The sequence below is a fragment of the Sphingobacteriaceae bacterium genome (assembly GCA_002319075.1).
Classification (GTDB): domain Bacteria; phylum Bacteroidota; class Bacteroidia; order B-17B0; family Aurantibacillaceae; genus Aurantibacillus.
Map to the genome: position 1 here is coordinate 2,649,120 of NVQB01000001.1, position 57,671 is coordinate 2,706,790.

Consider the following 57,671-nt stretch of genomic DNA (forward strand, 5'->3'; position numbering starts at 1 on the left):
GTCACCACTTCGAGACTGTAATCTTCAAATAGCGTGAAACCCTTGCTTTCAAGAGGAGAACAAAAACATCCAATCTCTTGTTGACTTATTACTTTACCCAAAGAATCATAGACTATCAGGTTAACGGAAACCGGGTTTAATGTATCGGCTATAACCTGGTATGATTTATAAATGACAGCCTGACCGCCTTCGGAAGCAAAAGTGCCCACATACATGTACTCATTCGATACGTCTCTTGAGAACCTTGAACTCTCCATGCCCGGAATGAAAGCGGCAAAGTCATAATTAATGTAACGGTCGAAATTAAAAGAGGAAGCAGAGTCGCTAATCATAGAAAAGGGTAAGCGGATTTTCGGAGTTTCTTTTATAAAAGCAGCAAATAATTTTTTCCTTAGCTTTTCATCATCTCCATAATAAGTAACCAATAGTGATTGATAGGATTGGTTGTCGGCTAAAAACTCAAATAATTTCTCTTCTGTAATTCTGTCTTTCATCGCAAATCCTTGTTCTGCAGCTGACATTAGGTATTCAATACACGCAGTTGTGTCTTTCTTAGAAGCAGAAACGAGCGCTGAATTAAAAGATACTTCATCATAGTTTATTCTTCCATAAAGGGAATAATTAGTACTGTCTGCCAAAGCAAGTTGGCCACTCTTTAAATAGGCTTTAAAAAGATGAAGATAATTTTTTTCATCCGGATAATAATAAATGGCTTCTTTAAAATATTCAACACTTGCCAATGCATCATTTTTATTAGCCAACAAATCCAGTCCTGTCATAAATAATCTGCGGCTTTCTGCTTTTTGCTGAAGTCCTGCGTTTTCTAAAGATGCGGTAATAGAATCTGGCCTGTATATGTTTTCGGGAAGCAGTGCGTAGGGTATCGCTGTCTTTTTTTCAATATGAGCAACCTCTGTTTTTTCTCCGGAACAGGCAGATAGAATGTAAACTAATGCGATAGCCAAATACAAGTTAAATGGATTCATGGGATAGGTTTAAGTTAGAATTACCAATGGGTTTTAACACAATAATAAGAGAATAAAGTAAAGCGTCAAAATCAAGTTTTTATACTTATAAATTTGCTTTTTGTTATATTTACTCGGACAAGTCGCCCTAAAATTAATTTAGCACACACTAAATAATTGACAGTGAGATAGCCGTCCTCGAAAAAGAGCACTCTTCAGGCTATTCCATGTGACAATTTAAAAGCAATAAAACGACACATGAAAAAACAATTTATTTACCTCTCGGTATTTTTTACGCTTACAATTGGTATTGCAGGCTATTTGTGGCCATTGGCCCTATGGTTATACGTTGTGGCTATCCCCATTATCCTGATTGGAATAATGGATATGACGCAAACTAAACAAACATTAAAAAGAAACTTTCCGGTTGTTGGAAGAATGCGTTGGTGGGCAGAATGGATGCGACCGAAAGTTTACCAGTATTTTGTTGAATCGGATATGAGCGGTGCGCCTTACAATCGCCTCAGCAGAAATGTGATTTATCAACGTGCAAAACGCGTTACAGATAGTACTCCCTTTGGAACGCAATTAAATGTTTATGAAACAGGATACGAGTGGTTAAATCATTCTATCAATCCTCTGCCATTAGATCATGGGGAGCATGATCCGCGGGTTCTGGTAGGGGGACCAGATTGTAAACAACCTTACTCTGCCAGTATTTTTAATATTTCTGCTATGAGTTTTGGATCGCTGAGTCAAAACGCTATTATGGCATTGAACGGCGGCGCTAAGCTGGGTGGCTTTGCGCACAACACTGGCGAAGGGGGATTAAGTCCTTATCACTTAAAACCAGGTGGAGATATTATCTGGCAAATTGGTACGGGGTATTTTGGTTGCAGAAACATGGATGGCACTTTTAATTTTGAGGCTTTTGCAGAGCGTGCTGTTTACCCGGAAGTAAAAATGATTGAGATAAAATTATCACAGGGTGCGAAGCCGGGTCATGGTGGCATTTTACCGGCAGCTAAAGTTACAGAGGAGATAGCAAAAATTCGTTTAGTAGAAAAAGGAAAAGATGTTTTATCACCTTCGTACCATAAAGCATTTGGTACGCCTTTAGAACTGGTTGGCTTTATAAAAAGGTTGAGAGATCTGAGCGGCGGCAAACCAGTTGGATTTAAATTGTGCATCGGACAAAAGAGTCAGTTCATAGCCATCTGCAAAGCCATGATAAAAACCGGAATCATGCCGGATTTTATTACGGTTGATGGGGGAGAAGGAGGAACAGGAGCGGCTCCGATTGAATTTAGTAATTCGGTAGGGATGCCTTTGCGAGAAGGACTCGCCTTTGTGCACGATGCCTTACATGGATTTGGAATAAAAAAACACATTCGCATTATTGCTTCAGGAAAAGTACATACAGGGTTTGATCTCGTGAAAAATTTTGCCCTTGGTGCAGACATGTGCAATGGCGCGCGTGCTATGCTGATGGCCGTTGGCTGTATCCAGGCACTGGAGTGTAACACCAATACGTGTCCAACCGGTGTAGCTACACAAAATCCAGCTTTGTGGAAAGGTTTGGACGTGAACGATAAAAAAGTGCGTGTAAGAAATTACCATCATGAAACGGTGAAAGCCTGCGTAGAATTAATGTCGGCTGCCGGCATCAAACATTCGGATGATCTTCACCGTTCGCATATATACAGGAGAGTGAGTGCCAACCAAATTCAGACTTATGCAGAAATGTATCCGTATTTATTAAAAGGCTCTTTACTGGAAGCTCCGTATCCTAAAGGCTGGGAGCTTGAGGTAATGCATGCTACAGAAGAGTCATTTGATAATATGGTGAAGATGGCGCAATAAATGAATGACGAGGAAAATGATATGCATAATGATCCCAAAAATTGGAAATGGGGCTTTATTTATTTTAATCCAGACGATACCAGGATAGTTGTCTTGAAACGTAATCCCTTATTTGGTGTAACATTAAATTTTGGACATCCTGACTTAGGAAGAGCTTTCATGATTGGCATACTGATAGTGTTGGTGATGTGGATAGTTTCTAACTCCTTTAAGTAAGTTTATATGTTAGTGAGACTGTCTATCTTAATTTTTTTCATGGGCCTGAGAGGATTTTCTCAAAAGGATTCCACTTTGTATCTAGACTCTAATTCTCTGTCTGGTTTATTTGATAATCAAGTCGTATATTCTGTTGTAGACTCTCTCCCACAGTATCCGGGCGGGTTGGCAGCATTTGTCCGATACTTTCATAAGGATATATCCTATCCATCTGCAACAAGCGATGTGATATCATCGTCTATTAAAATAAGTTTTATTGTTGACACTTTAGGAGCAATACAAAATGTTTTTGTCTCTAAGAATTCAATGGGACCCGATTTCGAAAAGCAAATAAAAGACGTTTTGAAAAGAAGTACTAACTGGAAGCCAGCAATTTCAAACAATAAAAAAGTTTGTTCACGCCTCACTTTTCCAATAAGAATACACTATCGTTAGTCAATATAACTTCAGAACGCTGAACGGTCGAGGCCTAGAACCGAATCACCGTCACCGCTACATCATCTACCTGATCTAATTCTTTTTTCCAGGCAATAAAATTTTGTTGAAGCGATTCGATTTGTTTTTCGACGGTGAGATTCGCTACCGAAATTAAAAACTCTTTTAAAGATTTGTTTTTGTATTTTTTTCCTCTCAAACCCCCGAATTGATCTCCATAACCATCCGTAAAAAGGTAAACAAAAGATCCTTTTGCAATGTCTAATTCATGTGTCTGAAATTCTTTAGAGTTTTCATAAAAAGCTACAGGCTGCTTGTCTGCTTTTATTTCTGCAAGTTCTTTATGATTAAAAATCCACACATGATTGTTTGCACCGGCCCAACTAACTTTTTTAGTTTGATCATTGATTGCAATTAAGGAACAATCCATGCCGTCTTTAATGTTTTGTTGTGTGGCATTAAGACTTTCAATAACTATTTGCCGTGTTTTTGTTAGAATAGCGCCGGGTTGTGTCAATCCAAATTCCGTAATAGATTTTCTCAAAGCCTGGTGACACACTACTGACATCAAAGCTCCGGGAATTCCATGTCCGGTACAATCGCAAACTGCAAAGAAAGTATAGCCATTGTGTTTTTCAAAGAAATAAAAATCGCCACCAATAATATCTTTTGGCATGTAAAGAATATCGAGGTTCAATTCCTTTTTAATGTCGTTGAGTTGTGGCAAAATGGCAGCTTGCAGACGTTTTGCGTAATTTATAGAGTCAAGGATCTCCTGGTTTTTTAATTCAACGATCTGTTTTTGCCGCTCAATAATTCGTTTCTGCCTGTTCGTTAAAATAAAACGATTCAAAATAAAAATCGCGAACACAATAATCACCGCCAGAATTGCGAACAACATGATGCGGAAATATTTTTCTTTAGTAAGGCGGGCTGACGCAACTTCCAGCTCACTATCTTTTAATTTTTCTTTGGTCTCAAAACGCAGGCTGTCGGCCACATGCTTACGCTCATAATCAAATTCCAGTTGTTGTTGCTGGATCTGATGCACTTTGACGTATTTATCATTTGAATCTTTGTAATCCAAATGTTTGTCTATCATGCCGGCAAATTTTGGATAGTCTTTTCTTTGCTCATAAATTTTTGCGATGGCAAAACTTAAATACGCAAGATTGTTATAGGTTTTTTCTTTGTAACTGATGTCATAGGCCTTCTTAAAATGAGTCAGCGCCTTGTCACTCTGCTTTAAAAAATTATACTCATCAGCAATGTTTATGAGAACCGTGATCTCATCATTGGTGACCGTTGCGAGAGGGAGTGTTTCTAAAAATCGTTCGAGGGCTGCTTGATGCTCACCAGCCTGTGACAGAAGGAGTCCTTCATTTAAATGGTAATTAAACTTTGCATTGCTGCTACTCCGGTTGTTGATGAAGCGTTTCGCCTCTCCTGAAAAATATCTCGCTGAATCAAGCAGTTTTAAATTGCGAAAGCTTGTACTCAGGTTGGTGTTTGAGATGATAAGTAAATTTGTGTCTCTCTGAGATTCAGCTAATTTTTTTGCCTTATAGAGATAAAAATTTGATTTTCGGATGTTTCCTATACTTCTGTAAACCTGCGCACAGTTAAAATAAAGGTTTCCGGCACTTGCAAAATTATTTGTTTCCTCTGCTATTTGAAGGCTCTTTAAAAAATAAGGTAAGGCTTTATTTAAAAGCTCGTTATTAAGATACGCTACGCCAATATTATTAAGGGCGAGCTGCATACCTCTTTTATAGTTTATTTTTTCAGAGAGGTCGTAGCTTTTTTGCTGGTGCTCGATGGAGGTTTTAATGTCGCCGATATTCGTATAGGTAATTCCCAAACGTCTGTGAGCAATACTCAGGCGCTTTATATCATTGGTTTTTGTAGAAAGTTCAATGGCTTTTTTGGCAAAATAAATTGAAGAATCCGGCACATCATAACTGTAAATGGGCCAGACCAATTCATTATATACATTAATTAATGTAGTGTCTGACGGATTTGTTTTTAGCAAATCGAGGAGTTCTTTTTTCGAATAACCATCTTGCGCTCTTAACGAGAAACTTGAAAGAGTTAGAACAAAGAGAATTAGGCGCTGATACATCCATATAAAAATAATGCAAAATCTTTAAGAGCAAAAATTATCTTTTAAAGAAAAGAACCTGTTTTATCTATGGACATTACCGTTTTTATTCCAGGTTAATTCTTAACGATACGGTGTACTGACTGCTTGGAGTCATTACTTACTTTTATAAAATAAACGCCATTGCTTAATGTGGTGAGATCTAGCGTTTCCATCAACTGAGATTTATTTGTGTAGTTATTTTGAAGAACCACATGGCCGAGTAAATCTACTACTGTTACAACCGTTGCATCAGAGCTGTTTAAATGGCCTACTCTAAAAGAAAAATGGTCGGCAAAAGGATTGGGCCACACGCTTAAACCCATCGGGTTATTTTCTGAAATCTGGCTGATACCTACAAGATTCACAGGTCCATTAGAAATGGTGAAATTATTATTGCTAACATCGTAAAAAATATTACCAATACTTTCAATTTTAATTCTGCAGGTAGTTGTGGTGCTTGCAAGTGCAGGAACCGTAATTGCTTCATAACCATCGTTTGGAGTAGAAGATATAAAAACAGAGTAATTCGCTCCTGAATCATAAGAGATATATACGCGAACTGAATCACAACTTACAGGAGCGTGGTCTGTTCCGTTTACGTCCCATGATAAAGCCTCCGAAGTGCCCGCAGGCCATATAATGCCACCGGTGCTTGGATAAGTTAGCATAAAAGGTCCGGCATTATCCAGCGTAACTTTTGCACTGGCGTAGCAGGAACCGCCTCCACCCATTTTTTTATCGCGGGCTGTAAGTCTGAAGTTTAGCACCTGTGGTGTCTTTGGCAGGTATTCACCAATTGTATTTGTAAAATTTCCGCTGGCAGCAACCGATTTTTTTGGAAAGTAGCGGGAGTATTCGGTAGCAGTAGTTGAAAGGGAGTCTGGCGCGTACGATCTGAAAAACGGCGCTGTACCGGTACTCCAGTTTCCTCCGGAAACGCCCGCATCCGTCTCCTCCCATGAATAGTAAAGTTTATCCCCATCCTGATCGGTTGCGCTTCCGGTCATTATAAAAGGTGTAGAAAAGGGAATAATGTAATTTCCATTGGTAGTCACCACAGGCGGATTATTTCCGGTGGTAGTCGTAACAGCACAACTGTTGCCGCTTCCGGAGGTAGAGAAGTTTACAATCTCGTCGTAACTGATGGCATGAAAATATGCTATGCTATGATTGGATACATCATTTGGCGAACAGATTCCTGCATAAGCCATAATTGTAATTCCACTTCCTGGTTCTACAGAAGTGCCTGCATTTCTATTGCCTGAGCAACTTCCGGTTAAAGCATTAAAGGTATGATTGCCCCTGAACTGGTGACCGATCTCATGAGCCACATAATCAATGTCGTAAGGATCTCCAACAGGATAGGAGCTTCCGGTGATGCCACTCGCCTTGCTTTGCGCATTACAAACGCATCCGAGATTGGCAAGACCCCCGCCTCCGGTGCTAAAAGTATGTCCGATATCAAAATTCGCAGTACCAATGTTGTTGGTAATAACAGTTTGACTTTCGCCGATTAAAGTATTGGAGTTATTGTTGCCTGTAAAAGGATCATTCGCCGCGGAAGTAAAAATGATTAAAGTTTCGGTGGGAACGAGCACCATACGGATGGCCACTTCTCTTTCATAAACGCCATCCACGCGGTTTACACTGGTTACAATTTTAGCAAGGGTTTGAGCTACTGTAGGAATAACGGTACCCGTAGAGCCAGTAGCAGCCTTTGCATATTCTTTTGTACAGGCTACGGCAAGACGGTAAGTGCGTAGTTGAGCGCCTACGCAAGGCGATGCATTTTGTTTGCCCGCTGAAAAACTCGGTTCCATTGGAAAACCATCTGGTATAAGGGTTAAACCATCTTCGGTCATAGCATGTGCTGGATCTTTTGCAAAATCACTTACATAATAACTGATATAGTCTTTTGAATTTCCTAAACAATAAGGATCAATATAATAATCGCCGCGCGCCGAAAAAATCATACCATGAAAGCCATATTGATTCCAGTCTACTCTTCCTGTTGCATGAGGATCATCGATGCCTTTCACAATAAATGTTTTAATCTGCGGATAGGCAAGCGAAAGTTCTTCTGCCATAACCGGACTTTCGATCACTTTAAATTTTTGAATGGAACCACTGGGTGTCGGAAGATATATAACTGTATTACTTAGTTCTACTCTTGTATTTTTTTCATGTGGCGCCTGGTAAAGTTTTTCACGAAGGTCTTCTCCAATCAAAGAAAAGGTTTTAAATTTTTGTGGAATAATTTGTCTCACTCCTGTAACGCGAATAGAACTTTCGTTAGTAGTTGACCAGAAAGTGGTATTTTGAGAAAATAGATCAGCGCTAAAAAATAAAATTAAAGCGGTTACAAGGAGGTATAAGTGTTTCATGAAAAATTTGCTTATAACCAAAAATAACGAAATTATCGCATTTTTCTGCAGGGAATTAGTAAGTGGCAGGATATATTTAAGAATTGGTTTTTGAAGAACTTAATGTCTTCTGTCCAGACCCCACATCATTTTATTACGAAGGGTCGTGAAAAAGTTCTGTCCCTCAAGATTGATAAGGTTTAAGCGGAAGTTGGCTTTACGGATCCGAATGTCTGATCCAGTCGGGATTTGTGCTCCGCGGGAGTCCAGCGAAACGTTAAAATCGTCGTGTCGCCCGCTTACTTTAAAACGTATTTCTTTATTGTTGGAGATCACAATTGGACGCACAGTTAAATTATGCGGAGCAATAGGCGTAATAATAAAATTGTCGGAGTCTGGCATCATGATCGGACCACCGCAGCTTAATGAGTAGGCAGTAGAACCTGTTGGGGTGGAAACTATTAATCCGTCAGCAAAATAAGTATTTAGAAAGATGCCATCAATGTAAGTTTCAATGTTGATCATCGAACTACTGTCTTTTTTATGAATGGTGAATTCATTTAAAGCGTAATTCGAATCTTTAAAACAATTATTACAGCCTTCCATCTCAATCAGTTCTCTTTTGTCGAGCGTGAATTTTTCGTGCAATAAAAGTGAAAGTGCTTTTTCAAGATCATCTTTATTTACCTGCGATAAAAATCCAAGCCGGCCTGTATTAACCCCAAGAATGGGAATTCCTGATTTTTTAACGAAGGTAACGGTCTCCAGCATGGTGCCATCGCCACCCAGACAAATGAGATAAAAAGCTTTAGAAATCAACTCTTCGGAAGTAGAATAAGTTGGTATATCAAGTTTTAGTTCCGAATTTGTTTTTAAATACTTGTAGTAGTGCTCATAGATAATCACCTCCACTCCTTCTGCGGTAAGGTATTGAACTATTTGTTCTATATAAGCGGCGTGATTGTCCTTGGTGGAACGCGCGTATATGGCGATTGTCATAACACAAAGATAAAATTATTTAATTCTCAACCAGAATTACTTTTTCTTGTTTTTTTAGCATAATTCCTATGGGTTGGCTAAAATGTGCAAGCTGATTTTCGTTCAGCAATTTTTTTATCTCCTCAATACTGGCATTAGATACGGTAAACAAAATACCGCCATTGGTTTGAGGATCTGGTAGAACAGAAAAAGCTTCTGCAACATTTACTCCTGCTCCAAAACTTACCTGCGACTGGTAAGCGTTCCAGTTTCGGTAAGTAGCATCAGGAACGATAGATTGACTTAAGTAGTGTGGCAAACAACTCATTTTTGGGAGGGACGAATAATTCAGCTGAGCACTCAGTGCACTACCGTCTGCCAGTTCAATGAGATGTCCGAGTATTCCGAATCCTGTAACATCCGTCATAGCTGTAACTCCTTTTATTTTTCCCAATTTTTCTCCTATGGTATTGAGACTTGCAAGCTGTTTTATTAAACCATCTTTATCTTCTTCCCTCAAAAGATTTCTTTTTTGAGCAGTAGATAGGATGCCGGTGCCGATTGCTTTGGTTAGAAAGATCAAATCGCCTTCCTGCGCGGTGTTGTTTTTTTTGAGGTTTGGAAGATCAATCAGGCCATTTACAGATAAACCAAACATGGGTTCAGGCGTATCAATGCTATGACCACCTGCTAAGGGAATTCCGGCCTCGTTGCAAATTGTTCGGGCGCCATCAATCACCAGTCTTGCCAGGTCGGGCGCTAATTTATTTACGGGCCAGCCTAATATGGCGAGCGCCAGAGTTGGTGTTCCGCCCATGGCATAAACGTCGCTTATGGCATTTGCTGCAGCTACGCGACCAAAATCAAATGGGTCATCTACAATAGGGGTAAAAAAATCGGTGGTGGAAATTAATCCTTTGCCATTTCCTAAATCGTAAACAGCAGCATCGTCGTTGCTACTGTTTCCAACAAGTAAGTTTTTATTTTCAGATTGTTTTACCTCGCTCTTTAAAATTTCCTGCAATACCTGTGGAGCAATTTTGCATCCGCAACCTGCTCCGTGAGCGTACTGTGTTAGGGCGATTTTAGTTTTTTCTTCAGCGGACATGTTGAATAAGTTTTTCACTGTTTAATTTTGCGTTTGTAGAATCACTTTCTAAGTAAATAATTTCCCGCTCACCTTCTTCTTTACTGTGTGTGCTTTTTAGATACAGTTTGTCGTAGTATCTAAGCAATATCGAAAAGCATGCTTGTATATCGTCTTCCAATAGAGCATTTATGGCTGTTTTTGTTTCGAGTCCACCTAGTTTCTTTTTAATTCTCACTATACCATTGATAAGCGATGCTTTCTCAAATTTTCCATACTGCTCTAAAATATGTTGTAAACGTTTCTCAAAAGGAATGTCCAGAAAAAAAGTTTTTTGAGTTCGCATTTTTTGGTAGAGAACAAATGGAATATTTACATCGCCAAGACGCTGACTTTCGGCTTCCATCCATATGCGCGTACCTATGAGTGTTTGGTTATTTAATTCCAGGCCCAGCAAATTTTCAAACTGTTCCTGACTTGGTTGCGCTGGCATTCCTAACGCACCAAAAGCAGAACCTTTGTGTGAAGCAATAGCTTCCAGATCAACAATAGGTTGTCCCGCTGTTTTTAATTCTTTTAAAACACCAGTCTTATTTCCGCCTGAGTACCCGCCAAGAATAGAAAAAGTGTAATCCCTTTCAAATTGTTCTAAGATCCAGTGACGGAAAGATTTATAGCCTCCGTTCAATAAATATACTTTAAAGCCATAAAGATCGAGCAGCCATGCCATGGCAGAACTTCGCATGCCGCCACGCCAGCAATGTACTCCAATCTCCCGCGAATTGTTTTTTCTTTCTGCGATTATTTTCTCGGCAGCTTCTACATGTCGCACCATGTCCTTTCCAAAAAAATCGAGACCCAACTTTATAGCTTTTTCACGACTCTCTTGTTTATAGGCAGTGCCAATAATTTTTCTTTCTTCATCATTAAAAATGGGAAAGGAAAAAGAACCAGGTATATGCGCATGTTCGAATTCACCAGGACTTCGCACATCCAGAACAGGATGAGTTTTAGCAAACTGTAGAAACTCTTCGATATTTAATTTACTGATGGACATTAAGGCAAAGATGCCTAAAAAATCTGGAATGCTTAAACCCGCATGTCGTCTGGTAACCAATTTTTTATAGAACGTTTAATTTGGTCTCCTGAGAGATTTTCCTGCAACGCTCTTGTTACAAGACCAGGAAGTTCTTCATCGGAGGCAAAACGTAAAGCATAAACCTGACTTTTACTCAATTTGTTTTCTACTTCTTCAAAACGTTTGTGAGTGAGAACGTAGTAACGAAATCTGAGCTCAAGTCTAACAGTTCGGTTTTGATTTATTAAGGCGTAGTGCTGACGGAGCATTAACGAAAGCAAAGCAATTAGAATAAAAACAAACGAAAAGGCGATCCACAAAAAATGATTATGCGGATCTTTAAAAGCAAGCACTATACTTGCTGTGGTTAAAAGGCTTACAGCAGGATAAAAAATAAAATGATGATTCACATACCAGCGTATATGATTTTTGTAAGACTGTTTTTCCATAAATTAAAATCATTTTAAAATCCGCGCGACCTCATAAATTTAAGCAAATTTATGGGGTAAATTCTTTTGGCATCGTGTTAGGTTTGGCATAGCTTAACCGTTTCATCTTTTGCGTGCTATGATAGGAATCAAGTCCGCTGCAAGTTAAACTTCCCGCTTTTTCAAGATCTATAAATCCGTCTTTTGCAACTACGCCCTCCGGAAGATAGACCTGGTTTATTTCGGAGATTAAAAGTAAGGTTCCGTTTATTTTTAATTCAATTTTTTCTTTAAACTCAAGTCCAATTTGTACAAAAGATTCTTTTACGAAGGGCGCAAAAAATCCTTCTTTATACTCTTCAGAAAGGCCGGTTGCCTGGAATTCTGAAACCTCTCGGGGATAGCGCGCAGAGGTTTGATGCGCTGCTTCGTAAATGGTTTTATTTAAATGGTTCAGGGTAAAAAAGCCTGTCGCAATAATGTTTTCATAGGTATGTCGTTCTACCGAATCGGGTCGCACAATAAGTCCTACAAGTGCTGGATTTGCTCCCAGGTGAACAATGGAATTAAATACCGCGAGGTTGGTTTGACCCTGTTGATTTTTGGTGCCTACAAGATTTACGCTTTTAAAGCCGCCTAAAGAATTGATAAATGTGGCACGATGGCGCTGGTCCATCTGCAGAAGTTCATGATGAGAAAAATAATGCGACATATCAGAGCAACTTTAAATTATTCATTCCTCCATCTACAGCAAGCACCTGACCGGTAATCCACGACGATTTTTCAGAAAGAAGAAAATCGATTGCATTGGCGAGATCCAGTGCATCTCCTACTTTTTTAAGAGGGTTTCTTTTTTGGGAAGATTCAAATTTTTCAGGTGTATTAAGAAATTTTTCGCCCAGAGGTGTGTTCGTTAAGGAGGGAGCTATGCAATTTACACGAATGCCGGGTGCAAGTTCTGCCGCTAAAGATTTCGTAAGGCCTTCCAGGGCGCCTTTTGCCATAGCGATGGAACTGTGAAATGGCATCCCTGTATTAACGGCTACTGTACTGATAAAAACCACAGAAGCTGTTTTTGAATTTTTCAATTGCGGAAGATATGCTTGTAAAAATGCAACCGCGCCCAGGGCGTTTATTTGAAAATCATTTAAGAAATCTTCTTTATTTAAACGGTTAAAGGGTTTAAGATTTATTGTTCCCGGAAAATAAACAAGTCCGTCGATGCCCTCATTTATTGCGGGAAATGCTGAAAAGTCATAAGAGTCAATTTTATGAAAACGGTCGTAATCACCGGTGTGTTCTTTCGTGCTGATGCCGGTTATACGGTGATTTTGCATCCATAAAAGTTTAGCAGTTTCAATGGCTGTTTTACTGGAGGCTCCTGCAAATACAAAATGTTTATTCATGATTATTTTCTTTTACTGTGTTTAAAAGGTTAATGTATTAGTGAAAATTTTCGGATGGTTAGTCATCTGGATCTCTGGTGTTTGGGAAACGCATAAAGTGCCATGGTGTTGCAAGATGCTTGTTAAGGACTTGTTTTGTATGAAGTGTGTCGGGCATTCAGAGAATTGATATTCTTGTAAACAAATTAGAGTGCCTTTTGTTTAATAAAAATAGTTTTAGTTCCATGAAGAATCCAATTGACAAAGACAAGGTTGCTGAGAATCCGGGCATCTTACCTTACGCGCACACCATTGGGAGCATCGTTGTAAATCCGGAAGATGTTGGCAAAATTAAGAGCCGCGCGTTATCGGCTATGCATGAACAAACGACGAGGCAACTTCAGCAGATTCAAAAGCAGGTAGAAGTACTTATTCATCAGGCAAATGAGTTAAAAAGGCGGGTTGAAATAAGCGAAAAAATTTATACTGCGGAAGTTGCGTTTGAACCTTTCATTGGTCAAACTTATTTTCTTTATAAGCGTGGCGGGCAGTACAGGTTAATGTTGATTGGTCCTGATTCCTGGGGAAAAATACCTGAGACACTCGAATACATCAGTACCGTTAAATTATTGAGCGATCATACCTGGGAAATTCTTTCAGAGTAAGATCGCCCAATAAAAAATCAGAGTTCGGTGAAAGTTTTTACATTATCATCCGGAATTCGGTCAATCAGGTAGTTGTAGGGATCAATTCCCGCCTGGTAAGGTTCTTTTTTAGTCCTGAAAACATAGGTGTTTTCTTTCTTCGTTATTTTTAAACGGTGTTGAATAAGCACTTTTCCTGTTTTATTTGTGCCTTCAGGCTCTTCAAAAACGGCAATGTCTATGTAATCGGCAATGGGAAGAAAAGTTTCTTTTCCTAAAGAATCGCTTCTGAATTTTTCGGAAGTGGTCTTTAAAGTTATTTCGTATTCGGTTCCTACCTTCTTATAAGTAGCATCAAGCATACGGTTTGAAAAAAGGGTGATAGTTTCAAAGAGATCTGTGAGCACGTACTGCAAACTATCGGGAGTTACTTTTTTTAATGCCCTGAGCGCCGACAAAGATGTTGGATAGGGTGGTTGTTTGTAAGCGAAGGTATCAATCAGAGATCTTAGCGCCTGGTTAACCTTTTCTTCACCAATCAGTTCTTTTAAATAATACATTGCAACACTCGCTTTCTGATAGTGAATGTAACCTTGTCCCTCTGTTTTTAAAAGAGGACGCTCTGCTTCAAATTCATTGCTTCTTCCGCGCAGGTAACCATCCATTTCATATTTCAGGAATTTTTTCATTTTATCTTTTCCATATTCTTTTTCCATCACCATAAGAGCCGAGTACTGTGCAAATCCTTCGCTCATCCATTCGCTGCCTTGCATTTCGGCTCCGCATACCTGGTGAGCCCAATATTGGTGTCCCATTTCGTGAGCAACAACATAATATACCTGGTCAATATCATCAGCCGTTACATCTCGTAAATCAGCAATAAATCCTATACTCTCACTGTAAGGCATGGTTCCGGGAAAAGCCTGCGCAAAACCAGCGTACCTTGGAAATTCAATGATGCGGCATTGTTTGTGATAATAGGGGCCGAAGTTTTTTGTGTAGTAGTCTAAAGATTTTTCTAAACTCTTCATCATGTTTGGAACATTGTAGGCATGTTGTTTTATATAATACACCTCAAGGTCGATACCGTTCCAGTGTTTCCTTTCCACTTCATAGTGTGCCGAGATAAAAGAATAAAAATTCAGTGACTTCTGATCGAGTTTGTAATTAAAATACTTCTTGCCATCAGCCTCCCAACTCTTGATCAAGGTTCCGGGCGCAATGGCGGTCTGGTCGCTGGCAGTGCTAATTACAGTGTTCACATCCACCCAATCAGCATCACGCGCAATGTAACTATTGGCTCGCGATTTAAGATCATTTTCATTGAGTTTGGGAGCGCGTATCTTTTTTGGCAACTTTAATTTGGCCCTTTTGTTTTTATCTCCAATCTCATTCCCTTCTTTATAACCAATAGTGGGAAGAATGTCTGAGTTATTAAAAAATGTTCCGTTTTGCGTTAACTGTGTAAAACTTACTTCGTTTTCAAAACCTTTGTTCAGCTTCCAAAGATTTATTTTAATCAGGATCGAATCCTGCGATTTTAAGGCTTGATTTAAAGTGAAAATTCTGTAGTTTAAACGGTTGTCACGCTGTTTTATAACAGCGCCACCAATGTCTATGTGAATGCTGTCGGAGAGGGTTGGCAGTGTAAAATGTATTTCTTTTATTTCTTCGTTGGATTTATTCATGGCCCATGCTTCAATTCCAACTACCATATTCCGTTGGTAGGGATCAAGATCAATGGTGTAATTGAGTTTAATGTAACGCGGTTGAATTAATCCTTCGAACTTTTTGTAAGTTTTTTCATAATCCACTTGTTTTTTTTCCTGGGAGTCTTCTGAATCGTAGTGATTGAGCACTTTCGTGTTATAATATACGAAGCTGCTACATAGCACAAAAAGAAAAAGCAGAATAGAAATGGATAATTTGTTTTTTACAAAAATGGGTTTCGCGTTTTGAAATCTTTGTATGAATTCAGATTCTTTTCCACGGATATAAAAGGCAAAAATTACCATGCAAAGAAGCAAAGAAAAAATAAACCAATACACATTAAACCAGGCAAGACTTTTAACGAATGGACCGTAACCGTTCATATCGGAATAAATAAGGTCTGGAGTGCCCCCAAACTTCAACATGTTTGAGTCCATCTCCAGCAAATTCCAGATAAATGAATTCAGAATGATAAAAGCGACAAAGGCAAAATAAGCTATGTACCTGTTATTAATAAGATAATGAAAAAGCAAAGCAATTACTATAAGGTAAGCGAAGGATAAAAGATCGAGCACCAGTAAGGATTTTAAATAAACGGGTAATTGATAATTCGTATAACCAAAAGCCGTTTGTGCCAAAACACCTATAAAGATTGTACACGCAAGAATAAGAGCGATGGAAAAAATCATTGCTACTAATTTTGAAGTAAACAGGAGTCCGGTTTTTACAGGCGTTGCATCCTGAATTTCATTCATCTTAGCATCTCTTTCTTTCCAGACTAAAACACCGGAGTAAAAAGTAATTATAGCAATAATGAAAAGATAAAAAGAGCCGTTAATTGCATCTATCACATCGTAGGTTACCGGGTACTGGTCGGTACCATAACGACCGGTAAAACTGGTAAGACTTGCAATAAGGTTAATAAGACCAATAGCTACAATAATTATAAAAACCGGATTTTTAATAACAGCTTTGGTTTCTACTTTTATTAAATACCACAATGCGTAGAAGGAAAAGCGGTTAGCCAGACGTGGTTCATAGGCTTTAGTAAGGCCGATTGGTCGCACCTCAGAAGTGCTTTGTTTTTTCTCTTTAGAGACTTTTTCTTTTTTTGTATTGAATGAAAAACGAAAATAAGATGCTGCCAGGATAAGAAAACTAATGCCTAGCCAAAGCAAACGGTTAAATAGAAATGCACCAGACAGAGGCACAGGAAAAAGATTTTTTTCATCTACTGTAAGGTATTTCGACATGATGCCACGAGGCCTGAAACCAAAAGGATCAATAATATTAGCTATCCATTCTTTTTGAATATCGCTTGTGAAGCCCTGCGACATGGCATAAAGAACAAGAATCAACATAGCTCCTATAAAAGAAACGATGTTGCTTCTGAAAATAACAGACAATGCAAACAGCCATACCCCGGTAATAATAACATTGGGAATTCCGAAAGTAATAAGTCCGGTTAAATGTCCTGAAATCATTAGTTCGCCGTATCTTTCCGGTTCTGCCCATGGGAGCAACGGACCTATCAGGGCACCAAAGGAAACACCAAGCAAAGGAATTACAGCAACACTGGCAGCGCCAATAAATTTCCCGAAAAAATAATCTCTTTTGCGAATAGGAGAAGAAAAAATGAACTGGTACATGTTGTATTGAAAATCGCGATTAGCCGTGGCGTTCATAAACGCAGTTGTCATGAGCAAACAAATGAGCGACATTACTCCGTAATATCCCTGTATTACAAATGGGGCGTTTTTATGAACACTGCCTACGCCTCCGCCAATTTGTATGTTGTCGGAGGATACAGCGCCGGCTACCAGAAGTGTGTTGATGAAAAGAAATATCCAGAGCATTGGCGAGCTCAGCCAGTATTTCCATTCGTAACGTATAAATTTCCACATAATTTTTTGGGTAAAGGGTTACACTAATTCGTTGATCTTTGCAAAAAAAACATCTTCCAAATTTTCTTCGGCAAGGCTGAAACCGTTAGCTAAACTATTTTCTGAGAACACGTGAATGAGTGGAGCGCCACCTACCAACTTATCAGAAATGACTTTATAATCGGCTTTATAATTTAAAAGTTCAGTCTTGTTTACTTTTTTCTCCCAGACTTTGCCTTTTATTTGCAGCAGTGCATCATCTGTGTTTCCGCTAAACAGTAGTTTTCCTTTGTCCATGATCGCCATTTGCGTGCAGAGCTCGCGAACGTCCTGCACGATGTGTGTAGAAAGAATGACAATGATGTTTTCGCCAATCTCACTTAAAATATTGTAAAAGCGATTTCTTTCTCCCGGATCAAGGCCCGCCGTTGGTTCATCCACAATGATGAGTTTAGGATCACCAATCAAACATTGTGCAATTCCGAAACGTTGACGCATTCCTCCGCTGTAGCTACTTACAGCTTTTTTTCGATGTTCGTATAGATTTACTTTTTCCAGAAGATGATCCACCATTTCTTTACGCTCTTTGGCATTACCAAAACCCTTTAATAAAGCCAAATAGTCCAGCAGCTCCAAAGCAGAGGTTCTTGGGTATACCCCAAATTCCTGTGGCAGGTAGCCGAGAACTTTACGAACAGATTCTTTATCTTTTAGTACATCTATAGTTCCTAATGTTAAGGAACCGCTATCTGCATCCTGCAGGGTGGCGAGTGTACGCATAAGAGAAGACTTGCCTGCGCCGTTAGGACCCAGCAAACCAAACATACCTTTGTTAATGGTTAAACTCACGTCGTTTAGCGCGTGAACTCCATTGCTGTATTGTTTGTTAAGATTGTTTATCTGTAAAATCATAGTGGGTTTTTTTGTAGGACGATTTTCTGGAGCAAAAAGTTACAGACTCGCCCTGATTGTTTTTTCAAATTAATACAATATAGCAATACCTGGAAAGAAATATAGTTTATGCGGTTCTTTAGAAGTTTGACTGGTCTTTAAAACATATAAGTCAAAAACCAGTAAGATCGGTATCTATTTTAGCATAAGAAGAAGGTCCTTCATTTTTAGATGCGTGGCATCCATAGTAATGAGGCCGCTTCTCGGTTGATCAAGATCAAGAATCAGGTATACCGTGATGCTGATCATCAATGAAAAACAAAACACCAGAATCCAGTTCGACTTTTGATTTGCCCGGCCATAGCCAATTATAAAGCCTGAGGAGAGGCACAAAACAAATAAAAGATAAATGATAGAATGGGGAACATGAGCCAGGCGTGCTTCATCGCGGGTAGATACCCAATCAATCACACTGTTTAAGGCAGGGATCATCTGGCTGCTGGAAAGAAAATTTTCTTTGTCGTGAGAAAGTAAAGCAACTTTATTCCAGATTCCCTGAGAAATAGAGGAAGAAAGACCGAGAGCTTCGTGGATTTTCGATTCGTCGTTTCCTGCATTATAATAGGCTATACGTGCATTGACGTAGTTAGCGAACTCTTTTTTGAAAAAAGGTTTTAAACTGTCAGCGTATAAATCGGTTCTCAGAATTGCCGTTCCAATGGCGTTTGCTTCTTCCACTATAGCTTGTCTCCTGGTATCGTACCTTATGGCCGAGAGATTAAAAGTAAAAGCAAGAAGTAATCCTAAAAGTCCCAGCAGGGCGCCTTCCATAGCACCTAATGCATTCTGTTCAAGTGTATTTTTTTTCGCACGCAATCTGCAACCCAAAGTGTCCATCAGGAGTATTCCGGCAAACAGCAAGACAGAATAAAAAAGAGAGCTACTTAAAAACGACATAGGTTTTACGAATACAGGGTATTATAAAGATAAAGTTTTCTTTCTATTGAATTTGTATATCGCATCTCTAAAATAAATAGGGATTTCATGTCTCACTTAGTACATTTGATCAAATTATAAAAGAACAAAATGTTAAAAAAGATGTTTAAGTGGCTGGGAATTATAGTACTGGTTATAGCGTTAATTGGCGGAAGTTTATACATGATCTACCTGCGTCCTTTTTTAGAAAAGATGAAAGAAATTACCATGATTCCATATGATAAAGAATTGATGATTGTCATAGGTGGTGGCGGTAACTCTGGCATTATTGCTTCAGACAGTTTAGTTATTGTGGTAGATACAAAAATGGACGATGCGGCGAAAAATCTTTACGATCAGGCAAAACAGGTAGAGGGCAATAAACCTATTCTTGTTATTAATACACACATTCATCCTGATCATAACAGCGGAAATAAATTTTATAAGGGGAGTACAATAATTGCCGGCGGCAATTACACCGCTGAACAATGGAACAAAGAAGCCGGAAAAGAATCTCTCCCAACAGAATGGCTGAAAGGGCGTAAGGATATTAAAATGAATGATGATACAATTACTATTATCAATTTTGGAAAACCTGCGCATACCGAAAGCGATGTATTTGTTTATTCCCATAAACGCAAACTTTTATTTGGCGGAGACGTAATTCTGAACAAACAAAACGCTATTATTCTTGGCAAAGCCGATCCGGATGGATTTATAGAAGCCATAGCGTATTTTCAAAAAACATTTTCTATCGAACACATTGTTCCAGGGCATGGTGCTTATGGGGGCAAGGAAGTGATGTTAGATTTTGAACAGTATTTTAAAGATATGAAAACGGCTGCATCAGACGACTCTCAGAGCGAAGTTTTGCTTGCTAAATATAAAGACTGGAATGGTATTCCGGTAGTCATGTCACCAAAAGCTACTATGAAAGCTTTTAAGAAGAAGCTTCAATAATTCGGGGAGTAAGTAATGTATGACTGGAACTAGTTTTAAGAAAAATTTTAGCGGCCTTTTAATCTTTTTTTGTCTTTACACTGTATCCTCCTGTCTTGCTCAAAACAAAGGTGATCAGCTGATCGGCAAATGGATGGATTCTAAACACCAAATGCTGGTAAACTGTTATAAGGAAAACGGAAAATATTTTGCTAAAGTTTTATGGGTTCAAAATTTAAAAGACCCCGGAAAACCGCTGCCGAAAGAAAGGCAGCACTGGATCAATATGGTGGCGATGAAAAATTTTGAATACAAGAATGGTGAGTGGACCAATGGAACTATTTATCAGCCTAAGACAGATAAGACCTACTGCGCCTTTATCACACCAGTTAACGAAAATACAATAAAGGTAACCGGCTATGTATGGCTTCGAATTTTTAGTGAGAGTGAAATTTTTGTTCGGGTGAAGAAATAAGCGTCATAAAGGTTCTTAAAGCGGTTCAGATTTCTGAAATCAATTTGTTTTGAGTATTTTTGCCATCCGGTTTTAAGCCGCGGCACCGTAGTTCAATGGATAGAATAGAAGTTTCCTAAACTTTAGATGTGGGTTCGATTCCCGCCGGAGCCACAGAAGCAGAAAAATCCCCTTTCGACTCATTTCGGAAGGGGATTTTTCGCTTCAGTAGTGTTTAGAAGTGAATGCACGGAGTTAGTTCTACTTCGTCGCCACTTCAGAATTTTTCTTAGTTTATAAATATGTCTTTACCTTATTGTGTTTATTTACTTTTTAGTAAAAAAGATTTTGAATTTGCAGATGAATTTTATGGGAAATAGGGACTTAGAATATATGGCGGAACTCAGCTATATTATTAAATAAGAATAGTGCACTTTAGCCACATTATGATAGTAATATGGGAGTTGGAGACAGATTTACGTTTACATATTGAGTTTATTTTAAGAGACAAACGGGTCGCCTTACTAATTAATTTTTTATTTTCAACTTCGTGTCATCCATGTTTGGTTCGCAGCGGGTATCAAAAACATCAGAACGTTTAATCAGATAGGGGCGTGGGTGGTCCTGCAAAATAAAAGTAAGGTGAACCGCAACAAAGCTTATAAATAAAGTCAGATCGCTCTAGGAAAAAGAGGAGCGAAGTTATTAAGAATTACTTTTGGACCCAGTTCCCCCTATTTTAAAGGGCTTGGCTCGCAAAATTTAAAATTTTTAAAAAAAATCTGATCAATTCAAATTTAATCGCTTACATTTGTCACAGTTAAAAAACAAAAAAGTGAATTTCGTACAACAATTACATCATCATTTTCATGCTTACTCTCAGGTGAGGTGGAAATGATTTGTTTGTAATCATATATTCAAAACCCGTCTGAGTCAACAGGCGGGTTTTTTGTTTTCAGACATTTCTCCTTCTCGTTTACTCAGGCACTAAAACAAAAAAATGAGTAAACTAAAAATTGCAATTCAAAAAAGCGGAAGGCTCAGCGAAAAATCACTCGCGCTGTTCAAAGACTGTGGCATCAAACTTTCTAATGGAGACCGTAAGTTAAAAACGGAGTCCGCAAATTTTCCTGTAGAAGTTTTGTACTTAAGGGATGATGACATTCCTCAATATGTAGAACAAGGTGTTGCAGACATTGGTATTGTTGGTGAAAATGAAGTCTGGGAGAAAAATAAAAATGTCTATACTATTGAAAAACTGGGCTTCGCTACCTGCAAGCTTTCACTGGCAATTCCTAAAGATGAGTACTATAGCGGACTCTCTTACTTTAATCAGAAGAAAGTAGCGACCAGTTATCCGCGTATTCTGCAGAATTTTTTCAGCGAAAATTCCATTAGCGCTGAGATCGAAGAAATAGGTGGGAGCGTTGAAATAGCACCTGGCATTGGTCTGGCCAACGGCATCTTTGATATTGTTAGTACAGGAAGCACCCTCTTAATGAATGGCCTTAAAGAAGTAGAAGTTGTTTACAAAAGCGAAGCGGTTTTAATAGCCAACAAAGTTCTGGCCGAAGATAAACACATAATCCTCGACAAATTTCTTTTCAGAATTAAAGCAGTAAGAAACGCTGTTGAAAATAAATATATTCTGTTGAATGCACCGGACGAAGCGGTCGCAAAGATCTCTTCCATTCTTCCGGGCATTAAATCGCCAACCGTTTTGCCATTGGCCATGAAGGGATGGAGCAGTATTCACTCTGTTGTAAAGGAAGACGAATTCTGGGATGTAATTGATCAGTTGAAACTTGTTGGAGCGCAGGGAATTTTAGTTATACCTATTGAAAAAATGATCGTTTGATGAAACAATTTATAAATCCTGGTAAAAAAGAGTGGGCTCAATTGGCTCAAAGGCCCGCTGTTAAAGAGGCGAACCTGAATTATTTAATGGAAACTGTTTTTGGAGAAATTCACACTCATGGAGATAAGGCAGTAAAAAAATATTGTCTGCAATTTGATAAAGTAAATTTAGATTCTTTGAGAGTAGATAAAAAAACTATTGATTCTGCTTCGAAAAAATTAAGCAAAGAATTAAAGCTGGCTGTTAAGTTCGCAAAAAAGAATATTGAAAAATTTCACGGGTCGCAAAAAGAAATAATCAGGAAAATAGAGACGGCGCGTGGAGTTAAATGCTGGAGGGAGAGCAGGGCCATTGAAAAAATCGGCATTTACATTCCAGGGGGAACCGCGCCTTTGTTCTCAACCGTCTTAATGCTAGGAGTTCCCGGGAAACTGGCAGGTTGCAATGAAGTTTGTTTATGTACGCCTCCCGATAAAAATGGAGAAATAGCTCCTGCTATTTTGTACGCAGCAAAGTTGGTAGGAATTACTAAAGTATTTTCAATTGGTGGTGTCCAGGCTATTGCGGCTATGACTTATGGTACGGAGAGCGTTCCTAAGGTCGATAAAATTTTCGGTCCGGGTAATCAATACGTTACAGCAGCAAAACAATATGCACAGAAATATGGCGTAGCTATTGATTTACCAGCCGGACCAAGCGAAGTGCTTGTTATTGCAGATAAAAATTGTATGCCGGCTTTTGTAGCTGCAGATCTTCTTTCCCAGGCAGAGCATGGCATAGATAGTCAGGTGATTTTACTTTCCGATAACAGAAGAACGTCTGATCTTATCCTTGAGGAGGTTCAGAAGCAGTTAAAACAATTGCCAAGAAAAGAAATTGCATCCGGCGCATTGCGAAACAGCAAATCTCTTGTTATGAGATCTATTTCTGACTGCCTCGACTTCAGCAACGGTTATGCACCTGAGCATTTAATTCTTGCCACAAAAAATGCCAGGAAACTGATCCTAAAAATTAAAAATGCCGGATCTGTATTTCTGGGAAATTATAGTTGTGAAAGCGCTGGCGACTATGCCAGTGGAACCAATCACACGCTTCCAACAAATGGATTTGCCAGAAATTATAGTGGTGTCTCGCTTGATAGTTTTGTGAAAAAAATCACTTTCCAGGAAATTACTAAAGAGGGAATTAAAGCTATTGGTCCTGTTATTGAACGAATGGCTGAAGCAGAAAACTTAATAGCTCACAAAAATGCAGTTAGTATCCGGCTTAAAAACTTATAAAATGTTTGAATTAAATAAACTTGTCAGAAAAAACATCCGCGATCTTAAGCCCTACTCCAGCGCAAGGGACGAATTTACGGGTGAGGACGCGATCTTTTTAGACGCTAACGAAAATCCTTATGGAGAATTAAATCGTTATCCCGATCCTTATCAAAAGATACTCAAGAAAAAATTGAGTGAACTTAAATCTATGCCATCAGAAAATATATTTATTGGAAATGGAAGTGATGAAATCATCGAACAGGCATACCGCATTTTTTGTAATCCCGGTAAAGACAGAGCGCTTACATTTTCACCAACTTATGGCATGTACGAAGTTTCAGCTGCAATAAATGATATACAACTCATAACTGTTCCATTAAATAATTCTTTTCAGATTAATTTGAAAAAATTAGGGGAGTATTTTAATGATCCATTTTTAAAAGTAATTTTTATTTGCTCGCCAAATAATCCCACGGGAAATGGAATTAGAAACATTGAAAAAATTCTTAAAGAGTTTAAAGGTATTGTTATAGTAGACGAGGCTTACATTGATTTTAGTACAGAAGCGTCTTTTACTGAAAAAATAGAGCTCTATCCCAATTTAATAATTCTGCAAACCCTGAGTAAAGCCTGGGGGCTCGCAGCAGCAAGGATTGGAATTGCCTATGCAAGCGCTGAAGTTATTTCCCTTTTTAACAAAGTAAAACCTCCTTACAACGTGAGTTTATTAAATCAGCAGGCGGCAGTGGCGGCTTTAAGTAATTTAGCTGAATTTAAAAATAAGCGGGACCTAATTGTATCTGAAAGAGAAAACCTGGTCAATACGCTGTCTTTGCTGTCGTCAGTAAAAAAAATTTATCCTTCTGATGCTAATTTTTTTTTAGCAGAAGTAAATGATGCAGATAAACTCTATCATCATCTGGTGGCTAAAAAAATCGTCACGCGAAATAGAACAACTCTTGTCAGAAATTGTATTCGCATAACTGTTGGAAGTCCAGCGGAAAATGAAAAATTAATAAACGCACTAAAAGAATTTAAAGCATGAAGAAAGTTTTGTTTATAGACAGAGACGGCACATTGATTATTGAGCCCAAAGATAATTTCCAGGTAGACAGCCTTGAGAAACTGGAATATTATCCGGGTGTATTTCAATACTTAGCGAGAATCGCCAATGAAATGGAGTATGAACTGGTTATGGTTACAAATCAGGATGGATTGGGAACGGACTCTTTTCCGGAGTCCAATTTTTGGCCGGCGCAAAATAAAATGCTGCAGGCTTTTAAAAATGAAGGTGTCACATTTTCTGAAATAGCAATTGATAGATCTTTTCCCGAAAATAATTTGCCAACACGCAAGCCCGGAGTGGGAATGTTGATGCAGTATGTAAAAGGAAACTATGATTTGGAAAATTCTTTCGTTATAGGTGACCGTCTGACAGATGTAGCACTTGCTAAAAATCTGAACTGCAGAGCTATATTTCTAAATGATAAAAATTGCGCAGACGCTGTATTGGTTACAAAAAGTTGGGAGGAGATCTTTAAGTATCTGAAGGCAGAACCCAGGAAAGCAAAAGTTATTCGCAAAACTTCAGAAACCGAGGTTTTTGTAGAACTGAATTTAGATGGAGTGGGCAAGAGTCACATTTCAACGGGCTTGTACTTTTTTGATCACATGCTTGAGCAATTGTCAAAACATGCTAATATGGATTTAACGGTTAAAGCGAGCGGCGATCTTGAAATAGACGAACATCATACTATTGAAGATGTTGCCATAGCTTTGGGGGAATGTTTTACCAGGGCACTGGGCGATAAAAAGGCAATTGAACGGTATGGGTTTTTATTGCCGATGGATGATTGCCTCGCGCAGGTAGCGTTAGATTTTGGCGGTCGTCCCTGGTTGGTTTGGGACGCCGTTTTTAAAAGGGAGAAAATAGGGCAAGTGCCCACAGAAATGTTTATGCACTTTTTTAAATCGTTTACTGATGCTTCCAGGTGTAATTTGAATATTAAAGCAGAAGGAGAAAATGAGCATCATAAGATCGAAGCGATTTTCAAGGCATGGGCAAAAGCAATAAAAAAGGCTGTAGCTAAAACGGATAATTTTTCAATCCCAAGCACCAAAGGTAAACTATGATTGTAATTATAAAATACAATGCCGGAAATAGCCGCTCTGTAAAAAATGCGATAGATCGCCTAGGTTATGTATGCGAGATCTCAGATGACAAAGAGCTAATAAAAACCGCTGATAAAATTATTTTTCCCGGAGTTGGCGAGGCTAGCAGCGCTATGGACTATCTGAAGGAGAATAAACTAGATCTTTTAATAAAACAACTTAAGCAACCCTTTCTCGGAATTTGTCTTGGACAACACTTGATGTGTCAATCTTCCGAAGAAGGAAATACAAGTGGCCTTGGAATTTTTGCTGCAACCGTAAAAAAATTTCCCGCTTTGCAAACAGTTCCACACATGGGATGGAATAATTTACGCACAGCTTCTGGTGAATTATTTCGAGGGATTTCGGAGGAAACAAATTTTTATTTCGTTCATAGCTATTACGCGGGTTTATGTAAAGAAACTACAGCGGTTTGCGATTACATTTTGCCGTTTAGTGCTGCCATGCAAAAAGATAATTTTTACGCCACGCAATTTCATCCCGAAAAGTCGGGCGACGCTGGTGAACTTATTTTAAAAAACTTTTTAGACCTGGTATGAAAATCATTCCCGCAATAGATATTCTGGATGGAAAATGTGTGCGTCTCACCAAAGGTGATTATGCCACACGAAAAATATACAACGAAAATCCTCTGGAAGTAGCCAAAGAATTTGAAGACCATGGCATCGACCATTTACACCTTGTAGATCTTGATGGAGCAAGGTCAAAACACATTGTTAATTATAAAATTCTAAATGAAATTAGTTCGAAAACACATCTTAAAATAGATTTTGGTGGTGGATTAAAAAGTAACGAAGATCTCGAAATAGCTTTTGAAAACGGCGCTTCACAAATTACAGGAGGAAGTGTTGCCGTGCAAGATCCGGGTTTATTTCGCGAATGGATCAAACTTTACGGAGCAAACAGAATCATTCTCGGAGCAGATTGTAATGCAAGAAAAATAGTAACACAGGGCTGGTTGGAGAGATCAGAAATGGATGTTCTTGAATTTATTCAGAGGTATGAAGAGCAGGGAATTACTTCTGCTATCTGCACGGATGTCTCTAAAGACGGAATGTTGCAAGGAACCTCTAACGATTTGTATAAAGAAATTTTAGCATTCACGAAAATTAAACTCATAGCAAGCGGCGGCGTTTCGTGTGTAGCTGATCTGAAAAAATTAAGAGATATGGGATGTGCAGGTGCAATTATTGGGAAGGCTATCTATGAAGGAAAAATAACACTCAAAGAATTAAAAGAATTATGCTGAAGAAACGAATAATACCCTGTCTCGACATTAAGAATGGAAGGGTAGTAAAGGGAATTAATTTTTTAGGGGTTCGTGATGCCGGTGATCCTGTTGAACTGGCAAAGAGGTATGTTCTAGAAGGTGCAGATGAGCTGGTCTTTCTGGATATCACCGCTACACTGGAAAAACGAAAAACACTTGTTAGGCTGGTTGAAAAAATTGCGCGGGAAATTAATATTCCCTTTACGGTAGGCGGAGGTATCAGGTCTTTAGAAGAGGCGCATGTTTTGATAGAAGCGGGTGCGGATAAGATCAGCCTGAACTCATCAGCGGTCAAACGGCCTTCATTAATTTCTGAGATTGCCAAGTGTTACGGAAGTCAGTGTGTAGTAGTAGCCATAGATGTAAAATTAAACGATCAGGAATGGCTGGTCGCTGTAAATGGTGGAACACGCATGACTTCTTTAAAAGCTATGAATTGGGCAAAGGAAGTAGAGAACTTTGGTGCGGGAGAAATTCTTTTAACTTCCATGAACAACGATGGCGTAAAAACAGGTTTTGCACAAGACATCACAAAACGAATGAGTTCGCACATTCGCATTCCACTTATTGCTTCTGGCGGTGCCGGAAAGAAGGAGCATTTTAAAGACTTGTTTAAAGAAACTAAAGCGAGTGCAGCACTTGCAGCAAGTATCTTTCACTTCGCCGAACTTTCTATTCCTGACTTAAAAACTTATTTAAAAACACAAAACATTCCGGTACGATGAAAATTAATTTTGAGAAAACAGACGGACTCGTGCCCGTAATTATACAAGACGAAACCTCCTTACAAGTGCTTATGTTAGGCTACATGAACGAAGAAGCTTTTTTAAAAACACAGGAAGAGGGAAGAGTGACTTTCTTCAGTAGGAGTAAAAATAGACTGTGGACAAAAGGAGAAAGCTCTGGTAATTTTCTTGTTGTGAAAAGTATAAAGCTTGATTGCGATCAGGACACACTGCTAATTTACGTTAACCCTGTGGGTCCCGCCTGTCATACGGGATCTGTTTCCTGCTTTCAGGAAGAAACCGCAAAGGGATTTTTGTATCATTTAGAAAAAACAATTTCACAGCGGATTGATGAGAATGACGAAAATTCTTATACCAACAAGCTTTTTAAAAGTGGAATTAATAAAGTTGCGCAAAAAGTAGGTGAGGAAGCTGTAGAACTTGTTATTGAAGCCAAAGATAATAACGACAATTTATTTAAAAACGAAGCCGCCGATCTTTTGTATCATTTTCTTATTCTGTTGAAAGCAAAAGGTATCAGATTATCAGACATAGAGGAAGTTTTAAAAGTGCGTTCGGGGAAATAGCTCTGCTTTTGGAGCGTTTTTGTTTTAAATTAATTAGTAAACTATTTTTGAAAGAATGGTATAGCTGTAAAAAAATCACCATATTTGCGAGGTAATAAAGCATCGGGGTGCTTCTTAAATGAGGCTGAGATTATACCCGGAAACTTGAACTGGATAATACCAGCGTAAGAAATGCAGAAAAAATTTAAACATAAATCATACGACCACAACTCTGTTATATGCGGAGTTGTGGTTTTTTATTTTACCTAACTATGAAACAAGAACTTACTCATCCTGATTTAAGAAACTGGCAAAAAAGACAAGAATGGTTTTTTAACCGTGACCACACAGATACCTATGAACAGTGGTATGAAGGCAGGTACAAGCGTGCTGAAGTCTGGCAAAAGAAAGTGATGGAGCAATTAATCTCCGGCGATAAGAGGGTAAAAACGCTTTTAGAATTTGGTTGCGGGACTACCCGTTTTACCCGCTGGTGGAAAGAAATTGGTATTGAGGCTACGGGTGGCGATATTTCTCCTTTTATGCTTGGACAAGCAGTTCATTTATTTAAAGGGGATTTGGTTATGGCCGACTCTCACTTTATGCCTTTTAAAGACCATACTTTCGATGCCCTGGCATTTATAACTACGTTTGAATATTATAAAGATCCCGTAAAGGTTATACGCGAAGCAGCCAGGGTAGGAAAATACAGCATTGTAATGGGAATGATGAACAGGAACACCCCAAAATTTTTCAGGAGGCGCATTCAACAGGCATTCGGTAGAAATCCATTTTATGTAACTGCAACTTTTTACACACCCAATAAGCTCATAAAAATTATTGAAGAAGCATTGCAAGGAAGAGAGTATTCTGTAGAATGGACATGTACAGGTTTACCAAAATGGTTTCCTGTACAACAATGGCACGTCCCTTACGGTGATTTTTTTGGTTTGCATATTACCTTCAAAGACGTACAATGAAAGAAGCAGGTAAAATAACAAAGACAGATTTTGAAAAATTCTTTGCGGGTAAGCTCGGCGCTGATAGAGAAGAAGTGCTTACGGGGCCATCGTTTGGCGTAGATGTTTCAGTAATTGATCTTGGAAGTAACAAAGCTATGTTGCTTACCAGTGATCCTTTATCTCTTATTCCCTCACTGGGCCTTCAAGAATCGGCCTGGTTGTCGGTGCATCTGATGGCAAATGATATGGCGACAACAGGTTTTGCGCCTATGTATGGGCAGTTCGTTTTAAACCTTCCTCTTTCTTTAACAGAAAAAGATTTTAAAACCTATTGGGAGTATATTCATAAATTCTGCCGTGATATAAATGTCTCTATTACAGGAGGACACACAGGAAGTATAGAGGGACAAAATTCAACCATTGCAGGAGGTGGAACATTTATTACTGTTGCAGAGCGAGACAAAGTGCTTACGTCTAAAAACGCAAGAGCGGGAGATTTTATACTCATGACAAAGCAGTGTGCGATTTCTTCGTCTGCGATACTGGCTATGAGTTTTCCTCAAACTGTAAAATCAAAGTTGGGAAACGAACTCTATTTAAATGCCTGCGATCTTTTTTACAAAACATCCTCTCTACAGGAAGCTCTGATTACTTCTGAGTTTAACAGCGAGAGTACTGTTGTTTCTTCTATGCATGATGTTACAGAAGGCGGAGTTTTAGGAGCCGTATATGAAATGGCAGTTGCATCAGGCAAGGGTATAAGGATCGATAATTCTAAGCTTGCTATAAAAACTACAGAAGAACAGATATGCCGGTTATTTTCACTTGATCCACGCTATTGTATTGGCGCAGGCTCCATGATTATAACTGTTGAAAAGAACGCAGCAAATACTCTTATAACAGCCCTGGCTAAAAATAATATTGCTTGCACAATAATAGGTGAAGTGGTAGAACCTGATCAGGGCATAAAAATTTTGGATCATAATGGCGAGCTTCAACCTTTGCTCTACCAGCAAAAGGATCCTTACTGGGCTGCGTTTTTTAAAGCGCTTAAAAACAATTGGAACTGATGAAAATCTCTGGTGGAATTTATTTGATTGCAGATGTGGTTTTAGACAAACACGTTTTGCTGACTAAGATTACTGAGGCTCTTCGTGGTGGTGTAAAAGTTTTGCAGTTATACAATACAGAAAAGTTGCGCCAGGAATTTATAGCAATAATTCAGGAAATTTGTGATCTGTGTCACGGTTTTGATGTGCCTGTTCTTGTAAATAATAATTGGAAACTCCTCAATGAGTTTGCACTAGACGGTGTTCACTTCGATACGCTGCCCGCTGATTTTTTGGAAATCCAAAATCAGGTTACCCGAAAATTTCTCAAAGGCATTACATGTTCCAACGATTTGGAAATAGTTCACATGGCGAATAAATATAAGTTTGACTATATTTCCTTTTGTTCTATGTTCCCTTCAGATTCAGCAGCGGCATGCGAAATAGTTTCTTTTTCAACAGTTCAAAAGGCAAGGCTTATTACCAGCATTCCCTTTTTTGCCGCAGGTGGAATAAGGTTAGAAAACCTTGTTCAATTGATGGAATTACCTTTGCAGGGCATTGCAGTTATCTCTGGCATTATGCAGTCGCCAACTGCTGAGGCTACTGCGGAAGAGTACGTGCATCGGCTAAAACAAATAACAACTAGTTAGGTGAAAAGAATAGTTCGCCACATGTTTAATCAAAATTAAAAATAGAATCATGAAATTTGAAACAATAAATAAATTATGCTGTCCATTCGATAAAAATGACCTGTTATTAAAAGTGATAACAAAAGATATCGACAATAAGATCCTTGAAGGCGTTTTAACCTGCAGTCACTGCAACCGTTATTATCCTATTGTAAGTGGCATTCCAATCATGTCGCCTGACGAGTACCGCGAAAAAGAACTGGAAGCGCCACTGGTAAACAAATGGAAACCAGAACTTTCTTTAGGCGTTAGCGCTCCATTCAGATTGCCTGATACTAGTTTATAAAAATTCAAAGGCCCCCTACTTTTAAGCAGAGGGCCCAGGAAAATGAAAAAGTTATTCCTTTATTATCTTCTGCGAAAACTTTTCATTTTTTGCGCTGTCATAAATTTTAAGCAAATATATTCCTGAACTATAACTACTCAATTCAAAAGTAGTTTCCGTGGTTAATGATTTTTCTGCCAGGAGCTTGCCTTCAACACTAAATACTTTTGCTGTGCCATTTACCTGCCCTTCATTACTAATCAATAAAGTCCCTTTTGTAGGATTTGGACCAACTTTCAGTTTGGCAAACAGTTCAGTTTCTTTTATGCCAACAGAATTAACAGGAGAGGTCACACCAAGAGTAGCATCTCTTGTTGGGCCAACTGTTTTATTTATGACCCAATTTTTAGGATCGCAACTTACATTGGTTACGGTACCGGTAAGACTTACCGTGTAAATCTCAGTGGCATTACTATGCATTACTTTTATGGTAGTGTCAGCCTTTCCCAGTCTTCCGATTTTGTATTCCATGGGCGTGATAAAGAGCGGTACACTTGAGGGGGCACTCACACTTTGAGTGCTTTTAATAATAATATCTGTTCCGGTATAATTATATTTTACATTAAAAGTCGGATATCCTTCTCCATAATACCATTGATCAAAAAACTGGGTTGGATCAATACCTGTTTGTGCCTGGTAGTAGTTTTTAAAATCTATTACAGTAGCGGTGCTGTTTTTATAGGTATTTTGAAACCCGCGTAGTGTCTGAAACCAAAGGGAATCGTTATTCGTAATAAAACGTAAAGTATGAATGATAGCTCCGCCTTTATCATAAGTTAAGCGTGAATCAAAAATTATGTTGGAGTTCATGGTGTCGGCACCCGTGAAAAAACAGCTTCCGCCCGACATGCTCATAACATTGTTATGCGCTGTTGTAAGATTAGATTGAAAAGAAGGAGGATCTAAATATTGTGCAACAAGATGTTCGGTGTACGAAGCAAAACCTTCGTTAATCCAAATGTCTTTCCAGCTTTGACACGTTACGTTGTCGCCCCACCACTGATGTCCGAGTTCATGCGCATCTATGTAAAAATCAAAAAAACCTATAGTGGTCATCGTATTATGTTCCATGCCACCGCCCAAAGGCACCATGCAGTGTCCATATTTTTCTTTATAAAAAGGATACATACCATACAGGTTGCATAAAAAATTCATGGTGGCGGGCATTTTATTTAGTTCCACTTTATCGTTGTTGATCCAGGTGTTATTAGTCCAGGCACTCGCGTCAATATAGTTCTGAATCAAGATAGAATCATTGGCCAGGTACTGAGGTTTCGCATAGAGATTGTATTCTTTAAATTTTGAAACAGCTACTGATATAAGATAATAATCAATCATACTTCTCGATTTCCACTCGTAGCGTTTTTTATTTCCTATGCTCACTACATTTTGTAAAACCCCATTAGAGCCAACCTTGTTTGCTGAATCTGTAGTTACGTAAACCCAGCTCGAATCAATTTTATCTGTAAGCATTTGTTTGCAGGGCCACCAATGGTAGGCTACAAAACTTTCACTCAAACTCCAGGTAGCGCGATTTCCGCCGCCATACCACGAATTAGCAGAACTAAATCCGCTACCAATTGCAGAGCCGCCTGTGGGTGCTGTTCCATGGTAATAAACTATGCTTGTAAAACTACTCGCAGTGAGCAGAGCGACAGGCATACCAACTTTTATCATAGAGTCTTGTCGGATGTTTGGCATAGAAACGCCGTTAAAATAAATAGAATCTACAATGTAGTTTTGGTGAAGAATAGTTTGAAATGTGTCTAAAGCAGCCGCAGTTACAGTAGCTACGGTTTTTACATTTCCGGAAATATTTTTATTAATGCGTTCCAGGTTTAAATTGAGATGCACAAATTTTACATCGTATTTCGTTTCGTGAATCAGTTGAGAAGAAGGATTTGCAGACATTCTCGCCTGTATATTTCCCTGTCTTGCCATAGCGCCCTGCTTCGATTTTGCACACAAATGCTGATGTTGCGCGTAATTAAAGTTCGCCAGCAACACTAAAAGTGGTAGTAAAAATTTTTTCATGGTGTATTTGTAGTTTTTAAAAACTGAGTTTCTGCGTTGCTATCACTAATGGGCGCCGATGATAGAAAGAAAAATCCCGAATAATTTTGCAGGCAATATACATCAATTCCCGAAAAAACTTTGGCAAAATACATAAGTGGTAAGTACTATTTTATGGGTGGATTAAAAATTAGAATGTAAATTTGCGGAATGTTAAAAAACGACTTACTCTTAAGAGCAGCAAAAGGATTAGATGTAGAACGCGCGCCGGTTTGGTTAATGCGCCAGGCAGGGAGGGTTTTACCCGAATACCGTGCCACACGCGCCAAGGCTAAAAATTTTATTGATTTTGTAAAAAATCCTGAATTGGCCTGTGAAGTTACGGTTCAACCTGTAGATATTTTAGGAGTAGATGCTGCCATCATTTTTAGCGACATCCTGGTAATTCCAGAAGCTATGGGTTTGCCTTACCAGATGATTGAAGCGAAAGGTCCCTGGTTTGAAAACACCGTAAAAAATAAAGCGGATGTTGACAAACTCAGAATTGCTGAAGCCGGAGATTTAGACTACGTGATGAAAGCCCTTCAATTAACTAAAAAAGAATTAAATAATCGCGTGCCCTTGATTGGCTTCGCGGGCGCACCCTGGACTCTCTTCGCCTACATGATTGAAGGAAGCGGAAGCAAAACTTTCAGCAAAGCAAAGCAATTTTTATATACGCAGCCCGAAGCAGCACATGCGCTACTTGAGAAGATAACTCAAAGTACCATCAATTATTTAAAAGGGCAGGTAGCCGCAGGAGCAGATATTTTACAGCTTTTCGATTCGTGGGCCGGAGTATTAAGCGAAACCATGTATTACGAATTCTCTTTAAACTACATTTCTAAAATATGTGATGCACTTTCTCCTTTGGTTCCCGTAACTGTGTTTGCCAAAGATGCGCACTATGCAGTGAAAAAGATTTCTGAAACCTCTTGTAATTCTATAGGGCTCGACTGGACTATTGATCCTAAAACAGCGCGCGCTCAGGCGGGAAACAAAACGCTTCAAGGGAATGCCGATCCTTGTTTGTTGTATGCTGATGAGAAAAAAATAATAAGCGATACGCACACCATGTTACAAGCTTTCGGAAAGGACCGCTATATCTGCAACCTGGGGCATGGACTTTATCCTGATATCGACAAACAAAAAGTAAAATTGTTTGTAGATGTGGTGAAGGAGTATAAGTGGTAAGGTGGTGAGAACGCTCTTATTATATTGCTTTTTGACTATATCAACCATTTGTTACTCGCAAACGGTTATCAAGCCTGTAATAAGTGAAATTGATTCTATTAAAAAACCACTGAATGAAATTTCATGTCATTTTATTAGAGGGGGATATATTAAAGGGGAGGATAAAGTTGTATGGATCCGGACGCAGAAGGAAATGAAGAACTTTAATTCTCAGTTTGAAGAAAGAACGAGTTCTTGTCCCGAAGTTACTTCAAAACAAGATTTTCAGTCGCATGAAATTATATTTGTGGGAATGTCTCTTGGAGGAAATGAAAAATTGGATGTGAATTTTTCTTTCGAAAACGAAACTTTGGTTATAATTATTACAGTTATAAGTCCCGAAAACATTGATCTTTCTAATAATCCTAAACTACACTATTTTTTAGTAGATAAGAAGTATTTTTTAAATACACCTGTTTGTCGATTAGATCGTAAGATAATCAGATCCCATTAAATAAAGTCCCTTTCCTTAGCTAAACTTTTTTATCTTTAATAAATCAAATTTTCACCCAAATGAAAAAATTAATTTTATTCCCGGTTATTTATGGGGTTATTTTTACAATCACTTTTAACTCTTGCTCAAAAAGTCCGCGATGCTGGGGCTCCGATAAAAACAAGGGAATCATAAAAGAATCCGTAGTTATTAATTGTTTCCCCGCTACTGATAAACATGAAATTGTTATTAATGATGAAGCCGCGCTTAAAGCTATCTTCGACAGCACCTGTGTTCTGCCTTCAATAGATTTCAGTTCATCTACATTGCTTGGACTCTATGCTTCCGGAGGTTGCGAAGTGAAATTTATACGCCAAGTCGAAAGGAAAGATGGCGGCAAAATACATTATAGTATTAAAGTGAAAGAGTGCGGATTCTGCAAGGTACTTGGCTTTTCTTACAATTGGGTTACCGTTCCGAAAATTGAAAATGCAGAAGACGTTAGCTTTGAAGTAAAGTAAAAAAATTAAACATTACCAAGCAAGACCATTGCCTCCATAGTAGGAGTGGGACGTCCGCCAATTTGTTCGATAGTTACAGCAAAAGCCTGCGCGCCTCTCACTGACTTCATTTTTTGAAAAACATTTTCAGTGCTGTTCATGTCTATCATACCAATGTCTACAGGTTTACCATCAACAATAGCCCAGAGCTGATATTGTTTTGCTTCAGGTGCAGGAGGCAATACGCTTGCATTAAAATACACTTCGTCGCTTTCCATATTCATATGAACCATGGCTGATTTTTTTTCGAGCGTGTTCATACCCTTAAGGGCAACTGTTTTAACTTTTGGATTCGCTAATATTTGTAATTCCATATTCATAGTCACCAGCGAAGTCTGCTGAATATTGAGCTGGTCGGCCATGTATGACTTTGAAGCGTTTAATTCTGCCAACTCTCCACTCATCTTACTAAGCTTATGATTTAGCTGAATGTTATACATCAGGCTGGTCATAAACAAAAGTAAACTCGCAGCGATTCCTAATTTGTATAGATTTAAACGGCTGTCGGTCTCTTTTTTTATGGAGATCACTTTAGCAACCGGAGATTCTTCCGCATCGAATGTAAGCTGCGCGGCAATCTTGTCTTTAAGATCTTTATTTATAGACGGAGCCACGTGCGCAGAGAAATTGATAAGGCTGTCTTCAATAGCTTCAATTTCTTTTATAAGAGCCGGATGCTCTTTGCACAACTTGTTCACTAAAGCAACCTCTTCAGCACTGGCAGTGCCTAGGACGTAGCTTTCAAGTAAACCAGAGGATATGACTTCGTTAATGTTCAATTTATAGTTTCTTTTTTGGCGAGTTCCCTGAGATGAAGTAAAGCTTGCCTTACTTTTGTTTTCACCGTGCCTAACGGTAAATTCAGTTTCTTTGAGATTTCTTCTTGTGTGTAGCCTTCAAAATAAGCCATATCTATAATTGACTTATGCTCATCCTTTAAGCCGTTCAATATGGTATTTAGCCCTATCGTATCGTGTTTATTGTCTTCAACACTGAGATTGTTCTCGTATTTATATACGTTCTCAGAGGTACTTTGGATTTTTGATTTTATTTTCTCGTGTTTGGAACGTGTGCTGTCAATGGCTAAATTTCTTCCAATGTTCAGCATCCAGGTATAAAGCCTGCCTTTTTCAGCATCGTAGGAAGCAAAATTGCTCCAGATTTTCAAAAAGGTTTTTTGCAGCACATCTTCCGACTCTTCTATGTCGTTTATGATGCCGTTGATAACGCCAAATAACGCTTTTGAATAATTGTCATATAAATACGAAAAAGCCTTTTGGTTCTTTTCCCTAATTAAAATGATTAATTCATCCTGACTGTATGTTTGTTTTGTTCCCAAATGATTTTAGAAATATACGAATAGTATTAATACGAAAAACAGTCGCTTCATGCAAAGCGACTGTTCTTTATTAAAAGGCTGTGAGAAATTAAGCAACCCAAAGACTCCAGTCTTTATCAAATTTGTACCATTTTCCATCAGTGCCTTGCCATTTCCACTCCGGAACTGTAGCCCATGATTTTCCACCATCAGCACTCCATTTTAAATCCATGTCAACGATCTTTAACCATTTGCCATCTTTGTCCTGCCACATGCCGTCTTTAGAGGCTTCCCATTTTTTGCCATCTGTTGATGTCCAAACACTCGCATCTTTTGTATTTAATTTATACCAGGTTTTGTTAGCACCTTGCCAGGTACCCGCTTCCGATTTCATCCATTTAGGATCGTTGAAATTTACTTCTACAACTTCAGGGAGAATAGTTTTTGCCTCCATGCTGAATCCCATTGAGAAAAGGGCCGCAGCTAAAATTAATTTTTTCATAGTCGTTAGGTTTTAAGGTTTAAAATAACTTACGAGAAAATTCTATTTTTTGGATTACCCTATTCCCTGAAATCTCTTTAACAAGGTGTTAAAATGTGTAAAGTTGGTTAAACAAAGACTGTTGAGATGAGAGGCTTTCGTCTTTTCGATTCCGCGCCAGGGATACAAAGGGTTTAGTTCTTTTTGGCTCCCGATAGCTATCGGGATCGGCCAAAAAAACCGAAGCGAAGCGAAGCCCGGCGTAGCCCGCCCGGGCGCCCAAAAAAGAATGCTTAGTTGCCTCCAGATGAATAATTTCGTGCGCTTAACCTTTATTTAACGGTTTTTTCATCTATTTTTGTTCGATAAGTTGCTATAAATGAGGATTATTGCTAAAATATACCTATCTTTGCCCCCTTAAAAAAATAATAAATGTCCATAATTAGAAACATCGCCATCATTGCCCACGTTGACCACGGTAAAACTACTTTGGTTGATAAGATTTTACATACTTGTAATTTATTCCGTGATAACCAGAAAACAGGAGAGTTAATTCTCGATAACAACGATTTAGAACGTGAACGTGGTATTACCATTTTAGCGAAAAACGTTTCTGTTCAATATAAAGGAACGAAAATTAACATCATCGATACCCCGGGTCACGCTGACTTTGGAGGTGAGGTAGAGCGTGTAATGAACATGGCTGACGGTGTTATTTTATTAGTGGATGCTTTTGAAGGGCCAATGCCTCAAACGCGTTTCGTATTACAAAAAGCAATCGAAGCTGGTAAAAAAGCTTTATTGGTTATTAATAAAGTAGATAAGCCGAATTGTCGTCCTGACGAAGTACACGATGGTGTATTTGATTTGTTCTTCAATTTAGGTGCTAACGAAGATCAGTTAGATTTCCCTACCGTTTACGGTTCAAGTAAACAAGGTTGGATGGGTCCGGATTGGAGAAATCCAACGGAAGACATTACTTATTTATTAGATCAGATCTTAGAAAAAATTCCTACGGCACCTGAGCGTGTTGGAACTTTACAAATACAAATTACATCTTTAGATTATTCTACTTTTATTGGTCGTATTGCAGTAGGACGTGTTTTTCGTGGACTTATTAAAGAAAATATGCCTGTTAGTGTTGTAAAGCGCGATGGCCGTATTCAAAAATCACGTGTGAAAGATCTTTTTGTGTTTGATGGTTTAGGTAAGGTAAAAGTTACTGAGGTTCAAACAGGAGATATTTGTGCATTTACCGGAATTGAAGGTTTTGAAATTGGTGATACAATCGCAGATTTTGAAAATCCTGAAGCTATGCCAACTATGCATATTGACGAGCCAACTATGAGCATGTTGTTTACCATTAACAACTCTCCATTCTTTGGTAAAGATGGTAAATTCGTTACTTCCCGTCACTTACGCGATCGTTTATACAAAGAGCTTGAGAAAAACTTAGCTATGCGTATCGAAGAAACTTCATCACCTGATTCTTATTTGGTATTTGGTCGTGGTATTCTTCACTTATCTGTATTGATCGAGACTATGCGTCGCGAAGGGTACGAATTACAATTAGGTCAGCCACAAGTTATCATTAAAGAAATTGATGGTGTGAAACATGAGCCTATGGAGGTTTTAACGGTTGACGTTCCTGAGGAATCTTCTTCAAGAGTAATTGATTTAGTTAGCCAACGTAAAGGAGACATGATGATCATGCAACCTAAAGGTGATTTAATTCACATGGAGTTTGAAATTCCTGCTCGTGGTATCATTGGTTTACGTAACAACGTTTTAACTGCAACAGCTGGTGAAGCTATCATGGCTCACCGTTTCAAAGCTTACGAGCCTTGGAAAGGAAATATTCCTAGCCGTATCGCAGGTGTGTTAATTAGTAAGGACAAAGGATCTGCAGTAGCTTATTCAATTGATAAATTACAGGATCGTGGTAAATTCTTTATCGAAGCTGGTGAAGAAATTTATCCGGGTATGATTATCGGAGAACACATTCGTCCTGATGATTTAGTAGTAAACGTTTGTACTGAAAAACAATTAACAAATATGCGTGCATCAGGTACTGATGAGAAAATGCGTATCGTTCCAAAAATTAAATTTTCGTTAGAAGAATCAATGGAATACATTCAACGTGATGAGTACGTTGAGATTACTCCAAACTTTATCCGTCTTCGTAAAATTTACTTAGATGAGAACGAAAGAAAACGTATGTCTAAACAGTTAGAGGCACAATAGTTTTTTGCTCTTTAAACGGATGTCATTTCGAGTGTAGTCATTTCGAGCGTAGTCGAGAAAGACATGGATAAACTAAAGCCCGATCGAAAGATCGGGCTTTTTTGTTTCATCTAATTTGCATCTTTTCGCAATAGTCTTACTAGTTGGATAACGTTCTGTGAGCCTGAAAGCCTATCTTTGCCGCTTATTATTTTTAGAACTATGCAAAAAGGTCAACGTACCATCATCATTTTAATTCTTGGTTTACTCTCGGCCATTGGCCCGTTTTCTATCGACATGTATTTACCGGGCTTTCCTGCTATTGCTGAAGATTTGCATACTTCGGTAGATATGGTGGCATATACCCTGGCGAGTTTTTTTGTGGGTATTTGTTTAGGACAACTAATCAGTGGCCCTTTGTTAGACCGCTTTGGAAGAAAGAGACCTTTGATCGTTGGCATGATCGTTTATATTATAGCGTCTATTGGATGTGCTTTATCGGAGTCCGTAGAAATGTTGATTGTGTTTCGCTGCATCCAGGCTTTGGGTGGTTGTGTAACTATGGTAGCTCCACGCGCAATTATTCGTGATGTATTTCCTGTAAGCGAAAGTGCGAAAATTTTCTCGATGATGATTTTAATTCTGGGTGTTTCTCCTATCATTGCCCCAACTGCCGGAAGTTTTTTAATCGCAGGTTTCGGCTGGTATTCGGTATTCATAACGCTTGGTGCAATTTCATTGGCTGTGTTATTAGGGGTAATATTTTTATTACCGGAAAGCAGACAACCAGATCCCACTTTTTCTTTGAAGCCCGCGCCCATTTTAGCGAGTTTTAAAACTGTTATCGTTGACCGTCAGTTTTTTGTTTATACTATGTCCGGCGCTATCGCTGCGGCTGGGCTTTTCGCTTATTTAGCCGGATCGCCTTTTTTACTTTTAAAATTTTACGGAGTTAGCGAAAAACAATACGGATTGATTTTCGCTATTATTGCTTCCGGATTAATTACAGCCAGCCAGGTAAATAATATTCTGTTAAAAAAATACACAAGCATACAAATTGTGAGAGTCACTTTGATGATTCAAACCATTGCAGGCCTCTTATTATTTATAGGAACAGCATTGAGTCTGGTTGATCTTTACAGCACTATCGCGTTAATCTTTGTGTTTTTAAGTTGCCAGGGATTTAATTTTCCAAATTCTTCGGCTTTATCTATGGCTCCTTTTGAGAAGGAGGCTGGAAGTGCGTCTGCCCTTATGGGTGCTATACAGATGGGTTTTGGAGCATTAGCAGCAGCTTGTGTTGGCATACTCAATGCAAGTAATGGTTTGCCAATGACCGGTGTAATGGCTATCTGTGGAGCAATTGCACTCGTTATTTTACTTTTAGCAGGAAAAGAAAAGTATCCGGTAGAAGGGGATTTTGCAAAAGCATAAAAATTCTGATTACTTTAGAGCTACAAATACAAATCGCTAAGGCCCATGTTGACAGAAGAAATTTTCAAAAAAGCAGCTGATATTATTGAAGAAGCTAAAACGGATAAAAATTTTCGCTCAGACTACGAAGTAAATTTACTTGCAATAGGCGACAGTGCCGAAGAATATTCTCTCTATGAAATAGAATTATCAGAAGACTATTATTTAGTCATTGACTTTGTAAATTTTGTTTTTGAAGATGCTTCCCTGGTGAGTAGGGGCCACGAGTCTCATATCTCCTACAATGTGGGAGAAGACTTTGAACAAAACTGAAATTAGTTTCCTTCTTTCTCGGTTTTCCCTAAAAGCTCGTCCACTTTATCTATGAGCTCAATCATATCGAAAGGCTTTCCTAAAATGGCATTGGCTCTGAGAGAACTTGTTTCCAAAACATCTTTGTCCATTCCGGTTACAAGAATGATGGGCGTTTCTTCCAACTCCTCGTGATCACGGATGTAATCTACAATGTCTAATCCGCCTGTAAAAGGCAACATCACATCGGAGATAACCAGATCAATAGCGCCAGAATCTAAAACTATAAGCGAACTTTTTAAATCGCTGGTAACAATTACGTGGTAACCTTCTTCTTTTAATGATCTGGAGATCATGCTAGAGATAAAATCCTCGTCTTCAATTACCAATACGGTTAGTGCATCGTCGTTCATAGGGTTAATGTTTATTTAGTGTTTTAAAGATATAAAATTTTTGGAGGACCAAAATTACATGCAAATTATATGCCAGCGCGCATAATAACATTATAGTAGTTTTGCCTTTGCTTATTCTTATAATTTGTTCAGAAGGGAGAAAAAGAACTAGCTAAACCTGGATTCTATCGCAGAATAGATTTCATTTAATTCGTTTTCTTTAATGCAATAAGGCGGCATTATATAGAGTGTATTACCCAATGGCCTTAGAATAATTCCTTTGTTAAGAAAAAAATTATAAAGCTCATCGCGCACAGAATTAAAATAAGTTACGCCTTCTTTATTCATTACGTCAAAAGCTATAATGGTTCCCCTGCAACGAATATTTTCTATCAAAGGAAAACTTTTTAATTTCTCAGCAAAGATTCTATGTTTTTCAGTGATAGTTTCTAAAGCTGAGCTTGTTTCGTCGTTTGTAAGAATGTCATAGCTGGCGAGACTTGCCGCACAAGCAATAGGATTTGCAGTATACGAATGTCCGTGAAAAAGTGTTTTTAATTTGTCGTCAGATAAAAACGCATCGTAAATTTTTTGTTTACAGCTCGTGGCTCCCAAAGCCATGGTGCCCCCAGTAATGCCTTTAGACAAACAAATAATATCCGGCTCTTGTTGTAAATAATCGCAGGCGAATAATTTTCCGGTACGGCCGAAACCCGTCATGACTTCGTCGGCAATACAAAGAATATTATTTTGTTTACAGAGAGCCAGCAAAGCATCTAAAGCTTCAGGTTCGTACATTAACATACCGCCAGCTCCGAGAATGAGTGGCTCAAAAATAAAAGCGGCGATTTCGTCCCGGTTATTTCTAAGAGCAGTTTCTAATGCGGCAAGACTTTGGTTTTCTTTTCCAGTGTGAGGTAATGGAAGAGAGATCACATCAAACAACATGGAGTCAAAAGCGGCTGTAAAAGCACTTCGGGCACTTACCGACATGGATCCGAAAGTATCACCATGGTAAGCATTTTCAAAAACAATGATTTTATTTTTTAGTTTTCCCTGGTTATGCCAGTATTGAATAGCCATTTTTAAAGCCACTTCAACTGCGGTAGAACCATTGTCGGTATAAAATAGTTTTGTTTGTTTGCCTGGAAGAATTTTTAAAAGTTTTTCTGCTAGCTCTACCGCAGGCTCGTGTGTGAAGCCGGCAAAAATAACATGTTCTAAAGTATTAAGTTGCTCTGAAACTCTTTTTGCAATATGCGGATTGGAATGTCCGTGGATATTTACCCACCAGGAAGAAACAGCATCCAAGTATTTTTTTCCGCTTTCATCAAAGAGATAAACGCCTTCGCCACGCACAATGGGAATAGGTGTTTGAGCGGTTTTCATTTGTGTGTAAGGATGCCAGATAACTTTGGCGTCGCGTTCGGTTAAGGACATAATCTTTTATAAAGTTCAAATAGTGAGAGTTAAATTCTGGCCTATTTTTTTTATTTCTTCCTTCGTTATGGCTTCTATTTCTGGAATTCTGCCCAGGCATTTTACTTTTGAATAGCTCAGAATAAATTCTTCAGTACTAACATTTTGTTCTCCGTTAAAAATTATTCCCATCACAGGAATGTTTTTCGTTTTTAAAAGATCAAGCGATAGCAAAGTATGATTGATGCTGCCTAAATAATTTTGTGAGACTAAAACTACCGGCACATGCCATTTTTTTAAAAGGTCGATATTTAATTCTTTTGAATTTAAAGGAACCATCAAGCCTCCCGCTAATTCAATCACCAGGGTGTTTTCTGTTCTTGGAATGATGAGTTTCTCTAACTCAATTTCAATACCGTCAATCTTAGCCGCTGCATGTGGTGACATGGGAGTTTTTAGTAAATAACTTTCCGGATGAAAAACAGATAGTGTATTACTGATTAACGCCTTAACTTTTAAAGTATCACTTTGGTCGAGATCACCAGCTTGTATTGGTTTCCAATAATCGGCTTGCAATGCTTCCACAAGAATAGCAGAGATCAGTGTTTTTCCAATGCCTGTTCCTATTCCCGCTACTATAAGTGAGTTCATGCTGATAGAATTTCGTGTAATGTTTTTATAAGAGCATCAATTTCTTCTTCTGTGTTGTGAAGATGTAAACTAATGCGTAAACGTTCTTTTCCAGATGGAACTGACGGACTTAAAATTGCCCTTACATCAAAACCTTTCTGTTGTAATTTTTTCGAAATTAGCCTTGTTCTTTCATTACCTGTTGTCACCACACTTTGAATGGGACTGTTACTTTCAATCAAATAGCCGCCTTCAGGCAAAATTAAATTTTTTCTAAAGCGTTCAATCAGTTTATGAAGTGCCGAGTTATCAAAATTTACATTTGCCAGTTCTTCGTAAGCACAAGATATGTTTGCCAGGGAAGGCATAGGCAAAGCAGTGGTAAAAATAAAGGACCGTGAAAAATTGATGAGGTAATTACGAAGTGTCTCGCTTCCTAATACTATAGCGCCGTGACAACCCATGGCCTTGCCGAAAGTATGAATGCGTGCAAAAATTCTGTTTTCAAGTCCAAGTTCATTTACCATGCCTTTGCCTTGTTTTCCAAATACACCTGTTGAATGGGCTTCATCAACAATAAGATTAGCGTTGTATTTTTCACAGAGATCAGCGAGAGCTTTTAAATCAGCACTGTCGCCATCCATGGAATAAATCGATTCTACGGCAACAAAAATACTGCCGGTAGCATGCGTAAATTTTTTTTCAAGATCATTAAGGTCGTTATGCGCAAAACGAAAACGTGTAGCGTGACTTAAACGGCAGCCGTCAATAATACTGGCATGAATTAATTCGTCTGTTATGATTGTATCTCCTTTTTGAGCGATGCAGGAAAATAACCCAACATTAGCATCATAACCTGAATTAAAAAGAAGTCCCGCTTCAGCCAGGTGAAAAGCGGCGATTTTTTTCTCGAGAATTTCTGCATAATCCGTATTTCCTGAAATAGAACGCGAACCGGTAGCTCCTGATAAATAAGAATGCTTATGTAGAATTTCCTCAACCGATTTTTTTATTTTTTCAGAACGGGCAAAACTTAAATAATCATTACTGCAAAAATCGCTGAGGTTTTCATTCACTTGCAGAGAACGTATTAAAGAGTCTTTGATTCTTTTGTCAAGGGCTTCTTGTAATTTCTCCGTTGCGTTTTTTAATAGTGTATTCAAAACTATGAGGTTCTTCTCGACTACGCTTGAAGTGACATTTTCATTTTACTAAGCACAGCAAAAATAATATCACTAGAAGTGAGGTCTCTGTTATTTAAAGCGTAGTCGATGTCATTTCGAGCGCAGTCGATGGCATTTCGAGTGTAGTCGATGCCCTTTCGAGCGTAGTCGATGTCATTTCGAGCGTAGTCGATGTGGTTTCGAGCGTAGTCGATGGCATTTCGAGCGTAGTCGATGGCATTTCGAGTGTAGTCGATGGCATTTCGAGCGTAGTCGATGTCATTTCGAGCGTAGTCGAGAAATTCCCCACTTCGCGTTCTGTGCCTTTAAAGGCTTTACGTGCTTGTAATCCAAGAATTTCAAACATTTTCATATCATCTGATGTAGATGGATTTGGAGTCGTTAATAGTTTGTCTCCGGCAAATATTGAGTTCGCTCCTGCCATAAAACAAAGTGCTTGTTCTGACACGGGCATTTCTAATCTTCCTGCAGACAAACGGACAACGGTTTTTGGCATTATAATACGAGCTGTGGCAATCATGCGCACCATATCCCAAACAGGTACACGGGGTTGTGCTTCAAGCGGTGTACCTTTAACCGGAACCAATGCATTAATAGGAACCGATTCTGGATGTTTTGGCATCGTAGCTAATAAATGCAACATGCCAATTCTGTCTGATTCTGTTTCACCAAGGCCAACAATGCCACCGGAGCAAACGGTTAGGTCGGCCTTGCGCACATTTTCAATAGTCTTTAAACGGTCATCGTAGGTACGTGTGCTGATGACATTTTTATAGTGCTCTTCAGAAGTATCGATGTTATGATTGTATGCAAATAATCCTGCGTCTTTTAATTTTTGTGCTTGTTCGTAATTCAACATGCCAAGTGTACAGCAAACCTCCATGTCCATTGCATTAACAGTTTTCACCATCTCTAAAACTTTATCGAAGTCACGATTGTCACGCACCTCGCGCCATGCAGCGCCCATACACAAACGCGATGATCCTCCGTCTTTCGCAGCTTGAGCAGCTTGCTTCACCTCTTCCAACTTCATCATACCATGCACATTTACGTCGGTGTTATAACGCGCTGCTTGCGGGCAGTAAGAGCAATCTTCCGGACAACCACCAGTTTTTATAGAAATTAAAGAACTGATTTGAACTTCGGAATAATCATTGTTGGCGCGGTGAATAGTAGCAGCATCAAAAATAAGATCGAGGAGTGGACGATTATAGATTTCAGAAATCTCTTCTTTGGTCCAGTTATTTTTTACCATAAAGTACTTTTAAATTTTGCGGTAAAAATAACAAACTTTATTTGGAATGGAATTAATAATAAGTGGAGTAGAATTTTTTAAAGAAAGTGAGTACTTAATAATAGAAGTATCTACTTGAATCTTAATAATGTGTTAGTAATAATATGAGCAACCAATCGTTCAATACTTTACTTTCATAAAAATCAAACCATACACTATGATTTCTTCTATCGCTGTACACCCAAATGATTTTCTTAAACCTCTAAAAACCATCCTGATAGAATAAACAACTCCCTGTTCAAATCAATTTGGCTCTTAACATTAAAAGCAATTCTGTATTTCTAGATTTATCACAAGTTATTTAATTTATTTCTATGGCGAAACGACCAGGCAAAGCAAGTATCGGAGAACGTAAAATTTTTGTTCTCGATACCTCTGTTATTATTTACGATCACACTGCGATGAGGAATTTTGCAGAACACGATGTGGTGATCCCGATTACAGTTCTTGAAGAGTTAGATAACTTTAAGAAGGGCAACGATACAAAAAATTTCTCAGCCCGTGAATTCACAAGGTACATCGACAAGCATGCGCAGGATAGTCTGCAAAACTGGACGGCGATTAACGGACCTACCCGGGGCAAATTCAAAATAGAACTTCACAGTTCTTCAAAGGTAAACGCCGAAAAAATATTCGACGATCGTAAGGCCGATCACCGGATTTTAAATACGGCTTTATATGTTTCAGAAACTCATCCGGGAAGAAAAGTAATTTTAGTTACGAAAGACATCAATCTTCGTATTAAAGCCAAGAGTTTAAATCTTCTTGCGGAAGATTATGAAACAGGGAAAATAAAATCGGTTGATGAACTTTACACCGGCAATACTGAGGATGTAAAGGCAACCAATGAACAAATTGCCAGCATCTACAACAAAGGAAATACATCTGCAAAAGCGATTCTTAAAAAAGGTGGCGTTCCTAATCATTACTATGTTTTAAAGAATGGTTCTCAAAGTGTTCTTGCCAGGTACAATCAGGAAGATGATACCATGCAAAGGGTTATTAAGACCGCTGCGTTTGGCGTTATTCCAAAAAATGCAGAACAGGCCTTTGCTTTGGATGCCATTATGAATCCGGACATTAAACTGGTAACGATTCAAGGTGTAGCAGGAACAGGAAAAACATTATTGTCACTGGCTGGAGCCCTTGAGTTAAGAAGAAATTATCACCAGATCTATTTGGCGCGTCCTGTTGTGCCTTTGAGTAACAAAGACATAGGGTATTTGCCAGGCGACGTTAACAGCAAATTAAATCCTTACATGGAACCGCTTTGGGACAATCTAAAATACATCCGAAGCTTATTCAGTGAAAAAGATAAAGAACATAAACAACTTAACGAAATGGTGGAAGCCCAGAAATTAGTGGTTTGCCCACTTGCTTACATTCGCGGAAGAAGTTTAAGCAATGTGTTCTTTATTGTGGATGAAGCACAAAATTTAACACCCCATGAAGTGAAAACAATTATCACACGTGCCGGAGAAAATACAAAAATCATCTTCACAGGAGATATTAATCAAATAGATACCCCTTACCTTGATTCTCAAAGTAATGGCCTGAGCTATATGATCGATAAGTTAAAAGGTCAGCCCTTATATGCTCATATCACACTTGAAAAAGGCGAGCGTAGTGAATTAGCAAATCTTGCTAACGAACTGCTTTAAGCCATTACAAAATCTACTAAAAGGAGAAGTTCTGTAAGGACTTCTTTTTTTTTGAAATCTCTCCGTCGTGGCACATTTTTTTCGTACAAAGGTAAAACTCACAGTATGAAAAAAGCTCTGCTTACCTTATTCAGTCTTTACTATTTACTTTCTGCTTCTAATCTTCAAGCCCAGCAAGCTGGCTCTACTGTAAAAGATAGTTCCGGAAAGAAGCGAACAGATCTCCCCGAACCCTACGCAACAAAATCTTCAAGAAATTTTTCTGAGGTCATTGGCTGGGAAAATAATTCTACACCTAAGGCTCCGGAAGGGTTTACAGTGACAAGATTTGGCGAAGGGTATAACAATCCTCGTTGGATTTATGTGTTGCCAAATGGCGATGTTCTTGTTGCTGAAACAAAAGTAGAACACAAAGGTCTGGTTAAAGTTGGAGCCATACTTATTGGCGCCGACAAACAGGAAAATAAAAGCGAGGACATGCGTCGCATCCTGTTACTGCGCGATGTAGACAAAGATGGTAAACCCGACATGCAAACTGTTTTTCTTGCCGATCAAAATTTGCCATTCGGAATGGTGGTAGTGAGAAATTATTTTTATGTGGCATGCACCGATGCAGTTTGGCGTTATCCTTATAAAGAGGGGCAAACAACTATTACGACAAAAGGCGAAAAGATATTGGAACTTCCTGCTGGAGAAAGGCACTGGACAAAAAACATTATTTCTAATAAAACGGGAACAAAACTTTATGTTGCTATTGGTTCTGCCAGCAACGTGGGGGAGAAGGGTTTGGACAAAGAAGCAAATCGGGCACGTATTATAGAATGTAATTTAGATGGTACAAATATGAAGGTATACGCTTCGGGACTTCGTAATCCTGTAGGAATGGACTGGCAACCAGGTACGGATATTATGTGGACAGCAGTAAACGAACGCGATGAGTTGGGTGACGATCTCGTTCCTGATTATCTGACAAGTGTAAAGGAAGGTGGTTTCTACGGTTGGCCTTATTCCTACTGGGGTAGCAATAAAGATCCGCGCATTAAGGAAGATGAGCAACGACCAGACTTAGTTAGCAAAACACTTATTCCTGAAGTGGATCTTGGTTCACATACAGCTTCTTTAGGCCTGGCATTTTATACAAAGAAAAAATTCCCTGCAAAGTATATGAATGGCGCTTTCATTGGTCAACACGGTTCATGGAATCGCGCAGTGCCTTCCGGTTATAAAGTGGTGTTTGTTCCTTTTGATGGAAAAAAAGCAGGTAAGCCCGAAGATTTTTTAACCGGCTTTATGAAGGATGAAAGTAAAAACGAAGTCAAAGGCCGTCCGGTTGGTGTTGCCATTATGAACGACGGATCGCTGCTTGTGGCAGACGATGCGGGTAATTGCGTTTGGCGCGTGAGTTACGGAAAGTAATTGCGACTTCTCGCGCTAAACAACCTTCTTTGCAAAATGCATTTTAGATTGTATTTTTAAGCTATGGATGTGTTTAAGTCAATAGTGGTGATAAGCTTTTTTTGCTCTACTTTATTAAGTTGTGACGAACCTAAAAGTAATTTTGAAACAAGATTAGAAAACTTAAAAGTACACAAGTCCGAAGAGGACAAGATGTTCAAGTTTGCAGTTCCCGACTCTATTCCGGCTCTTCTGGTGGCGGCAGTTTACTACGAGCACCATATAAGTGCTCATGGCGTTATAGTTTATGCAGATTCAAATAAAAAAGAAGCCGTTAATTATTTCTTTTTTCCAGATAGTACTGTTCAATCGGATAAAATTGTAAGCGTCAAATTTAATGAGTTTAAGTCTGCAACCACAGACGTACACTATATAGTTAAGCAAAAATCTGTTGCCAGGATAGTTCAAAGTGGCGCCCTGTCTTACTCATCAGAAAATGCACGTATTGACAATGGTAATACATATGAGAGTTGGGTACATCAAAATACCAATACACCTTAATGGATCAGTAAGAAAATGATTACGAGATCGAAGGCAAAACGTTTTATATGTTGTTTGTGTTTAATTATTACAACGCATGTTTACGCCCAAAAGGATTCAGTCCAGCTCAACGAGGTAATTATTTCGTCGTATCTTGGCGATAGACCCGTATTGCGCCTTCCAGCGTCGGTGGCGCTCATCGATAGTTCGCAATTAACTAAACAAGCAGGCCAGTCTTTAGTTCCGGTTTTAAATACAATTCCTGGTGTGCGCATGGAGGAGCGTTCTCCGGGGAGCTACCGTTTGTCTATTCGTGGAAGTTTGATTCGTTCACCTTTTGGAATTCGTAATACGAAACTTTATATAGATGAATATCCCCTTACAAATGCTGGTGGCGATGCTTATCTAAATTTGCTCGATATGCATAGCATCAGTAGTGTCGAAATTTTAAAGGGCCCTGACGGCAGCCTGTTCGGCGCAAATTCCGGGGGCGTAGTACGATTAAATCCGTACGACAGATTTTCAGATACAACTTTTGTTCGCATTGGATTAGGTTTAGGATCTTATGGTATGTTTCAGCAAAATGTTGCTTTGCACTTAAAGCAGAAAAGAAGTACTATCTCTATAAATGAAGCCTGGCAAAGATCTGATGGTTACCGCGAGAACAGCGCAATGGATAGAAAGTTCTTCCAGATCTCTGATCGTATTAATTATAATGCAAAAGGACAATTAAGGCTCTACTTTTTTTATTCAGATTTAAAGTATGAAACTCCGGGTGGATTAACTTTAGCACAATTCAATGAAAATCCAAAGCAGGCCCGTCCTGCCACTAAAGTAATCCCGGGCGCTATAGAACAAAATGCTTCTATTCGTAACCGTACTTTTTTTGGAGGAGTAACGCATGAATATAAAATAAACAATCAGGTTAAACATGTAATTTCCATTTTTGGATCACAAACTTTATTTGAAAATCCCTTCATTACAAATTATGAGGTGCGGGAAGAGGCTAACGTTGGCACGCGAACCTGGTTTGAGTTTAGCAATAAAGAAGAATCGCGTGTCAGGTTAAAATTTAATGTTGGGGGAGAATACCAGGCCTTACAATCTGCAATAAGTAATTACGGCAATCGCAAAGGTAGTAAAGATACTGTGCAGGCTCGTGATCAATTAGAAGTACAACAGGGTTTTGTTTTTACAAGACTTACGGCAGATTTTAATAACAAATGGATCACAGAAGTTTCTTTAAGTTATAACGCCAACCAACTTTTATTTTCTCGCACTCAACCCATCTTTATTTCGGAAAATAAAAAAATTCTTCGTCCTGAATTTATGCCCAGAGCAGCTGCCTCCTACATAGTGAACAAACTTGTTTCTTTCCGCGGAATTATAAGCAGGGGCTATTCTCCGCCAACACTCCAGGAAATCCGTTCTTCAGACAATACGGTGAATACCGCGCTTCACGCCGAACGCGGCTGGAATTATGAGCTTGGTATGCGTTTAAGAGATAAGAGTAGCAGAATCTATTGCGATGTATCGGCATTTTATTACGAACTGAAACAAACTATAGTAAAACGCGAAAATGCTTTAGGACAGGACTATTTTGTAAATGCAGGCACGACTTATCAGCCGGGAGTTGAATCTTTAATTCGCATAGATGTGATTAAACAAAGAACAAAAAGAGTTATCCGGGGACTTCAACTTTCGAATGCTTTTACATTTAATCTGTTCAGGTTTGGCAATTATGTTATAGGTGAAACGGATTACACAGCGAAAGAATTGACCGGAGTTCCTCGTTATGTTACGGTTACAGGCTTAACTCTTAATTTACCGGTACGGTTTTATCTTTTTGCGCAACACAATTATACGGCCAGAATTCCTTTAAATGATTTGAATTCAGAGAATGCAAAAGACTATAACCTCATACAAGTAAAGGTCGGCTGGATGTTTTATGGAAGCAAAAAATTTGTCTTCGACATTAGTGCAGGCATCGATAATCTTCTAGATCAAAAGTACAGTTTGGGTAACGACTTAAATGCTGCCGGTAACCGCTATTACAACACTGCTGCACCGCGAAATTATTTTGGCAGAATTGTAATTGGCTTCTAAACAATTACCCTAAAGTTTTTTCCAGATTTTCTCCTGATCTACTTGTTTAAACTTAGCTGAAATACGCGAAAAGTTAATGGTTTCTTTTTCGCCCAAGGCTAAATAAGAATTTGGCGAAAGACTAAGATCAAATAATTGAAAAGTACGGTCCTGTAATTCCTGGTCAAAATAGATCAATACGTTTCTACAAATAATAAGATCAAAACGATTTATATATTCTTCGCTGGCAAGGCTATGGGAAATGAAAGTCATTCGTGAACGAAAGCGTTCATCGAATTTCTCGCCGAAAGAGGTTTCTGTATGGTACGCTGAAAAATCCCTTTCTCCCCCGGAAAGAATATAATTTTTCGCATACAGTTGCGTAAGACTTACAGGGAAAACTCCTGTGCGTGCTTTTGTGAGCACTTGTGGATTCACATCTGTACCAAGTAACTCTGACTTTTGAAGGAGTCCGGCCTCATGCAATAAAATAGCAACACTGTAAACCTCCTGGCCCGTAGAGCAGCCCGCATGCCAGACTCTTATAACCGGTCTTTTTGCTAACTCGGGGATTACCTGATTTCTTAATACGAGAAAAAACGAAGGATCACGAAACATTTCAGTAACATGTACGGTAATCCGATCAATAAAATGATCAATGTAATTTGGATCAGATCTTAATTTTGTGGTAAACTCTGAGAAGCTGCGATATTTTTCGAGCTTGTAGAGGCGGTTAATTCTACGTTTAAACGAATCGCGCGAATAATAAGTGAAGTCATAATTGTAGAGTTCTCGCAGGTCTTTAAGTACAGAATTTATCTCAGAATCGTTCAACATGGGAAATTTCAATACCTTAAACTTCTACAATTAATAATTACAAGCGCATTTTTTTAAACACGGATTTTTTTCTATGCGAATTCGTTAAAAAAAACCAAGTCAACTTTAAGTAACAAGATTAAGAGGCTTGGTTTTCAACGTTCTAAAAAATATCAGTCAAATTAATGGGTTTTAGAAATTACCATTTATTAATATTTGAATGTGCATAACAACATACGAATGGCTTAATTTTGTTTAAGAATTCTGAATCAATAAAAAAGAATTTTTTATTTGGCACAGAGTTTGCAATTCTTTTAATGTCAACCTTAAATAGAACCTTTGCACTAATTAATTACAAAGGCTGCATTAGAGGATCACTATATAACCACAAACCGACAGTGAAAGCATGAGCAACACTGGGATACGGGGAGAAAAACTGATCTTCGGATCAAGACAAAAGGCCACAGTAATTTTTACTGTGGCTTTTTGTATTTTCAACTACCTGCGAAGCGACATGTTGCTTTGAGGCCCGGCAGTTGTGCAGCCCGTAAGTTAATGGTTAGCTTTATAATAAGCACAATGCTTGGCCACCACACAATCGTGGTGTTGTGGGTGTGTTGGTCTGCAGGTTTCACGTCCCAAAAAAGAAATAGCCATGCCAATTTCTCCCCAATCTTTTTCAGGAATGACTTCCATAATTTGTTTCTCTATTTTTTTTGGATCTGTGCCGCTTGCAATTCCAATACGTGGAGCAACTCTCACTACGTGAAGATCTACAATAATTCCTTCCGCCTTTACTCCCGCGCCACGCATAATTACGTTTGCTGATTTTCTTCCAATACCGGGAAGTTCAGTCAAAGCTTCCATAGTGAGGGGAATATTTTTATCAGTTTTAACGGTATTCGCTAAAGACATGAGCCATTTTATTTTATTTCCAAAATTTCTGACTTTTCCAATAAGTTTAACAAGGCTTGCTTCATCTGCAGCAGCAAGGCTTTTCATGTCGGGATAGACTTTAAAGAAGTCGGGAGCCAAACTGTTAATGTGTTTGTCTGAATCCTGGGCCGAGAGCACTACCATGATCACTAATTGATAAAGATTTTTGTATTCTAAGGGATGTGCTTTGCCTTTGTATTTAGCCAGCAGAGGTTTCATTGCCTCAGCCCAATCTATTTTCATCATAGGGGTTTATTTTAAAATGAAAATTACGAATTTTTCAATGGAAACTAAACTGAAATTTGATGCGATCTTAAGTCAGAAATAAATTATCTTTGGAAATAAATGGTACTCATGATTCGTTATTTACAATTATTTTGTTTGTTGATTTTTGCAGTGGCCTGCAAGAAGGATAAAGTAAGCCAGGCTACCAAAGACGAAAAAATAATTACCGAATATATTGCGAATAAAGGTCTGAGTGCAGTGGCAACAGGCTCAGGATTATATTATGTAATAATAAAAGAGGGCACAGGCCCGCAGCCTACCTCCTCCTCGAAAGTAAAAATAGATTACATTGGCTACCTGACAGATGGAACTGTATTTGATCTCAGTCCGAGCGGAGGCATCACATCCGACTTAACAAAAGTTATAGAGGGTTGGAGAGAAGGTATTCCCTATTTTAAAAAAGGAACGAAAGGAATGCTGTTAATTCCTTCAGCTCTGGGATATGGAAAACAATCTCAAGGATCTATTCCGGCAAATTCAGTGTTGGTGTTTGATATTGTTTTAACAGACATAATAAATTAAAAATATAAACTATGTACCGGTATTTAGCTGCGGCTCTCCTTATTGTGTTTTTTACTACCTGTAAGAAAAATAAAACAACTACAAATGTTAACCAGGCCGAAGTAGATGAGAAAATTATAACCGACTATATCGCGGCAAATAAATTAAATGCAAAAGCTACAGGCTCCGGATTATATTATGTAATTAAAACAGAGGGAACTGGCAATCAAGCTGTTTCTTCATCTATTGTAACTGTCGACTACCGTGGTTATCTTCCAGCGGGAGGCGTGTTCGATCAAGGTTCGAATGTGACATTTCCTTTGAGTAATGTTATTAAGGGTTGGCAGGAAGGTATTCCTTATTTTAAGGCAAATGGAGGAAAGGGAATTCTTCTGATACCTTCTGCATTGGGCTACGGAAGCCAGGCACAAACGAATATTCCCGCAAATTCAGTTTTAATTTTTGATATTACCTTGTCAACGGTGAAGTAATTATAAGGCTTCTCCATTCATATCCATCCTCAAGGCATCACTCATATAGTCTAAAAACGGACGCATAGCTTTGTAAGTTTCATTGGCTTTCTTAAAAAAATCCGGAGCCATTACCTCTGTATCACTAAAAGATTTTTTAAGCAAAAATTGTTTGTAGCGTAAAAGATCAATGGCAGCATCATTAGCGTCAAATCCTTTGGGAGTTGTTTTAATTTGCTCTCCTAGTAAGTTTCCAAAATGAGTGATGAATGATTTGCTTTTGAGAATTTTTCGGAAAGTTGCCGGGTCATAAGAGAACTCTTCGCGGATGCGTTTTAAATCTGCGGGCTCGGGACCCCAAAATCCGCCGGCAACAAAAGAATTCCCGGGAGAGAGGTGAAAATAATACGACCCCCGACGAGTTTTTCCCGCGCGTTTAAATCCACCGCCCCAATGTGTATTATAAGGTGTTTTTTCTTTTGAAAAACGAACATCACGGTAAATGCGATGCAGACTTTTTTTGCCACTCGGGGTTTCAATCACATCGTGTTTATTCATTTCGAGTAGAAGCGCATCAGCAAATTTTTCAATACCAGAAAGCTCTTCCAGGTAACGTTCTTTATGAGCGTTGAACCAATCACGGGTATTGTTTTTTTTAAGGGATTTTAAAAATTCGAAAGTAGAAGGAAGGATAGTTGCTTTACTCATGGCCGTAAAGTTAAAAGAAACTAAGAGAGAAGATATTTTTCCTGGAGTCTTTTCACCATTCTTGTATATATTCTTTTAGCCTGAATGGGTTTATTTTCTTCGATAGCTGCACAAGACAATTTCACTTCTGAATAGATGTAAGCGTATATAGATTTTTTGTTTTTGTCTTTTTCAATTTGCGAAACAATTTTTGGAGATGTTTCATAATACGCTTTTATAAGATTTTTTCCATGTAAGCTGGAAGCCAGGTAGGTATCGCGGTACTGTCTTAATGTTGTTAATTCATAACCATCGTCCGCCAAATCATAGTAGCGAACGCACGCTGTAGTTAAGAAGCACATTAGGGTTTCGGGTTTTCTTTTTGGCTTCTTTTTAGTTTCAGCAGTTTTTTTAGTCGTTTTTTTTACTGACTTCTTTGTAGGAATTTTAGTTTTTGCTGTAGTCTTTTTTTTAAACGTAGCTTTCGAATTTTTCTTTGCCGCTGCTTTCTTGGCAGAGACGGCGGGTTTTTTAATGCTCTTTTTCATAATTATTTAACCCTAATCGTCATTAAGATATGTTACACCAAAATACAGAAATTTTGACTAATTTTTTAAATACTTCGTCGAATTTCGAACTTCACAAGAAGCTATGAATTCGGAATTTTTACTTACTTTTAGTAATCATCAGATAAACATTTGGCTTCAAACAAAATGTTTAGACTTAACATGTCACTATTGAATGATAAAAGCAATTAAATCACTATGAAAAAGTACTTTAGCCTCTTCTTTATCCTTGTTTGGTTTCACTCAAACGCACAAACTAATAACTCTGTCCTTGTTCCAAAACGTGTAGAAGAAAAAACGGATAAAGAACGCGCCCAGGAAAAAGCAGATGCGGAAAAGCGAAGGAAGCAACAAGAGGGTATGGCCAAATCTAAGGAAGAAGACAAGGCGGCTATGAAGGCAGACTATGAGAAGAAACAGGCTAAAAAAGCAAGGCAGGAAGAAGGGATGAGGAAAGCCAAAGAAGAAGAAAAAGCTGAGGACAAGAAAAGGGCTGAAAAAAAAGAAACGGAACGTGCTGAAGACGCAAAAAAGGAAGCCGAAAAAGAGGCTAAGAAAAAAGAAGGAATGAAAAAAGCCCATGAAGAAGATGTGGCAGAGCAAAAAAAGAAAGACGAAAAGAGAGCGGCTGAAGAGGAAGAAAAGGAAAAGAAAGAAAAAGAAGCAAGACATAAAAAAGCTTTAAAAGCACAGGAAGAGGCCGAGCCTACCCGTGTTATTCCTGCACCAATCGGACCTAAATAGTAATACTATAAATTTTATATGTCCAAAACAAAGCGCGCGAAACTTTTTGAAAAAGGTCTGATCACTGAGCATCAGCACAAAGAATTAAAGGATCATGAAGCTTTGGGGATTTTTTCTCTGCAAAACGAGATACGTATTTTCCTTTTTTTAGCGGTAATGCTTTTTACCAGCGGCGTCGGCATTTTTATTTATAAAAATATCGACAGCATTGGTCATGTTTCCATTCTTGGAATCATCGTGCTTATAACACTCATTTGTTTTTATTACAGCTTTAAACATGCTAAAGGGTTTTCAAACGAAAAAGTAGTTTCAGAAAAGCCACTATACGATTATCTCGTTCTGGCAGCAGATATTTTACTGGGAATTTTTATCGCCTATTTGCAATATCAATACAACGTCTTCGGAACACGTTATGGTTTAGCCACTCTTTTACCAACAGTGCTTTATTTTTTCAGTGCTTATTACTTCGATCACAAAGGTGTTTTATCTCTGGCAATATCAGGATTGTTTGCCGCGGTGGGTTTTTCTACAAGTCCTGAAAGTATTTTAAACTTCGAATTTTCTGATGATGCTGTTCTTGGATTTTCTGTTCTGGGTATTGGTATAGCTTTGATCCTCTTGACAATTTACGCAAGCAAGGCAAATCTTAAAAGACATTTTAATCCAACCTACTTAAATTTTGCTTTTCATCTTATTTGTATTGTGAGTACTGCAAATCTTACT

Annotated in this window: 56 protein-coding genes, 1 tRNA gene, 1 pseudogene and 1 riboswitch (2 of these 59 cut by a window edge); of the genes and pseudogenes, 32 read left to right on the plus strand and 26 right to left on the minus strand. The window is 38.5% G+C overall.

Going from position 1 to position 57,671, the window contains the following annotated elements:
• On the minus strand, positions 1-986 hold the 5' portion of the coding sequence (locus tag CNR22_11455; GenBank protein PBQ32360.1) for a hypothetical protein. Its footprint begins 166 nt before the window's first position; the window shows 986 of its 1,152 coding nt (coding positions 1-986); it begins with the start codon at positions 984-986; the stop codon falls past the left edge of the window.
• Between the two features lie 237 nt (positions 987-1,223).
• Here CNR22_11455 and CNR22_11460 point away from each other — a divergent pair, with 237 nt between their 5' ends.
• The 3 genes from CNR22_11460 to CNR22_11470 are packed head-to-tail and all read left to right on the plus strand — an operon-like array spanning position 1,224 to position 3,479.
• The gene (locus CNR22_11460; GenBank protein ID PBQ32361.1) at positions 1,224-2,828 is read left to right on the plus strand and encodes an FMN-binding glutamate synthase family protein; all 1,605 of its coding nucleotides are present in this window, start codon (positions 1,224-1,226) and stop codon (positions 2,826-2,828) included.
• Positions 2,829-3,044 (plus strand): hypothetical protein, encoded by a 216-nt coding sequence (locus tag CNR22_11465; protein ID PBQ32362.1) that lies wholly within the window; start codon positions 2,829-2,831, stop codon positions 3,042-3,044.
• Positions 3,045-3,050: 6 nt separating this feature from the next.
• Entirely contained in the window at positions 3,051-3,479 is a 429-nt protein-coding gene (locus tag CNR22_11470) for a hypothetical protein (GenBank protein ID PBQ32363.1), read from the plus strand.
• 34 nt (positions 3,480-3,513) lie between these two features.
• On the opposite strand, the gene CNR22_11475 is transcribed toward CNR22_11470, so the two are convergent.
• The 8 genes from CNR22_11475 to CNR22_11510 all read right to left on the minus strand — a co-directional run bounded on the left by CNR22_11475 (position 3,514) and on the right by CNR22_11510 (position 12,962).
• The gene (locus tag CNR22_11475) at positions 3,514-5,601 is read right to left on the minus strand and encodes a hypothetical protein (protein PBQ32364.1); all 2,088 of its coding nucleotides are present in this window, start codon (positions 5,599-5,601) and stop codon (positions 3,514-3,516) included.
• 95 nt (positions 5,602-5,696) lie between these two features.
• Entirely contained in the window at positions 5,697-8,006 is a 2,310-nt protein-coding gene (locus CNR22_11480) for a hypothetical protein (GenBank protein ID PBQ32365.1), read from the minus strand.
• Positions 8,007-8,105: 99 nt separating this feature from the next.
• On the minus strand, positions 8,106-8,984 hold the full coding sequence (locus CNR22_11485; protein PBQ32366.1) for an NAD kinase: 879 nt from the start codon (positions 8,982-8,984) through the stop codon (positions 8,106-8,108).
• A gap of 19 nt (positions 8,985-9,003) precedes the next feature.
• Positions 9,004-10,071, minus strand: a complete 1,068-nt coding sequence (locus CNR22_11490; GenBank protein PBQ32367.1) for a selenide, water dikinase SelD — start codon at positions 10,069-10,071, stop codon at positions 9,004-9,006.
• Positions 10,061-11,107: a tRNA 2-selenouridine(34) synthase MnmH gene (locus CNR22_11495; GenBank protein PBQ32368.1), complete on the minus strand. Its 1,047-nt coding sequence runs from the start codon at positions 11,105-11,107 to the stop codon at positions 10,061-10,063. Before CNR22_11495 ends, CNR22_11490 begins: the two co-directional genes overlap by 11 nt.
• A gap of 32 nt (positions 11,108-11,139) precedes the next feature.
• Positions 11,140-11,577, minus strand: coding sequence for a hypothetical protein (locus tag CNR22_11500; GenBank protein PBQ32369.1), 438 nt, complete (start codon positions 11,575-11,577; stop codon positions 11,140-11,142).
• 49 nt (positions 11,578-11,626) lie between these two features.
• The gene (locus CNR22_11505; protein ID PBQ32370.1) at positions 11,627-12,268 is read right to left on the minus strand and encodes a flavin oxidoreductase; all 642 of its coding nucleotides are present in this window, start codon (positions 12,266-12,268) and stop codon (positions 11,627-11,629) included.
• A gap of 1 nt (position 12,269) precedes the next feature.
• Positions 12,270-12,962, minus strand: a complete 693-nt coding sequence (locus CNR22_11510) for an oxidoreductase (GenBank protein ID PBQ32371.1) — start codon at positions 12,960-12,962, stop codon at positions 12,270-12,272.
• A gap of 224 nt (positions 12,963-13,186) precedes the next feature.
• Between CNR22_11510 and CNR22_11515 the strand changes: the two genes are divergently transcribed.
• Positions 13,187-13,606 (plus strand): hypothetical protein, encoded by a 420-nt coding sequence (locus tag CNR22_11515; protein ID PBQ34884.1) that lies wholly within the window; start codon positions 13,187-13,189, stop codon positions 13,604-13,606.
• A 17-nt stretch (positions 13,607-13,623) separates the two neighbouring features.
• Here the strand turns inward: CNR22_11515 and CNR22_11520 are convergent, their stop codons facing one another.
• From CNR22_11520 to CNR22_11530, 3 genes are all read right to left on the minus strand, one after another.
• On the minus strand, positions 13,624-17,199 hold the full coding sequence (locus tag CNR22_11520) for a hypothetical protein (GenBank protein PBQ32372.1): 3,576 nt from the start codon (positions 17,197-17,199) through the stop codon (positions 13,624-13,626).
• A gap of 18 nt (positions 17,200-17,217) precedes the next feature.
• Entirely contained in the window at positions 17,218-18,090 is an 873-nt protein-coding gene (locus tag CNR22_11525) for a multidrug ABC transporter ATP-binding protein (protein PBQ32373.1), read from the minus strand.
• A gap of 174 nt (positions 18,091-18,264) precedes the next feature.
• The gene (locus CNR22_11530; GenBank protein ID PBQ32374.1) at positions 18,265-19,026 is read right to left on the minus strand and encodes a hypothetical protein; all 762 of its coding nucleotides are present in this window, start codon (positions 19,024-19,026) and stop codon (positions 18,265-18,267) included.
• Positions 19,027-19,155: 129 nt separating this feature from the next.
• Between CNR22_11530 and CNR22_11535 the strand changes: the two genes are divergently transcribed.
• From CNR22_11535 to CNR22_11605, 15 genes are all read left to right on the plus strand, one after another.
• Positions 19,156-20,004: a hypothetical protein gene (locus tag CNR22_11535; GenBank protein ID PBQ32375.1), complete on the plus strand. Its 849-nt coding sequence runs from the start codon at positions 19,156-19,158 to the stop codon at positions 20,002-20,004.
• Positions 20,005-20,023: 19 nt separating this feature from the next.
• On the plus strand, positions 20,024-20,458 hold the full coding sequence (locus CNR22_11540; GenBank protein ID PBQ32376.1) for a hypothetical protein: 435 nt from the start codon (positions 20,024-20,026) through the stop codon (positions 20,456-20,458).
• Positions 20,459-20,539: 81 nt separating this feature from the next.
• Positions 20,540-20,611: transfer RNA gene (locus CNR22_11545), tRNA-Arg, on the plus strand.
• 826 nt (positions 20,612-21,437) lie between these two features.
• Positions 21,438-22,295 carry an ATP phosphoribosyltransferase gene (locus CNR22_11550; protein PBQ32377.1) on the plus strand — a complete coding sequence of 286 codons (858 nt, stop codon included), beginning with the start codon at positions 21,438-21,440 and terminating at the stop codon, positions 22,293-22,295.
• Positions 22,295-23,575, plus strand: coding sequence for a histidinol dehydrogenase (gene hisD / locus CNR22_11555; protein ID PBQ32378.1), 1,281 nt, complete (start codon positions 22,295-22,297; stop codon positions 23,573-23,575). The genes CNR22_11550 and hisD overlap by 1 nt, the downstream gene beginning before the upstream one ends.
• Position 23,576: 1 nt before the next feature.
• Entirely contained in the window at positions 23,577-24,602 is a 1,026-nt protein-coding gene (hisC, locus tag CNR22_11560) for a histidinol-phosphate transaminase (protein PBQ34885.1), read from the plus strand.
• Positions 24,599-25,690, plus strand: coding sequence for a bifunctional histidinol-phosphatase/imidazoleglycerol-phosphate dehydratase (locus tag CNR22_11565; GenBank protein ID PBQ32379.1), 1,092 nt, complete (start codon positions 24,599-24,601; stop codon positions 25,688-25,690). The genes hisC and CNR22_11565 overlap by 4 nt, the downstream gene beginning before the upstream one ends.
• The gene (hisH, locus tag CNR22_11570) at positions 25,687-26,268 is read left to right on the plus strand and encodes an imidazole glycerol phosphate synthase subunit HisH (GenBank protein ID PBQ32380.1); all 582 of its coding nucleotides are present in this window, start codon (positions 25,687-25,689) and stop codon (positions 26,266-26,268) included. The genes CNR22_11565 and hisH overlap by 4 nt, the downstream gene beginning before the upstream one ends.
• The gene (gene hisA, locus CNR22_11575) at positions 26,265-26,978 is read left to right on the plus strand and encodes a 1-(5-phosphoribosyl)-5-[(5-phosphoribosylamino)methylideneamino]imidazole-4-carboxamide isomerase (GenBank protein PBQ32381.1); all 714 of its coding nucleotides are present in this window, start codon (positions 26,265-26,267) and stop codon (positions 26,976-26,978) included. The genes hisH and hisA overlap by 4 nt, the downstream gene beginning before the upstream one ends.
• Positions 26,972-27,724 (plus strand): imidazole glycerol phosphate synthase subunit HisF, encoded by a 753-nt coding sequence (locus CNR22_11580; protein PBQ32382.1) that lies wholly within the window; start codon positions 26,972-26,974, stop codon positions 27,722-27,724. Before hisA ends, CNR22_11580 begins: the two co-directional genes overlap by 7 nt.
• A complete protein-coding gene (locus CNR22_11585) occupies positions 27,721-28,311 on the plus strand; it encodes a bifunctional phosphoribosyl-AMP cyclohydrolase/phosphoribosyl-ATP diphosphatase (protein ID PBQ32383.1) in 591 nt (196 codons plus the stop codon). The genes CNR22_11580 and CNR22_11585 overlap by 4 nt, the downstream gene beginning before the upstream one ends.
• A gap of 93 nt (positions 28,312-28,404) precedes the next feature.
• Positions 28,405-28,499: riboswitch (TPP riboswitch) on the plus strand.
• Positions 28,500-28,562: 63 nt separating this feature from the next.
• On the plus strand, positions 28,563-29,270 hold the full coding sequence (locus CNR22_11590) for a methyltransferase type 11 (GenBank protein PBQ32384.1): 708 nt from the start codon (positions 28,563-28,565) through the stop codon (positions 29,268-29,270).
• A complete protein-coding gene (locus tag CNR22_11595) occupies positions 29,267-30,322 on the plus strand; it encodes an AIR synthase (GenBank protein PBQ32385.1) in 1,056 nt (351 codons plus the stop codon). Before CNR22_11590 ends, CNR22_11595 begins: the two co-directional genes overlap by 4 nt.
• Positions 30,322-30,954 carry a thiamine phosphate synthase gene (locus CNR22_11600; GenBank protein ID PBQ32386.1) on the plus strand — a complete coding sequence of 211 codons (633 nt, stop codon included), beginning with the start codon at positions 30,322-30,324 and terminating at the stop codon, positions 30,952-30,954. Before CNR22_11595 ends, CNR22_11600 begins: the two co-directional genes overlap by 1 nt.
• A gap of 49 nt (positions 30,955-31,003) precedes the next feature.
• Positions 31,004-31,279 carry a hypothetical protein gene (locus CNR22_11605; GenBank protein PBQ32387.1) on the plus strand — a complete coding sequence of 92 codons (276 nt, stop codon included), beginning with the start codon at positions 31,004-31,006 and terminating at the stop codon, positions 31,277-31,279.
• A 51-nt stretch (positions 31,280-31,330) separates the two neighbouring features.
• On the opposite strand, the gene CNR22_11610 is transcribed toward CNR22_11605, so the two are convergent.
• Complete coding sequence (locus CNR22_11610; protein PBQ32388.1) at positions 31,331-33,352, minus strand: hypothetical protein; 2,022 nt, start codon at positions 33,350-33,352, stop codon at positions 31,331-31,333.
• A 189-nt stretch (positions 33,353-33,541) separates the two neighbouring features.
• Here CNR22_11610 and hemE point away from each other — a divergent pair, with 189 nt between their 5' ends.
• The 3 genes from hemE to CNR22_11625 are packed head-to-tail and all read left to right on the plus strand — an operon-like array spanning position 33,542 to position 35,557.
• Positions 33,542-34,564 (plus strand): uroporphyrinogen decarboxylase, encoded by a 1,023-nt coding sequence (gene hemE, locus CNR22_11615; GenBank protein PBQ32389.1) that lies wholly within the window; start codon positions 33,542-33,544, stop codon positions 34,562-34,564.
• A gap of 1 nt (position 34,565) precedes the next feature.
• Complete coding sequence (locus tag CNR22_11620; GenBank protein PBQ32390.1) at positions 34,566-35,057, plus strand: hypothetical protein; 492 nt, start codon at positions 34,566-34,568, stop codon at positions 35,055-35,057.
• A gap of 59 nt (positions 35,058-35,116) precedes the next feature.
• Complete coding sequence (locus CNR22_11625) at positions 35,117-35,557, plus strand: hypothetical protein (protein ID PBQ32391.1); 441 nt, start codon at positions 35,117-35,119, stop codon at positions 35,555-35,557.
• 5 nt (positions 35,558-35,562) lie between these two features.
• Here the strand turns inward: CNR22_11625 and CNR22_11630 are convergent, their stop codons facing one another.
• The 3 genes from CNR22_11630 to CNR22_11640 form a co-directional block, all read right to left on the minus strand.
• Entirely contained in the window at positions 35,563-36,375 is an 813-nt protein-coding gene (locus CNR22_11630; protein PBQ32392.1) for a hypothetical protein, read from the minus strand.
• Entirely contained in the window at positions 36,372-36,935 is a 564-nt protein-coding gene (locus CNR22_11635) for an RNA polymerase subunit sigma-70 (protein PBQ32393.1), read from the minus strand. Before CNR22_11635 ends, CNR22_11630 begins: the two co-directional genes overlap by 4 nt.
• Before the next feature lie 88 nt (positions 36,936-37,023).
• Positions 37,024-37,416, minus strand: a complete 393-nt coding sequence (locus CNR22_11640; protein ID PBQ32394.1) for a hypothetical protein — start codon at positions 37,414-37,416, stop codon at positions 37,024-37,026.
• Between the two features lie 411 nt (positions 37,417-37,827).
• Here CNR22_11640 and typA point away from each other — a divergent pair, with 411 nt between their 5' ends.
• From typA to CNR22_11655, 3 genes are all read left to right on the plus strand, one after another.
• The gene (typA, locus tag CNR22_11645; protein ID PBQ32395.1) at positions 37,828-39,639 is read left to right on the plus strand and encodes a translational GTPase TypA; all 1,812 of its coding nucleotides are present in this window, start codon (positions 37,828-37,830) and stop codon (positions 39,637-39,639) included.
• Between the two features lie 201 nt (positions 39,640-39,840).
• Complete coding sequence (locus CNR22_11650) at positions 39,841-41,052, plus strand: Bcr/CflA family drug resistance efflux transporter (protein ID PBQ32396.1); 1,212 nt, start codon at positions 39,841-39,843, stop codon at positions 41,050-41,052.
• Positions 41,053-41,097: 45 nt separating this feature from the next.
• A complete protein-coding gene (locus CNR22_11655; protein ID PBQ32397.1) occupies positions 41,098-41,364 on the plus strand; it encodes a hypothetical protein in 267 nt (88 codons plus the stop codon).
• Positions 41,365-41,366: 2 nt separating this feature from the next.
• Here CNR22_11655 and CNR22_11660 read toward each other — a convergent pair whose 3' ends face one another.
• The 5 genes and pseudogenes from CNR22_11660 to bioB form a co-directional block, all read right to left on the minus strand.
• On the minus strand, positions 41,367-41,756 hold the full coding sequence (locus CNR22_11660; GenBank protein PBQ32398.1) for a hypothetical protein: 390 nt from the start codon (positions 41,754-41,756) through the stop codon (positions 41,367-41,369).
• Positions 41,757-41,903: 147 nt separating this feature from the next.
• Entirely contained in the window at positions 41,904-43,175 is a 1,272-nt protein-coding gene (gene bioA / locus CNR22_11665) for an adenosylmethionine--8-amino-7-oxononanoate transaminase (GenBank protein PBQ32399.1), read from the minus strand.
• A gap of 15 nt (positions 43,176-43,190) precedes the next feature.
• Positions 43,191-43,805: a dethiobiotin synthase gene (gene bioD / locus CNR22_11670; GenBank protein ID PBQ32400.1), complete on the minus strand. Its 615-nt coding sequence runs from the start codon at positions 43,803-43,805 to the stop codon at positions 43,191-43,193.
• Positions 43,802-44,947 carry an 8-amino-7-oxononanoate synthase gene (locus CNR22_11675; GenBank protein PBQ32401.1) on the minus strand — a complete coding sequence of 382 codons (1,146 nt, stop codon included), beginning with the start codon at positions 44,945-44,947 and terminating at the stop codon, positions 43,802-43,804. The genes bioD and CNR22_11675 overlap by 4 nt, the downstream gene beginning before the upstream one ends.
• A 325-nt stretch (positions 44,948-45,272) precedes the next feature.
• A pseudogene (gene bioB, locus CNR22_11680) lies at positions 45,273-46,223 on the minus strand (biotin synthase BioB).
• 353 nt (positions 46,224-46,576) lie between these two features.
• On the opposite strand from bioB, the gene CNR22_11685 reads away from it, so the two are divergent.
• The 4 genes from CNR22_11685 to CNR22_11700 all read left to right on the plus strand — a co-directional run bounded on the left by CNR22_11685 (position 46,577) and on the right by CNR22_11700 (position 51,964).
• Positions 46,577-47,923, plus strand: a complete 1,347-nt coding sequence (locus tag CNR22_11685) for a ribonuclease (GenBank protein PBQ32402.1) — start codon at positions 46,577-46,579, stop codon at positions 47,921-47,923.
• Between the two features lie 105 nt (positions 47,924-48,028).
• Complete coding sequence (locus CNR22_11690; protein PBQ32403.1) at positions 48,029-49,339, plus strand: L-sorbosone dehydrogenase; 1,311 nt, start codon at positions 48,029-48,031, stop codon at positions 49,337-49,339.
• Between the two features lie 63 nt (positions 49,340-49,402).
• On the plus strand, positions 49,403-49,879 hold the full coding sequence (locus CNR22_11695; protein PBQ32404.1) for a hypothetical protein: 477 nt from the start codon (positions 49,403-49,405) through the stop codon (positions 49,877-49,879).
• A 15-nt stretch (positions 49,880-49,894) separates the two neighbouring features.
• A complete protein-coding gene (locus CNR22_11700) occupies positions 49,895-51,964 on the plus strand; it encodes a TonB-dependent receptor (GenBank protein PBQ32405.1) in 2,070 nt (689 codons plus the stop codon).
• Between the two features lie 9 nt (positions 51,965-51,973).
• Here the strand turns inward: CNR22_11700 and CNR22_11705 are convergent, their stop codons facing one another.
• Both CNR22_11705 and CNR22_11710 read right to left on the minus strand, forming a co-directional pair.
• Positions 51,974-52,780 carry a chemotaxis protein CheR gene (locus tag CNR22_11705; protein ID PBQ32406.1) on the minus strand — a complete coding sequence of 269 codons (807 nt, stop codon included), beginning with the start codon at positions 52,778-52,780 and terminating at the stop codon, positions 51,974-51,976.
• A gap of 531 nt (positions 52,781-53,311) precedes the next feature.
• Positions 53,312-53,938 (minus strand): DNA lyase, encoded by a 627-nt coding sequence (locus CNR22_11710; protein PBQ32407.1) that lies wholly within the window; start codon positions 53,936-53,938, stop codon positions 53,312-53,314.
• A 111-nt stretch (positions 53,939-54,049) separates the two neighbouring features.
• On the opposite strand from CNR22_11710, the gene CNR22_11715 reads away from it, so the two are divergent.
• Both CNR22_11715 and CNR22_11720 read left to right on the plus strand, forming a co-directional pair.
• Positions 54,050-54,502: a peptidylprolyl isomerase gene (locus tag CNR22_11715; protein ID PBQ32408.1), complete on the plus strand. Its 453-nt coding sequence runs from the start codon at positions 54,050-54,052 to the stop codon at positions 54,500-54,502.
• An 11-nt stretch (positions 54,503-54,513) separates the two neighbouring features.
• Positions 54,514-54,972, plus strand: a complete 459-nt coding sequence (locus tag CNR22_11720) for a peptidylprolyl isomerase (protein PBQ32409.1) — start codon at positions 54,514-54,516, stop codon at positions 54,970-54,972.
• Here CNR22_11720 and CNR22_11725 read toward each other — a convergent pair whose 3' ends face one another.
• The 3 genes from CNR22_11725 to CNR22_11735 form a co-directional block, all read right to left on the minus strand.
• A complete protein-coding gene (locus CNR22_11725) occupies positions 54,973-55,659 on the minus strand; it encodes a TIGR02453 family protein (protein ID PBQ32410.1) in 687 nt (228 codons plus the stop codon).
• Between the two features lie 20 nt (positions 55,660-55,679).
• A complete protein-coding gene (locus CNR22_11730; GenBank protein ID PBQ32411.1) occupies positions 55,680-56,186 on the minus strand; it encodes a hypothetical protein in 507 nt (168 codons plus the stop codon).
• Positions 56,187-56,447: 261 nt separating this feature from the next.
• Positions 56,448-56,876: a hypothetical protein gene (locus tag CNR22_11735; protein ID PBQ32412.1), complete on the minus strand. Its 429-nt coding sequence runs from the start codon at positions 56,874-56,876 to the stop codon at positions 56,448-56,450.
• 90 nt (positions 56,877-56,966) lie between these two features.
• Between CNR22_11735 and CNR22_11740 the strand changes: the two genes are divergently transcribed.
• Positions 56,967-57,671, plus strand: the 5' portion of a protein-coding gene (locus tag CNR22_11740; protein ID PBQ32413.1) for a DUF2157 domain-containing protein. Its footprint extends 285 nt past the window's final position; only the first 705 of its 990 coding nucleotides appear in the window; the start codon lies at positions 56,967-56,969; its stop codon lies off the right edge, out of view.

Excerpts from the sequence above, each read along its gene's own strand:
- CNR22_11460 (PBQ32361.1), top strand. The coding sequence starts at position 1,224 with ATGAAAAAACAATTTATTTACCTCTCGGTATTTTTTACGCTTACAATT.
- CNR22_11465 (PBQ32362.1), top strand. The coding sequence starts at position 2,829 with ATGAATGACGAGGAAAATGATATGCATAATGATCCCAAAAATTGGAAA.
- CNR22_11470 (PBQ32363.1), top strand. The coding sequence starts at position 3,051 with ATGTTAGTGAGACTGTCTATCTTAATTTTTTTCATGGGCCTGAGAGGA.
- CNR22_11475 (PBQ32364.1), bottom strand. The coding sequence starts at position 5,601 with ATGTATCAGCGCCTAATTCTCTTTGTTCTAACTCTTTCAAGTTTCTCG.
- CNR22_11480 (PBQ32365.1), bottom strand. The coding sequence starts at position 8,006 with ATGAAACACTTATACCTCCTTGTAACCGCTTTAATTTTATTTTTTAGC.
- CNR22_11485 (PBQ32366.1), bottom strand. The coding sequence starts at position 8,984 with ATGACAATCGCCATATACGCGCGTTCCACCAAGGACAATCACGCCGCT.
- CNR22_11490 (PBQ32367.1), bottom strand. The coding sequence starts at position 10,071 with ATGTCCGCTGAAGAAAAAACTAAAATCGCCCTAACACAGTACGCTCAC.
- CNR22_11495 (PBQ32368.1), bottom strand. The coding sequence starts at position 11,107 with ATGTCCATCAGTAAATTAAATATCGAAGAGTTTCTACAGTTTGCTAAA.
- CNR22_11500 (PBQ32369.1), bottom strand. The coding sequence starts at position 11,577 with ATGGAAAAACAGTCTTACAAAAATCATATACGCTGGTATGTGAATCAT.
- CNR22_11505 (PBQ32370.1), bottom strand. The coding sequence starts at position 12,268 with ATGTCGCATTATTTTTCTCATCATGAACTTCTGCAGATGGACCAGCGC.
- CNR22_11510 (PBQ32371.1), bottom strand. The coding sequence starts at position 12,962 with ATGAATAAACATTTTGTATTTGCAGGAGCCTCCAGTAAAACAGCCATT.
- CNR22_11515 (PBQ34884.1), top strand. The coding sequence starts at position 13,187 with ATGAAGAATCCAATTGACAAAGACAAGGTTGCTGAGAATCCGGGCATC.
- CNR22_11520 (PBQ32372.1), bottom strand. The coding sequence starts at position 17,199 with ATGTGGAAATTTATACGTTACGAATGGAAATACTGGCTGAGCTCGCCA.
- CNR22_11525 (PBQ32373.1), bottom strand. The coding sequence starts at position 18,090 with ATGATTTTACAGATAAACAATCTTAACAAACAATACAGCAATGGAGTT.
- CNR22_11530 (PBQ32374.1), bottom strand. The coding sequence starts at position 19,026 with ATGTCGTTTTTAAGTAGCTCTCTTTTTTATTCTGTCTTGCTGTTTGCC.
- CNR22_11535 (PBQ32375.1), top strand. The coding sequence starts at position 19,156 with ATGTTAAAAAAGATGTTTAAGTGGCTGGGAATTATAGTACTGGTTATA.
- CNR22_11540 (PBQ32376.1), top strand. The coding sequence starts at position 20,024 with ATGACTGGAACTAGTTTTAAGAAAAATTTTAGCGGCCTTTTAATCTTT.
- CNR22_11550 (PBQ32377.1), top strand. The coding sequence starts at position 21,438 with ATGAGTAAACTAAAAATTGCAATTCAAAAAAGCGGAAGGCTCAGCGAA.
- hisD (PBQ32378.1), top strand. The coding sequence starts at position 22,295 with ATGAAACAATTTATAAATCCTGGTAAAAAAGAGTGGGCTCAATTGGCT.
- hisC (PBQ34885.1), top strand. The coding sequence starts at position 23,577 with ATGTTTGAATTAAATAAACTTGTCAGAAAAAACATCCGCGATCTTAAG.
- CNR22_11565 (PBQ32379.1), top strand. The coding sequence starts at position 24,599 with ATGAAGAAAGTTTTGTTTATAGACAGAGACGGCACATTGATTATTGAG.
- hisH (PBQ32380.1), top strand. The coding sequence starts at position 25,687 with ATGATTGTAATTATAAAATACAATGCCGGAAATAGCCGCTCTGTAAAA.
- hisA (PBQ32381.1), top strand. The coding sequence starts at position 26,265 with ATGAAAATCATTCCCGCAATAGATATTCTGGATGGAAAATGTGTGCGT.
- CNR22_11580 (PBQ32382.1), top strand. The coding sequence starts at position 26,972 with ATGCTGAAGAAACGAATAATACCCTGTCTCGACATTAAGAATGGAAGG.
- CNR22_11585 (PBQ32383.1), top strand. The coding sequence starts at position 27,721 with ATGAAAATTAATTTTGAGAAAACAGACGGACTCGTGCCCGTAATTATA.
- CNR22_11590 (PBQ32384.1), top strand. The coding sequence starts at position 28,563 with ATGAAACAAGAACTTACTCATCCTGATTTAAGAAACTGGCAAAAAAGA.
- CNR22_11595 (PBQ32385.1), top strand. The coding sequence starts at position 29,267 with ATGAAAGAAGCAGGTAAAATAACAAAGACAGATTTTGAAAAATTCTTT.
- CNR22_11600 (PBQ32386.1), top strand. The coding sequence starts at position 30,322 with ATGAAAATCTCTGGTGGAATTTATTTGATTGCAGATGTGGTTTTAGAC.
- CNR22_11605 (PBQ32387.1), top strand. The coding sequence starts at position 31,004 with ATGAAATTTGAAACAATAAATAAATTATGCTGTCCATTCGATAAAAAT.
- CNR22_11610 (PBQ32388.1), bottom strand. The coding sequence starts at position 33,352 with ATGAAAAAATTTTTACTACCACTTTTAGTGTTGCTGGCGAACTTTAAT.
- hemE (PBQ32389.1), top strand. The coding sequence starts at position 33,542 with ATGTTAAAAAACGACTTACTCTTAAGAGCAGCAAAAGGATTAGATGTA.
- CNR22_11625 (PBQ32391.1), top strand. The coding sequence starts at position 35,117 with ATGAAAAAATTAATTTTATTCCCGGTTATTTATGGGGTTATTTTTACA.
- CNR22_11640 (PBQ32394.1), bottom strand. The coding sequence starts at position 37,416 with ATGAAAAAATTAATTTTAGCTGCGGCCCTTTTCTCAATGGGATTCAGC.
- typA (PBQ32395.1), top strand. The coding sequence starts at position 37,828 with ATGTCCATAATTAGAAACATCGCCATCATTGCCCACGTTGACCACGGT.
- CNR22_11650 (PBQ32396.1), top strand. The coding sequence starts at position 39,841 with ATGCAAAAAGGTCAACGTACCATCATCATTTTAATTCTTGGTTTACTC.
- CNR22_11655 (PBQ32397.1), top strand. The coding sequence starts at position 41,098 with ATGTTGACAGAAGAAATTTTCAAAAAAGCAGCTGATATTATTGAAGAA.
- CNR22_11660 (PBQ32398.1), bottom strand. The coding sequence starts at position 41,756 with ATGAACGACGATGCACTAACCGTATTGGTAATTGAAGACGAGGATTTT.
- bioA (PBQ32399.1), bottom strand. The coding sequence starts at position 43,175 with ATGTCCTTAACCGAACGCGACGCCAAAGTTATCTGGCATCCTTACACA.
- bioD (PBQ32400.1), bottom strand. The coding sequence starts at position 43,805 with ATGAACTCACTTATAGTAGCGGGAATAGGAACAGGCATTGGAAAAACA.
- CNR22_11685 (PBQ32402.1), top strand. The coding sequence starts at position 46,577 with ATGGCGAAACGACCAGGCAAAGCAAGTATCGGAGAACGTAAAATTTTT.
- CNR22_11690 (PBQ32403.1), top strand. The coding sequence starts at position 48,029 with ATGAAAAAAGCTCTGCTTACCTTATTCAGTCTTTACTATTTACTTTCT.
- CNR22_11695 (PBQ32404.1), top strand. The coding sequence starts at position 49,403 with ATGGATGTGTTTAAGTCAATAGTGGTGATAAGCTTTTTTTGCTCTACT.
- CNR22_11700 (PBQ32405.1), top strand. The coding sequence starts at position 49,895 with ATGATTACGAGATCGAAGGCAAAACGTTTTATATGTTGTTTGTGTTTA.
- CNR22_11705 (PBQ32406.1), bottom strand. The coding sequence starts at position 52,780 with ATGTTGAACGATTCTGAGATAAATTCTGTACTTAAAGACCTGCGAGAA.
- CNR22_11710 (PBQ32407.1), bottom strand. The coding sequence starts at position 53,938 with ATGAAAATAGATTGGGCTGAGGCAATGAAACCTCTGCTGGCTAAATAC.
- CNR22_11715 (PBQ32408.1), top strand. The coding sequence starts at position 54,050 with ATGATTCGTTATTTACAATTATTTTGTTTGTTGATTTTTGCAGTGGCC.
- CNR22_11720 (PBQ32409.1), top strand. The coding sequence starts at position 54,514 with ATGTACCGGTATTTAGCTGCGGCTCTCCTTATTGTGTTTTTTACTACC.
- CNR22_11725 (PBQ32410.1), bottom strand. The coding sequence starts at position 55,659 with ATGAGTAAAGCAACTATCCTTCCTTCTACTTTCGAATTTTTAAAATCC.
- CNR22_11730 (PBQ32411.1), bottom strand. The coding sequence starts at position 56,186 with ATGAAAAAGAGCATTAAAAAACCCGCCGTCTCTGCCAAGAAAGCAGCG.
- CNR22_11735 (PBQ32412.1), bottom strand. The coding sequence starts at position 56,876 with ATGTCTTGCTTCTTTTTCTTTCTTTTCCTTTTCTTCCTCTTCAGCCGC.